At 70.2% G+C, this 55,862-nt stretch carries 48 protein-coding genes (1 of these 48 only partly in view); 26 read left to right on the plus strand and 22 right to left on the minus strand.

The window, feature by feature from the left end; genetic code table 11:
* On the plus strand, positions 1-1,786 hold the 3' portion of the coding sequence (cysN, locus tag ABS78_RS09985; RefSeq protein ID WP_293377954.1) for a sulfate adenylyltransferase subunit CysN. Its footprint begins 119 nt before the window's first position; 1,786 of the gene's 1,905 nt are visible here — the last part of the coding sequence; the start codon falls outside the window, past its left edge; its stop codon occupies positions 1,784-1,786.
* Positions 1,787-1,848: 62 nt separating this feature from the next.
* Positions 1,849-2,616: a sulfite exporter TauE/SafE family protein gene (locus tag ABS78_RS09990; RefSeq protein ID WP_293377957.1), complete on the plus strand. Its 768-nt coding sequence runs from the start codon at positions 1,849-1,851 to the stop codon at positions 2,614-2,616.
* Positions 2,617-2,653: 37 nt separating this feature from the next.
* Here ABS78_RS09990 and ABS78_RS09995 read toward each other — a convergent pair whose 3' ends face one another.
* From ABS78_RS09995 to ABS78_RS10005, 3 genes are all read right to left on the minus strand, one after another.
* Entirely contained in the window at positions 2,654-3,064 is a 411-nt protein-coding gene (locus tag ABS78_RS09995; RefSeq protein ID WP_293377960.1) for a flagellar export protein FliJ, read from the minus strand.
* Positions 3,065-3,122: 58 nt separating this feature from the next.
* Complete coding sequence (gene fliI, locus ABS78_RS10000; protein ID WP_293377963.1) at positions 3,123-4,460, minus strand: flagellar protein export ATPase FliI; 1,338 nt, start codon at positions 4,458-4,460, stop codon at positions 3,123-3,125.
* Between the two features lie 67 nt (positions 4,461-4,527).
* Positions 4,528-4,890: a hypothetical protein gene (locus tag ABS78_RS10005; RefSeq protein ID WP_293377966.1), complete on the minus strand. Its 363-nt coding sequence runs from the start codon at positions 4,888-4,890 to the stop codon at positions 4,528-4,530.
* Positions 4,891-5,174: 284 nt separating this feature from the next.
* Between ABS78_RS10005 and ctrA the strand changes: the two genes are divergently transcribed.
* The 5 genes from ctrA (at position 5,175) to ABS78_RS10030 (ending at position 11,175) form a co-directional block, all read left to right on the plus strand.
* Entirely contained in the window at positions 5,175-5,876 is a 702-nt protein-coding gene (ctrA, locus tag ABS78_RS10010) for a response regulator transcription factor CtrA (protein ID WP_293377969.1), read from the plus strand.
* Positions 5,877-5,987: 111 nt separating this feature from the next.
* Positions 5,988-8,372: a M20/M25/M40 family metallo-hydrolase gene (locus tag ABS78_RS10015; protein WP_293377972.1), complete on the plus strand. Its 2,385-nt coding sequence runs from the start codon at positions 5,988-5,990 to the stop codon at positions 8,370-8,372.
* Positions 8,373-8,434: 62 nt separating this feature from the next.
* Positions 8,435-8,785, plus strand: coding sequence for an arsenate reductase (glutaredoxin) (gene arsC, locus ABS78_RS10020; protein ID WP_293377975.1), 351 nt, complete (start codon positions 8,435-8,437; stop codon positions 8,783-8,785).
* Between the two features lie 176 nt (positions 8,786-8,961).
* Positions 8,962-10,302, plus strand: a complete 1,341-nt coding sequence (locus ABS78_RS10025) for a M23 family metallopeptidase (RefSeq protein ID WP_293377978.1) — start codon at positions 8,962-8,964, stop codon at positions 10,300-10,302.
* Positions 10,303-10,371: 69 nt separating this feature from the next.
* On the plus strand, positions 10,372-11,175 hold the full coding sequence (locus ABS78_RS10030) for a methyltransferase domain-containing protein (protein ID WP_293377981.1): 804 nt from the start codon (positions 10,372-10,374) through the stop codon (positions 11,173-11,175).
* Positions 11,176-11,258: 83 nt separating this feature from the next.
* Here the strand turns inward: ABS78_RS10030 and ABS78_RS10035 are convergent, their stop codons facing one another.
* A complete protein-coding gene (locus tag ABS78_RS10035) occupies positions 11,259-12,341 on the minus strand; it encodes a Zn-dependent alcohol dehydrogenase (RefSeq protein ID WP_293377984.1) in 1,083 nt (360 codons plus the stop codon).
* Positions 12,342-12,496: 155 nt separating this feature from the next.
* On the opposite strand from ABS78_RS10035, the gene chrA reads away from it, so the two are divergent.
* Positions 12,497-13,675, plus strand: coding sequence for a chromate efflux transporter (gene chrA, locus ABS78_RS10040; RefSeq protein WP_293377987.1), 1,179 nt, complete (start codon positions 12,497-12,499; stop codon positions 13,673-13,675).
* A gap of 5 nt (positions 13,676-13,680) precedes the next feature.
* Here chrA and ABS78_RS10045 read toward each other — a convergent pair whose 3' ends face one another.
* Both ABS78_RS10045 and ABS78_RS10050 read right to left on the minus strand, forming a co-directional pair.
* Positions 13,681-14,604: an alpha/beta hydrolase gene (locus tag ABS78_RS10045; RefSeq protein WP_293377990.1), complete on the minus strand. Its 924-nt coding sequence runs from the start codon at positions 14,602-14,604 to the stop codon at positions 13,681-13,683.
* Between the two features lie 80 nt (positions 14,605-14,684).
* Entirely contained in the window at positions 14,685-16,295 is a 1,611-nt protein-coding gene (locus tag ABS78_RS10050) for a long-chain-fatty-acid--CoA ligase (RefSeq protein ID WP_293377993.1), read from the minus strand.
* Positions 16,296-16,582: 287 nt separating this feature from the next.
* On the opposite strand from ABS78_RS10050, the gene ABS78_RS10055 reads away from it, so the two are divergent.
* The gene (locus tag ABS78_RS10055) at positions 16,583-18,898 is read left to right on the plus strand and encodes a TonB-dependent receptor (RefSeq protein WP_293377996.1); all 2,316 of its coding nucleotides are present in this window, start codon (positions 16,583-16,585) and stop codon (positions 18,896-18,898) included.
* A gap of 78 nt (positions 18,899-18,976) precedes the next feature.
* Here the strand turns inward: ABS78_RS10055 and ABS78_RS10060 are convergent, their stop codons facing one another.
* The 4 genes from ABS78_RS10060 to ubiG form a co-directional block, all read right to left on the minus strand.
* Positions 18,977-20,638 carry an arylsulfatase gene (locus ABS78_RS10060; RefSeq protein ID WP_293377999.1) on the minus strand — a complete coding sequence of 554 codons (1,662 nt, stop codon included), beginning with the start codon at positions 20,636-20,638 and terminating at the stop codon, positions 18,977-18,979.
* Positions 20,639-20,783: 145 nt separating this feature from the next.
* Positions 20,784-21,374, minus strand: a complete 591-nt coding sequence (locus tag ABS78_RS10065; protein WP_293378002.1) for a TetR/AcrR family transcriptional regulator — start codon at positions 21,372-21,374, stop codon at positions 20,784-20,786.
* 52 nt (positions 21,375-21,426) lie between these two features.
* Positions 21,427-22,230: an FkbM family methyltransferase gene (locus ABS78_RS10070; protein ID WP_293378005.1), complete on the minus strand. Its 804-nt coding sequence runs from the start codon at positions 22,228-22,230 to the stop codon at positions 21,427-21,429.
* A 41-nt stretch (positions 22,231-22,271) separates the two neighbouring features.
* Positions 22,272-23,027, minus strand: a complete 756-nt coding sequence (ubiG, locus tag ABS78_RS10075; protein WP_293378008.1) for a bifunctional 2-polyprenyl-6-hydroxyphenol methylase/3-demethylubiquinol 3-O-methyltransferase UbiG — start codon at positions 23,025-23,027, stop codon at positions 22,272-22,274.
* Between the two features lie 118 nt (positions 23,028-23,145).
* Between ubiG and ABS78_RS10080 the strand changes: the two genes are divergently transcribed.
* Together ABS78_RS10080 and ABS78_RS10085 are read left to right on the plus strand one after the other, a co-directional pair.
* On the plus strand, positions 23,146-24,408 hold the full coding sequence (locus tag ABS78_RS10080; protein ID WP_293378011.1) for an aspartate kinase: 1,263 nt from the start codon (positions 23,146-23,148) through the stop codon (positions 24,406-24,408).
* A 13-nt stretch (positions 24,409-24,421) separates the two neighbouring features.
* Positions 24,422-24,967 (plus strand): GNAT family N-acetyltransferase, encoded by a 546-nt coding sequence (locus tag ABS78_RS10085; RefSeq protein WP_293378014.1) that lies wholly within the window; start codon positions 24,422-24,424, stop codon positions 24,965-24,967.
* Here ABS78_RS10085 and ABS78_RS10090 read toward each other — a convergent pair.
* Positions 24,948-26,363 carry an MFS transporter gene (locus ABS78_RS10090; protein WP_293378017.1) on the minus strand — a complete coding sequence of 472 codons (1,416 nt, stop codon included), beginning with the start codon at positions 26,361-26,363 and terminating at the stop codon, positions 24,948-24,950. The genes ABS78_RS10085 and ABS78_RS10090 overlap by 20 nt on opposite strands.
* A 69-nt stretch (positions 26,364-26,432) precedes the next feature.
* On the opposite strand from ABS78_RS10090, the gene ABS78_RS10095 reads away from it, so the two are divergent.
* A complete protein-coding gene (locus ABS78_RS10095) occupies positions 26,433-27,062 on the plus strand; it encodes a metalloregulator ArsR/SmtB family transcription factor (RefSeq protein WP_293378020.1) in 630 nt (209 codons plus the stop codon).
* A 3-nt stretch (positions 27,063-27,065) separates the two neighbouring features.
* Here the strand turns inward: ABS78_RS10095 and ABS78_RS10100 are convergent, their stop codons facing one another.
* Positions 27,066-28,787 (minus strand): alpha/beta fold hydrolase, encoded by a 1,722-nt coding sequence (locus ABS78_RS10100; RefSeq protein ID WP_293378023.1) that lies wholly within the window; start codon positions 28,785-28,787, stop codon positions 27,066-27,068.
* 170 nt (positions 28,788-28,957) lie between these two features.
* On the opposite strand from ABS78_RS10100, the gene ABS78_RS10105 reads away from it, so the two are divergent.
* Positions 28,958-30,133 carry an amidohydrolase family protein gene (locus ABS78_RS10105; RefSeq protein ID WP_293378026.1) on the plus strand — a complete coding sequence of 392 codons (1,176 nt, stop codon included), beginning with the start codon at positions 28,958-28,960 and terminating at the stop codon, positions 30,131-30,133.
* 8 nt (positions 30,134-30,141) lie between these two features.
* Here the strand turns inward: ABS78_RS10105 and ABS78_RS10110 are convergent, their stop codons facing one another.
* On the minus strand, positions 30,142-31,554 hold the full coding sequence (locus ABS78_RS10110) for a cytochrome P450 (protein ID WP_293378029.1): 1,413 nt from the start codon (positions 31,552-31,554) through the stop codon (positions 30,142-30,144).
* 128 nt (positions 31,555-31,682) lie between these two features.
* Between ABS78_RS10110 and ptsP the strand changes: the two genes are divergently transcribed.
* The 4 genes from ptsP to ABS78_RS10130 all read left to right on the plus strand — a co-directional run bounded on the left by ptsP (position 31,683) and on the right by ABS78_RS10130 (position 36,789).
* Positions 31,683-33,944 carry a phosphoenolpyruvate--protein phosphotransferase gene (ptsP, locus tag ABS78_RS10115; RefSeq protein WP_293378032.1) on the plus strand — a complete coding sequence of 754 codons (2,262 nt, stop codon included), beginning with the start codon at positions 31,683-31,685 and terminating at the stop codon, positions 33,942-33,944.
* Positions 33,945-33,995: 51 nt separating this feature from the next.
* A complete protein-coding gene (locus ABS78_RS10120) occupies positions 33,996-35,159 on the plus strand; it encodes a RodZ domain-containing protein (RefSeq protein ID WP_293378036.1) in 1,164 nt (387 codons plus the stop codon).
* A 103-nt stretch (positions 35,160-35,262) separates the two neighbouring features.
* Positions 35,263-36,405, plus strand: a complete 1,143-nt coding sequence (gene ispG, locus ABS78_RS10125) for a flavodoxin-dependent (E)-4-hydroxy-3-methylbut-2-enyl-diphosphate synthase (RefSeq protein WP_293378101.1) — start codon at positions 35,263-35,265, stop codon at positions 36,403-36,405.
* 90 nt (positions 36,406-36,495) lie between these two features.
* Complete coding sequence (locus tag ABS78_RS10130) at positions 36,496-36,789, plus strand: hypothetical protein (RefSeq protein ID WP_293378038.1); 294 nt, start codon at positions 36,496-36,498, stop codon at positions 36,787-36,789.
* Positions 36,790-36,862: 73 nt separating this feature from the next.
* On the opposite strand, the gene ABS78_RS10135 is transcribed toward ABS78_RS10130, so the two are convergent.
* On the minus strand, positions 36,863-37,441 hold the full coding sequence (locus ABS78_RS10135) for a pyridoxamine 5'-phosphate oxidase family protein (RefSeq protein WP_293378041.1): 579 nt from the start codon (positions 37,439-37,441) through the stop codon (positions 36,863-36,865).
* An 89-nt stretch (positions 37,442-37,530) separates the two neighbouring features.
* Between ABS78_RS10135 and prfA the strand changes: the two genes are divergently transcribed.
* Positions 37,531-38,607, plus strand: a complete 1,077-nt coding sequence (gene prfA / locus ABS78_RS10140; protein WP_293378044.1) for a peptide chain release factor 1 — start codon at positions 37,531-37,533, stop codon at positions 38,605-38,607.
* Here prfA and ABS78_RS10145 read toward each other — a convergent pair.
* The 5 genes from ABS78_RS10145 to ABS78_RS10165 all read right to left on the minus strand — a co-directional run bounded on the left by ABS78_RS10145 (position 38,552) and on the right by ABS78_RS10165 (position 44,323).
* Positions 38,552-39,667, minus strand: coding sequence for a YihY/virulence factor BrkB family protein (locus ABS78_RS10145; protein WP_293378047.1), 1,116 nt, complete (start codon positions 39,665-39,667; stop codon positions 38,552-38,554). The genes prfA and ABS78_RS10145 overlap by 56 nt on opposite strands.
* 106 nt (positions 39,668-39,773) lie before the next feature.
* Positions 39,774-40,757 carry a spore coat U domain-containing protein gene (locus tag ABS78_RS10150; RefSeq protein WP_293378051.1) on the minus strand — a complete coding sequence of 328 codons (984 nt, stop codon included), beginning with the start codon at positions 40,755-40,757 and terminating at the stop codon, positions 39,774-39,776.
* Entirely contained in the window at positions 40,732-42,990 is a 2,259-nt protein-coding gene (locus ABS78_RS10155) for a fimbria/pilus outer membrane usher protein (RefSeq protein ID WP_293378054.1), read from the minus strand. The genes ABS78_RS10150 and ABS78_RS10155 overlap by 26 nt, the downstream gene beginning before the upstream one ends.
* Positions 42,991-43,078: 88 nt before the next feature.
* Complete coding sequence (locus ABS78_RS10160; protein WP_293378057.1) at positions 43,079-43,807, minus strand: molecular chaperone; 729 nt, start codon at positions 43,805-43,807, stop codon at positions 43,079-43,081.
* A gap of 12 nt (positions 43,808-43,819) precedes the next feature.
* Positions 43,820-44,323 (minus strand): spore coat U domain-containing protein, encoded by a 504-nt coding sequence (locus tag ABS78_RS10165; protein ID WP_293378060.1) that lies wholly within the window; start codon positions 44,321-44,323, stop codon positions 43,820-43,822.
* Between the two features lie 190 nt (positions 44,324-44,513).
* On the opposite strand from ABS78_RS10165, the gene ABS78_RS10170 reads away from it, so the two are divergent.
* The 3 genes from ABS78_RS10170 to ABS78_RS10180 all read left to right on the plus strand — a co-directional run bounded on the left by ABS78_RS10170 (position 44,514) and on the right by ABS78_RS10180 (position 47,429).
* On the plus strand, positions 44,514-45,302 hold the full coding sequence (locus ABS78_RS10170; protein WP_293378063.1) for an MOSC N-terminal beta barrel domain-containing protein: 789 nt from the start codon (positions 44,514-44,516) through the stop codon (positions 45,300-45,302).
* Positions 45,299-46,168, plus strand: coding sequence for a peptide chain release factor N(5)-glutamine methyltransferase (gene prmC / locus ABS78_RS10175; RefSeq protein ID WP_293378066.1), 870 nt, complete (start codon positions 45,299-45,301; stop codon positions 46,166-46,168). Before ABS78_RS10170 ends, prmC begins: the two co-directional genes overlap by 4 nt.
* A gap of 268 nt (positions 46,169-46,436) precedes the next feature.
* Complete coding sequence (locus ABS78_RS10180; RefSeq protein WP_293378069.1) at positions 46,437-47,429, plus strand: DUF4167 domain-containing protein; 993 nt, start codon at positions 46,437-46,439, stop codon at positions 47,427-47,429.
* A gap of 78 nt (positions 47,430-47,507) precedes the next feature.
* Here the strand turns inward: ABS78_RS10180 and ABS78_RS10185 are convergent, their stop codons facing one another.
* Complete coding sequence (locus ABS78_RS10185; protein ID WP_293378072.1) at positions 47,508-49,595, minus strand: TonB-dependent receptor; 2,088 nt, start codon at positions 49,593-49,595, stop codon at positions 47,508-47,510.
* Positions 49,596-49,699: 104 nt separating this feature from the next.
* Here ABS78_RS10185 and ABS78_RS10190 point away from each other — a divergent pair, with 104 nt between their 5' ends.
* The gene (locus ABS78_RS10190) at positions 49,700-50,182 is read left to right on the plus strand and encodes a Fur family transcriptional regulator (RefSeq protein WP_293378075.1); all 483 of its coding nucleotides are present in this window, start codon (positions 49,700-49,702) and stop codon (positions 50,180-50,182) included.
* On the opposite strand, the gene ABS78_RS10195 is transcribed toward ABS78_RS10190, so the two are convergent.
* Entirely contained in the window at positions 50,183-51,082 is a 900-nt protein-coding gene (locus ABS78_RS10195) for an RcnB family protein (protein ID WP_293378078.1), read from the minus strand. It abuts the gene before it with no gap.
* Between the two features lie 139 nt (positions 51,083-51,221).
* Here ABS78_RS10195 and ABS78_RS10200 point away from each other — a divergent pair, with 139 nt between their 5' ends.
* From ABS78_RS10200 to ABS78_RS10210, 3 genes are all read left to right on the plus strand, one after another.
* Entirely contained in the window at positions 51,222-51,764 is a 543-nt protein-coding gene (locus ABS78_RS10200) for a DUF924 family protein (RefSeq protein WP_293378083.1), read from the plus strand.
* 112 nt (positions 51,765-51,876) lie between these two features.
* Complete coding sequence (locus tag ABS78_RS10205) at positions 51,877-52,722, plus strand: thymidylate synthase (protein ID WP_293378086.1); 846 nt, start codon at positions 51,877-51,879, stop codon at positions 52,720-52,722.
* Between the two features lie 2 nt (positions 52,723-52,724).
* Entirely contained in the window at positions 52,725-53,063 is a 339-nt protein-coding gene (locus ABS78_RS10210; RefSeq protein ID WP_293378089.1) for a phosphoribosyl-ATP pyrophosphohydrolase, read from the plus strand.
* 9 nt (positions 53,064-53,072) lie between these two features.
* On the opposite strand, the gene ABS78_RS10215 is transcribed toward ABS78_RS10210, so the two are convergent.
* Complete coding sequence (locus tag ABS78_RS10215) at positions 53,073-54,218, minus strand: serine hydrolase domain-containing protein (protein WP_293378092.1); 1,146 nt, start codon at positions 54,216-54,218, stop codon at positions 53,073-53,075.
* 123 nt (positions 54,219-54,341) lie between these two features.
* Here ABS78_RS10215 and ABS78_RS10220 point away from each other — a divergent pair, with 123 nt between their 5' ends.
* Positions 54,342-55,691, plus strand: a complete 1,350-nt coding sequence (locus tag ABS78_RS10220; RefSeq protein ID WP_293378095.1) for a sorbosone dehydrogenase family protein — start codon at positions 54,342-54,344, stop codon at positions 55,689-55,691.
* Positions 55,692-55,862 lie beyond the last annotated feature (171 nt).

Raw genomic sequence — 55,862 nt, forward strand, 5'->3', positions numbered from 1 at the left:
GATCGGCCGCCTGCTCTACGACAGCAAGATGATCTTCGAGGACCAGCTCGCCGCGCTGGAGGCCGACTCGAAGAAGGTCGGCACGCAAGGGGGCGATATCGACTTCGCCCTCCTGGTCGACGGCCTGGCCGCCGAGCGCGAGCAGGGCATCACCATCGACGTGGCCTACCGCTTCTTCTCGACGGAGAAGCGCAAGTTCATCGTCGCCGACACTCCCGGCCACGAGCAGTACACCCGCAACATGGTCACCGGCGCCTCGACGGCGGACGCGGCCATCATCCTGATCGACGCGCGCAAGGGCGTGCTCACCCAGACCCGCCGGCACAGCTACCTGGTGAGCCTGCTGGGCATCCGCCACGTGGTGCTGGCCATCAACAAGATGGATCTGGTGGGCTGGAGCCAGGAGGTGTTCGACACCATCGTGGCCGAGTACCACGACTTCGCCGCCCAGATCGGGATCAAGGCGTTCACCGCCATCCCGATGTCGGCCCTGAAGGGCGACAACATCACCGAGCCCTCCGCGAAGTCGCCCTGGTACTCCGGCCCGCCCCTGATGCGCTGGCTGGAAGAGGCGCCCGTCGAGGACGACCTCCAGCAGAAGCCCTTCCGCATGCCGGTCCAGTGGGTGAACCGGCCCGACCTGGACTTCCGCGGCTTCTCCGGCCTGATCGCCTCGGGCGTCGTCCGCCCCGGCGACAAGGTCAAGGCCCTGCCCTCGGGCCGCGAGAGCACGGTGGCGCGCATCGTGACCTTCCGTGGCGACCTGCCCCAGGCCGTCGCCGGCCAGTCCGTGACCCTCACGCTCGCCGACGAAATCGACGTCAGCCGCGGGGACGTCCTCGCCGCCGCCGGTCACCCGCCCGAAGTGGCCGACCAGTTCGAGGCCACCCTCGTCTGGTTCGACGAGGACGCCCTGCTGCCGGGCCGGCCCTACCTGATGAAGCTGGGGACCCGCACGGCCACCGCCCAGGTGGCCGAGCCCAAGTACAAGGTCAATGTGAACACCCTCGAACAGCTCGCCGCCAAGCGCCTGGAGCTGAACGAGATCGGGGTCTGTAATCTGGCGCTCTCGGCGCCCATCGCCTTCGATCCCTACGCCGACAACAAGGACCTGGGCGGCTTCATCCTCATCGACCGGATGAGCAATCGCACCGTCGGCGCCGGCATGCTGCGCTTCGCGCTCCGCCGCAGCCAGAACATCCACTGGCAGGCCCTGGACGTGGACAAGGCCGCGCGCGCCGCCGCCAAGGGCCAGAAGGCGCGGGTGGTGTGGTTCACCGGGCTCTCGGGCGCCGGCAAATCCACCATCGCCAACCTGGTGGAGAAGCGCCTGCACGCCGAGGGCCGCCACACCTACCTGCTCGACGGCGACAACGTCCGCCACGGCCTCAACAAGGACCTGGGTTTCACCGAGGCCGACCGCGTCGAGAACATCCGCCGCGTCGCCGAGGTGTCCAAGCTGATGGTCGACGCCGGCCTGATCGTCCTGGTCTCCTTCATTTCGCCGTTCCGCGCCGAGCGGCAGATGGCCCGCGAGCTGATGGGCGAGCGCGAATTCGTGGAGGTGTTCATCGACACGCCGCTCGCCGACGCCGAGAAGCGCGACGTCAAGGGCCTCTACGCCAAGGCCCGCGCCGGACAGCTCAAGAACTTCACCGGCATCGACTCCCCCTACGAGGCGCCCGAAACACCCGAAATCCACATCGACACCACCGCCCTCTCCGCCGAGGACGCCGCACAGCGGATCTTCGAGTGGCTGGAAGGCGCGTTCGATCCCGGCATCTAGCGGCGCGAGGGGGCATGTTGACCGACGCCGCTTCGACGCAGGATCTGGGCTGACGCGCACCCATGGATCCCGACTTCTGGCTCTTCCTGGCCGTGGGGTTCGCCGCCCAGCTCGTCGACGGCGCGCTCGGCATGGCCTACGGCGTCATTTCGACCTCGGTGCTGCTGAGTTTCGGCGTCACCCCGGCCAACGCCTCGGCCAGCGTCCATGCCGCCAAGGTCTTCACCGGCGCGGCCTCGGGGCTGTCGCACATCCTCTACCGCAACGTGGACTGGAAGCTGCTGGCGCTGCTGGCCGGCGGCGGCGTGGTGGGCGGCGTCGGCGGAACCTATGTGCTGACTTCGGTTCCAGGTGAGGCCGTGAAGCCCTACGTGGTCGCCTGGCTGTTCCTGATGGGGCTCATCATCCTCTACCGGGCCTGGCGTCAGGCCCGCCCCAAGGTGTTCTCCTGGAAATCTCCGTTCCCGCTCGGCCTCGTCGGCGGCTTCTTCGACGCCATCGGCGGCGGGGGCTGGGGACCCGTCGTGACCAGTTCGCTGATGGGCGCCGGCGCAGACCCGCGCAAGGCCATCGGCACGACCAACACAGCCGAGGTCTTCGTCGCCGCCGCGACGGCGGGCGCCTTCCTGGTGAGCCTGTTGACGGGACATTGGGAGACCGAGGGCCTGGACGGCCTGTTGTGGTCCCTCGCCGGACTGATCGTGGGCGGCGTGATCGCGGCCCCGCTCGCCGGATGGATGACGAAGGTGCTGCCCACCCGCGCCCTCACCTGGATCGTCGGCCTTCTGGTGGTCTCGCTGGCGGCCTGGCAGGCCTGGATGCTGTTCTGAGGCGCCTCGACAGAGGCGTCGCCGGAGACGCTCCGGATCAGATCACCGCGCGCTTGCGCAGCCCCATCTCGTCCATCGCGGCGGCTTCGCGGCGACCCGCCTCCCTGCGCGCTTCCAGCCGGATGTTCTCGGCGATGTGCTCGTACTTCTTCTGAGCCTCGAACGCCTCGGCCAGCGCGTCGCGCGCGCCCTGCTCCTCCGCGAGGACGATGTCGATCTCGGCCCGGATGCGGCCCTTGCGGATCTTGAGCCCCTCGAAGAAGCCGGCGCGGTAGATGCCCGCAGCCGCGTCCTGGGCCGAAAAGGCCATTTCGGCCTCGCCCTCGGCTTCAAGCATCGTCAGACGCAGCTCCGCCGCCACACGCCGGTCGACGATCTCGGCCAGGCGCTTCTGAAGCACCTCGGCCTCGTAGGTCGAGAGCTTGATCAGGGATTCGGCCCAGCTCATCCCTCAATGCTCCTGTCGGAACGGCGGAGGATCGTGCGAAGCTCTTGGCGAAGCCGGCTCACTCAGGCGCTCCGTTCAGGATATCGGACAGGCCGGCGAAGCTGGCGTCCAGGCTGGTGGAGTCGTTCGGATTCTGTGAAAGGAACCTCTCGACCGCGGGATTGAGCGCGATGGCCCGGTCGATCAGCGGATCGGCGCCGGCGCGGTAGGCGCCGATGCGGATCAGTTCCTCCATGTTGGCGTAGGCCGACAGGCTCTCGCGCGCCTGCCGCACCACCTCGCGCTCTTCCATCGACTGGCAGCCCGGCATGGTGCGGCTGATCGATTTCAGCACGTTGATGGCTGGGAACCGGCCGCGTTCGGCGATGCCGCGTTCCATGACGATATGGCCATCCAGGATACCGCGGACGGCGTCGGCGATCGGCTCGTTGTGGTCGTCGCCATCCACCAGCACCGTGAAGAGCCCCGTGATCGGTCCCGCCTTGGTGCCGTCCGGACGGACCGGCCCAGGTCCCGCTCGCTCCAGCAGCTTGGGCAGTTCGGTGAAGACGGTCGGCGTGTAGCCCTTGGTCGTCGGGGGCTCGCCCGCGGCCAGGCCGATCTCGCGCTGGGCCATGGCGAAGCGTGTCACCGAGTCCATCAGGCAGAGGACCTCCATGTCCTGGTCGCGCAGGAATTCGGCCAGCGCCAGGGTCATGTAGGCGGCCTGGCGGCGCTTCAGCGCCGGCTCGTCCGACGTGGCCACCACCACGATCGCGCGACGCAGCCCCTCCTCGCCCAGGGTCTCCTCGATGAACTCGCGGACTTCGCGGCCCCGCTCGCCGATCAGACCGACGACGACGGCATCGCACTCGGCGTTCTTCGCCAGCATGGAGAGCAGGACCGACTTGCCGACGCCCGAACCGGCGAAGACGCCGAGACGCTGGCCGCGACAGCAGGTCGTGAAGACGTTCATCGCCCGCACGCCCAGGTCCAGGCGCTCGCCGACCCGCGCGCGGGCGTGCGCCGACGGCGGCGAGGCGCGCAGCGGATAGGCGGCGATCCCCTGCGGCAGAGGTCCCTTGCCGTCGATCGGTTCGCCGAAGGCGTCGACGATCCGCCCGAGCCACGCCTTGCTGGGGCGAACGGCCGAACCCAGGGGCTGGATGCGGATCTCGGCGCCGGGCGCCACGCCCTCGACCGGCCCGAAGGGCATCAGCAAGGCGCGGTTTTCACGGAAGCCCACCACCTCGGCGGCCACCGGCTTCTCCGCGAAACGGGCGATCTCGGCGCGGGCGCCGACGGCCAGGCGGGACAAGCCGCCTCGCGCCTCGATGAGAAGGCCGTTCACGGCTGCGACGCGGCCGGAAACCGTCAGTGGATCCAGCCGCTCGACCGCGGCCACCAGGCTTTGCAACGCCCACCCCTCAAGCTGTGGCGGGACTATTCGCCCGCCGTGCTTAAGGGGTGGTGAAGACCCGGGGTCAGTGCAGGTCGGGAACGGTGGGCGGCGCCGCGGCGGTTCGCCGCGTCCGGGCCCGGGCCGCGACCTTCTCGCCGGCCGTCCGGGCCTGGTCCACAAGGGCTTCGCCCTTGGCCTTCGCGTCGTCGAGCAACGCCTGACCCTTATGACGCGCGTCGTCGAGAACCGGCTGCGCGGCGGCCCCGATCTTCTCGCGGTTGCGCCAGGCCAGGACCCCGGCCAAGCCGACGACGGCCGCGCCGACCAGGAGCGCCGGATGACGCGCGGCGTAGCGCATGACCGGAGCCAGCGCCGCACCCTGCTTCAATGGGTCTCGCCGCCAGGGCATGCGATAGGATTCGAGGGTCTTGGGCAGGTCTACCATGAGGGTCTCCGAACAGGACTGTTCCGAACAAAACCCCTGTCCGCACAAGGCGTTCCCGCCCCACGCTTCGACTCCCCTGTCCAATCACGAAAGATTCAACGGCCCGACGACTCGCTCAGGCGCCCGCCCAGCTTGAGTCGGATTCTCAAATCGGATTAACGATTCTCGACGGAGAGCCAGCCTCATTAACCGGTCTTAAAGGACGGCGGGGCAGGTTAACGACGATCCATGGGGCGGATTCACGAGAATTCGCGCGGAATGCGGGGACGCGGCAGGAGAGCCTAATGCGCGTATTGTTGATCGAGGACGACAGCGCGACGGCGCAAAGCATCGAGTTGATGCTGAAATCGGAAGGATTCAACGTCTACACCACCGATCTCGGTGAGGAAGGCGTCGATCTCGGCAAGATCTACGACTACGATCTCATCCTCCTCGACCTGAATCTGCCCGACATGTCCGGCATGGACGTCCTGCGGACGCTTCGCGTGGGTAAGATCAACACCCCGATCATGATCCTTTCCGGCACGGCCGAGATCGAAACGAAGGTGAAGACCTTCTCGGGCGGCGCCGACGACTACATGACCAAGCCGTTCCACAAGGACGAACTGGTCGCCCGTATCCACGCTGTGGTCCGCCGCTCCAAGGGCCATGCGCAATCGGTCATCAAGACCGGCGACATCGTGGTGAACCTCGACGCCAAGACCGTGGAAGTGAACGGCATCCGCGTGCATCTGACCGGCAAGGAATATCAGATGCTCGAACTGCTCTCGCTCCGGAAGGGCACGACCCTCACCAAGGAAATGTTCCTGAACCACCTGTACGGCGGCATGGACGAGCCCGAACTGAAGATCATCGACGTCTTCATCTGCAAGCTCCGTAAGAAGCTGGCCGCCGCCGCCGACGGCAAGCACCACATCGAGACGGTCTGGGGCCGCGGCTATGTGCTGCGCGACCCTCAGGAAGGCGCGATCACCGTCGCCGCCTGAAGCCGTCTCTTCGATCCCGCATCGCGAACGCCCGGCCCCGCGGCCGGGCGTTTTCGTTTTGGCGCGATGCGGTCTAGCCTTCATCCAGGACTCAACGGGGAGGGTCGGGGCGTGCGTCGCTATTTCGCGCTGCTCGTTGCACTGATGCTGGGCTCATGGATCGCGTTCAGCGATCAGGTCCTTCCGGAATCCGCCCCCGTGGGCGCTCCGGCGGTCGAGTTCTCGGCCGAGCGCGCCTTCGCCGACGTGACGCTGCTGGCGCAGGAGCCTCATCCGATGGGCTCGCCGGCCAACGCCAGGGTGCGCGACCTGCTGGTCGGCAGGATGGCCGAACTGGGCCTGTCACCGGAAGTGCGTCCGGGGGTGGGCGTCCTCCAGCCGCGCGGGGCGTCGGACCTCCTCGTCGCCGGGCCGGTCGAGAATGTCGTGGGCGTCCTTCCCGGGCGGGACCGGAGCAAGCCCGCGGTGGCGATCATGTCGCACTACGACAGCGTACCCGGCTCCCCCGGCGCCGCCGACGACATCATGGGCGTGGCCGCGTCGCTGGAGGCCGTCCGGGCCATCAAGGCCCGCGGCGCACCCGCGCGCGACGTGATCCTGATCTTCACCGATGGCGAGGAAGCGGGGCTCCTGGGCGCCAACCACTTCTTCCGCCGCGATCCGTTGGCGAAGCGGATCGGCCTGGTGGTCAACCTGGAGGCCAGGGGCTCGACCGGGCGAGCCAACATGTTCCAGACCAGCCCGCAGAACGGCGAACTGATCGACCTCTTCCGGAAGACGGCGGTGAAGCCCGCCTCGTCCTCGCTTTCGGTGATGCTCTACGAGCGCATGCCGAACGACACCGACCTGACCGAGACGCTGGCGGCCGGGATCGCCGGCCTCAACTACGCGATCATCGGCCGGCTGTTCGATTATCACAGCGCCACCTCCACCCCACAGAACCTGGAGCGCGGCTCCCTGCAGGACATGGGGACCCAGGCGCTGGCCGTCGTCGCGGAAGCGGCCTTCGCACCCGAATTACCGGGCAAGGCTTCCTCGCCGATCTACGCCAACCTGTTCGGCGACACCGTCATCGCCTACCCGGTGTGGTTCGGCTGGGTGATCCTGCTGGCGATCGCGGTGATGCTGGCGTTCTCGGTGCGGTGGGCGCGGCACTCGGGCGAGTTCCCGGCCGCCGACATCCTTCGCGGCGCGGGCGCCCTGGCCTTCGGCGCCATCGGCACGGTGGCCGTGCTCCAGTTCGCACGCCGACTCACGGGGGCCGGCTTCGGCTTCATCGACCAGCGGTTTCTCCTGGCCCAGGCCACGCCCTGGGAATGGGCGATCATGCTCATGTCGCTGGGCTTCCTGATGCTTGCGGCCGGCGACCTGGCCCGCGGCCGGCGCTGGATGGCCGCGATCCCGGCGGTGCTGGGGCTCGCATGCTCGATGTTCGGAGAGTTCGACGTCATCGGCGCCGTGGCCGGCGTCGTCGCCGGGGTCATCGGAGTCTTCGTCTATTCCGGTCGCGCGGGACGCAAAGGCGCCTGGGCGGGCGTGCTGGGTCTGGGCTTCATCATCGCGGTGGGCCTCCAGGCGCTGGCGCCGGCGGCCTCGTATGTCGTGGTCTGGCCGCTGCTGGTGGGTGCGGTGGGGGCGATGGCGACCGCCCTGAGCGCCAAGCGCGGTCTGATCCCCACGATCATCCTCGTCGTGCTCGCGGCCGGCGCGCTGGGGTGGCAGGGCGGCATCTCCCACTTCGCCTTCGAGGCGATGGACCTGATGCCCTTGTTCGCCATCCAGATGCTGACCGCGGGCCTCGTGGTCTGGCCACTGGCCCAACCGGACGCGGGCGCACAGAAGGGGCTCGTGATCGGCGGCCTCCTGCTCTTCGGCGGTCTGGCGCTGACGCTGTTCATCCGCGCCGAGTCACCCTGGTCGCCGCGGTATCCGCAGGCGAGCTACATCGCCTACCAGGTGGATCAGGACACCGGCCGGGCCTGGCGCTACAGCCCGGAGTTCGACCGCACCGACTGGACCCGCAAGGTGTTGTGGGCCGAGGGCGCCGAGCCGCAACTCACCCGTCACTGGGCCTGGCGGCGGCCCATGCTGGCCGCGCCCACGACCCCGACGGCCGAACCTTCGCCCGACATCAGCGCGACGCGAACCCCGGACGGACGGCTGGAGGTCCGCGCGGTCGCGCCGCCCGGCGCGCGCACCCTGGCCCTTCAGCTCCGCGCCAGCACCGCCGCCCAGGTCACCAGCGTCGAGGGCGTAGCGGCCGGGCTGGCCCTGCCCGCCGGCCAGTGGGTGCGGGTGATGTGGCAAGCGCCCGGCGACGGCCTGGACCTCGTGATCCGGCCCGGCGGACCGGGGCGCCTGGACGTCCGTTACACCGCGGGCTTCGACCGCTGGCCGACGGGCGTCGCCCCCCTTCCCTCGCGGCCGGCCGACGTGATGGCCTGGGACACCTCGGACTCCACCTTCGTCTCGGGCTCGCGCGCCTTCACCTGGTAGCCGACGCCTGTTCACCGGCTTCGGAAGGGTGACGGGCTTCGACCGCCGCGGTATCGGAGCGCATGAGCAACGTCGTCATCTATCACAACCCGTCCTGCGGGACCTCGCGCAACACGCTCGCGCTGCTGCGCGAAAAGGGGATCGAGCCGCAGGTCGTGGAGTATCTGAAGGCCGGTTGGACCAAGGCCCAACTCGAGGATCTCGCCACGCGGATGGGCGGAAGCGTGCGCGACATCCTGCGCGTGAGGGGCACGAAGGCCGAGGAACTGGGGCTCACCGACCCGTCCGTCTCGGACGAAGCGATCATCGCCGCCATGATCATCGACCCGATCCTGGTGAATCGGCCTATCGTCGCAACTTCGAAGGGTGCGGCGCTGTGCCGTCCCGCCGAACTGGTGCTGGGACTGATCTGACCGCCTGAGACAACAACCCGAGACCGAAGGCAGCCGACGCCGAAGCGGGACCCAAGGCCGCGTAATTGCCGTGATTTCAGGCGAGGTGCGCATGCCGAAGGCGCTCGCGAGGCCAGGAGACGCAACGGCGACTCCGTTCATCCGGAGTTGAGTGTCTGTCGCTAGCAGGGGTGGCGATGCAGGAGTTCGACCCGCGTAAGTTCTCGACCCGCCAGGCGCCGCGTGTCGCCATAGCATTGGCGGTGGCCACGGTGGCCGGCCTGATCGGATGGCAGACGGCGTTGCGGCTGGACGGCGCCGCCAGCCCCGCCCTGGCGCCGGCCCAGGCCGCCGCCCTCCAGCACGCGGCCTTCGCCCGCGCCGAAGCGCAGCCCGGTTATGGGCGCGCGGAGAACGTCTCGGTTTCCGTCCGGCCCGGCGAGACGCTGGAACGCGCCGTCCAGCGGGCGGGCGTCAGCGCCGAAGACGCCCAGCTCATGGTCGGAACCCTGAGCCGGGCGATGGACACGGTGCGGATCAAGGCCGGGCTCACATTCGATGCGGCGGTGGCGCAGCCGAGGGCCGGCGACGGCGAGGCCAAGCTCATCGGCCTGTCGCTGCGCACCGGCCCGGCGACGGCGGTGACCGTTTCGCGCACGTTCGACGGCGCTCTGCGCCTAAGGGCCCTCGAGGAGAAGGTCGTCGAGCAGACAACCGTCGCCCACGGCGAAATCCAGGGTTCGCTCTACCAGAGCGCCCAGCGCCTGGGCGCGACGCCGGCGATCACGGCGCAGGTCGCCAAGCTGTTCGCCCACAAGCTGGACTTCCAGCGTGACATCCAGCCGGGCGACGACTTCCGCCTGGTGTTCGACCGCAAGGTCACCGAGAGCGGACGCACGATCGAGACGGGCGACCTGACCTACGCCGAACTGCACGGCGTGAAGTTCTTCCGCTTCCAGCGCGACGACGGCCAGGTCGACTACTTCGACGAGCATGGCAAGAACGTCCGGGGCTTCCTCCTGCGCACGCCGATCGACGGCGCCCGCCTCACCTCGGGCTTCGGCAAGCGCCGGCATCCGATCCTGGGCTATGCACGGGCGCACCAGGGCGTCGACTTCGGCGCCGGCAACGGCGCCCCGATCCTGGCCGCCGGTGACGGCGTGGTGGTGAAGGCGCAGCGCTGGGGCGGCTACGGCAACTGGCTCCAGATCCGGCATTCGGGCGGCTGGGACACCGGGTACGCCCACCTCTCGCGGTACGCCAAGGGCGTGCGTCCGGGCCTCAAGGTCCGCCAGGGTCAGGTTGTGGGCTATGTCGGGTCCACCGGCATGTCGACCGGGCCCCACCTGCACTACGAGGTCTGGCAGGGCGGGCGACGCGTGAACCCGGTGGGCGCCAAGGTTCCCCAGGGCACGGTGCTCGCCGGCGGTGAACTGGCGCGTTTCAAGGCCGAGAAACTGCGTGTCGAGCGCCTCCTCGCCGAAGGTCCCGCTCAGGCGCGGACGATAGCCGCCGTCGAAAGCGCATCCGGTCGCTGAAGACCCCGGCCTTGCGCCGCGGGCGCCGGGGCGAATATCAGGTGTTCTGGGCTGACCCCTGGAGCGCCGATGGGCCTGACGACGAACGCCATCCGCCTGGTTCGCGAACGGGTCGCCGGATGGACCGGGGACGCCGACCAGGAAACCCTGAACGACCATCTCCGGCTGCTGGCCCTCTGGCGTTCGAAGATGCTGGCGAACACCTATGTCCAGCGTGAGGGGTCGCGGATCTGGGGCGGTCCCTTCGCCGGCATGGACTACCTCCGGGACGCGACCGAGGGCGCGCTGATCCCCCGGCTGCTCGGCACCTACGAATCCGAGCTGCATCCCCACCTCGAGGCATTCGCCGCCGAAGGCCTGGACTGCGTGATCGATGTGGGCTGCGCCGAGGGCTATTACGCCGTGGGCCTGGCGCGATTGATGCCGCAGGTGGAGGTCCACGCCTTCGACATCGATCCCAAGGCGCGCGCCGCCTGCGCCGAGCTGGCGCAGCGCAACGGCGTGGCGGATCGTATCCGGATCGGCGGAGAATTCAGCCCCGACGGGTTCGAAGCCTTCGCCGGACGGCGCGTCCTGGTGTTGGTGGACGCCGAGGGCGCGGAGGTCGACATCCTTCAGCCCGAGCTGAGCCCGGCGCTGGCCGGCATGAACATCATCGTCGAGACCCACGACCTCTATCGACGCGACGCCCTGGCGACGATGATGGCGCGGTTCTCGGCCAGCCACGACATCGTCCGCGAGGATCTTCAGCCCAAGACGGTCACCGGCCCGCCCTGGCTGATGGCCATGCCCCAGTTGGACCAGTTGCTGGCGGTCTGGGAGTGGCGCCAACGGCAGACGCCCTGGCTCGTGATGCGCCCCAAGCCGGCCTGAGCGCGCCGGACGTTCCGCGTCGCCGCCGTGGGGACCGACCGGGGGCGCGCGACCGCACGCCCCGGACGCTCCCGCGCCGTGGATCAGGCGTCGAAGACGATGACCGAGCGGGCCACGGCCCCGGTCTTCATTTCCTCGAAGGCCTCGTTGACCTGGTCGAGCCGGATGCGGCGGCTGATCATGTCGTCGAGATGCAGCTTGCCGGCCATGTAGGCGTCGACCAGCCGGGGCATGTCGACGGGGAAACGGTTCGAGCCCATCAGCGAGCCCTGGATGCGCTTCTCCCCCAGGAAGGCGGCGCCCATCAGGCTGATGGTCTGGCCCACCGGGATCATGCCGATGACGTTGGCGGTGCCGCCGCGGGCCAGCATGTTGAACGCCTGCTCGGCGGTGGCGGCCAGGCCGATGGCCTCGAAGCTGTGCTGCACGCCGCCGCGGGTCATCTCCAGAACGGTCTTCACGGCGTCCGGACCGCCCAGGACGAAGTCGGTGGCGCCCATCGACTTGGCCAGGTTCTCCTTGCCCGGCGCCATATCGATGGCGATGATCCGCCCCGCGCCGGCCAGCGCCGCGCCGTTCACGGCCGCCAGCCCCACGCCGCCGCACCCGATCACCGCCACCGTGTCGCCCGGGCGGACGTTCGAGGTGTGGATCACGGCGCCGACGCCGGTCATCACGCCGCAACCGATCAGGGCCGCACGATCGAGCGGCATGTCCTTGCGGATCGAGACGCAGGCGTTCTCGTGGATCAGCATCTGCTCGGCGAACGACGAGAGGTTCAGGTACTGGAGCATCGGGCCGTTGGCGGCCGACAGGCGCGGCTCGTCGTCGTCACGGCGCTTGGTCTCGGGCGACACGCAGCGGGCCATGTGGCCGGTGACGCAATGATCGCAATGGCCGCAGAAGGCCGAGAGACAGGTGATCACGTGATCGCCCGGCTTCACGCTGCGCACTTCCGACCCCACCGCCTCGACGACGCCCGCGCTCTCGTGGCCCAGGACCGCCGGCATCGGATGAGGATACTTGCCCTCGATGAAATGCAGGTCCGAGTGGCAGACGCCGGCCGCGGCCGTGCGGATCAGCACCTCGCGCGGACCCGGCTTCGAGATCTTCACGTCCTCGATCTGAAGCGGCTTGCCCACTTCGCGCAGAACGGCGGCTTTCATGGCGTTCCCCTCTCTCACAATCTCGAACTGATGTTTGATCGAAGACTTATCGCTGTTCAGACGGCGGAGGGAAGCCCCTTCGGGCAAAAGGGTCGACAGGCGCCGCCGGGCCTTCCATCTAGCGGGTCATGGACGCTGCGCCATCCCCCCGGTCCGTGACCGCCTTCGACGTCTTCCTGGCGTTCCTGAAACAGGGGCTGACGGCCTTCGGCGGGCCGGTGGCGCACCTCGCCTACTTCCGCCGCGAGTTCGTGGAGCGTCGGGGCTGGGTCTCGGAGGCCGCGTTCGCCGACCTCATCGCCCTGTCGAACTTCCTGCCGGGGCCGGCGTCCAGCCAGGTCGGCATGGCCATCGGGCTGAGACAGGCGGGACTGGCCGGCGCCCTGGCGGCGTTCGCGGGCTTCACCTTGCCCGCGGCCACTGCGATGATCCTGCTTGGCCTTGCGTCGAAGGACCTGATCCGCCAGTTCGGCGACGGCTGGCTGCACGGCCTGAAGCTGGCGGCCGCCGCCGTGGTGCTCCAGGCGGTGGTCCAGATGGCCCGGACTCTGGCGGTGGGGCCGATCCGCGCGGGATTGGCCATCGGCGCGGGCCTCGGCCTGTTCGTCGCCCAGGGCGCGGCGGCGCAGATCGCGGTCATCCTGGCCGGCGGCCTGTTCGGAGTCCTCATGCTGCGCGGGGACGCCCCGGCGGCGACGCCGGACCTGGAGACCCCCGTCGTCGACACCGGCAGCGCCCTGATGGCGCTGGGCCTGTTCGTGCTGCTCCTGGCCGGTCTGCCCGTATTGGCGGTCGCTCTGCAGAACCCCGGGCTGGGCCTGGCCAGCGTGTTCTACAGGACCGGATCGCTGGTGTTCGGCGGCGGCCACGTGGTCCTGCCGCTGCTGGAGCGCGAGGTGGTCGCGAGCCGGTGGGTCGACCGCGACACCTTCCTCGCCGGCTATGGCGTGATGCAGGCCTTGCCCGGACCGCTGTTCAGTTTCGCGGGCTTCGTCGGCGCGGCGCAGACTTACGGGCCACGCGGGGTCGTGGGCGGCCTGATCGCCCTCTTCGCCATCTTCCTGCCCAGCCTGCTGCTGGTGACCGGCGCCCTGCCCTTCTGGGACCGGCTGAAGCGCGAGGGCTGGGCGCGCGGCTTCATGGCCGGCGTCGGCGCGACGGTGGTGGGCGTCCTGGCCGCCACGCTCTGGGACCCGGTGACGATGGAGACGATCCGCCGCCCCGCCGACTGGGCCCTTCTGGCGGCGGCCTTCGTGTTCCTTCAGGTCGCCAAGCTGCCGCCCTGGCTGGTGGTCGTGGGCTTCGCCGTCGCGACGGGGGTGTTGCTGGGATGAGCGCCTCAGCCCGCCGTCACCGTCTTCGGCGCCGGCTTGAAGGGCCACCAGCCGGCGAGGCTGGGCCAGGGGAACGTCCGAGCGGGCTTGCGCGGGGGCAGGCACGACTCCAGCGCCTCGAGCAGAATCTCGGCGGGGCCGTCGTTCAGGAAGTGGTTGGCGCCCTCGGTCCGGACCACGCGGATCGGGCGGCGGGTCACGGTTTCGGCCGCCAGCTTCTCGGCGACCTCGAGCGGGGCGAAGTCGTCCTTGTCGCCGTGGATCATGTGGATCGGGATGTTGAGCCGGCCCAGCGCCCGCTTCGCATGGCGGAGCTGCGGCTTCTGGCCCGTCACCTCGACGACGGCGTGGCGCAGGTCCTTCGGGATCACCTTCAGGGTGCGGCCGCCCATGTCGAGCAGCCACCGCGCCGTCGGGCCCGCCTCGCCGAAGAAGCCGGAGAGAAGGACGAGGCCCGCCACCCGGCCGCGGTTCTGCTCGGCCATGATCGAGGCGATGGCGGCGCCGTAGCTCTGGCCCACCAGCAAAACCTTCTGGCCCCGCGCGGCCTGCAGCACAGGCCCCAGCGCTTCGGCCTGGACGCGGATGTCGGTGACGGGGTGCAGCGGCTCGGACCCCGCATAGCCCGGGCGGTCCACCACGACCATCTCGCGATCCTGGGGCAGCTCGGCCAGGGTTTCGGCCCAGTACTCCGCCCAGGACGGCGCGCCGGTGATCACCACGATCTTCCAGGCGGTCGGCTTCTCACGCGGTGTCTCGAGCGCCGAGATTCGCCACCCGTGGCCCCCGCCGGCGGTGAAACTGGTCCGGCGCACCACCGTATCGGGATAGTCCAGCGACGTGGGCGCATGCTCGGTGCGCCCGCGGGCTGCGGCCTCGATCGCCGCCCACCCGATCGCAAGAACGCCTTTCGGTCGCTTCCGCGCCACGCACCCACCTCCGACTGGCTCTACAGTGTCACCTGCAGACGCTAACGCACGGTGGACACGGCGGTTCTATGGCGCCGCCGTCACGAGGCCGGCGCAATCGCCAGTTGCTCGCGCAATTCGCGTTTCAGAACCTTTCCGGTCGGCCCGATGGGCAGCGCGTCCACGATCCGCACCTCGTCCGGCGTCCACCATCGGGCGACGCGATCGGCGACGTGAGCCTTGAGCGCCTCGGGCTCGGCCGAATGGCCCGGTCGCAGGACCACCAGCAACAGCGGCCGCTCGTCCCACTTGGGATGCGGCACGCCGACGGCCGCCGCCATGGCCACCGCCGGGTGCGAGCAGACGGCGTCCTCCAGATCGAGCGTCGAGATCCACTCCCCGCCCGACTTGATCACGTCCTTGGCCCGGTCGGTGAGGCGCAGGTAGCCCTCGGCGTCGATCGTGGCGATGTCGCCGGTGTCGAACCAGCCGTCCTCGGTGAAGGCGGCGGCGCCGTCCTGCTTGAAATAGGCGGACGCGGTCCAGGGCCCTCGCACCTGCAGCGCCCCCGGACTCTGGCCGTCGCGGGGCTGCTCCACGCCGGCCTCGTCCACGATCCGCAGGTCGACGCCCCACAGGCCCCGGCCCTGCTTCAGCTTCCGGCGGGTGGCGGCGCCCGGGTCCTCGCCGGCGTGCTCGGGCAGAGCCGTGTTGATGACCCCCAGCGGGCTCATCTCGGTCATGCCCCAGATCTGGCGCACCGTGGCGCCCAGCTTCTCCTCCACCCGGTCGATCAGGGCCGCGGTGGGCGCCGAGCCGCCGATGGCCACGTTGCGCACCGTGGAGAGACGGCCTCCCGTCTGGTCCAGGTGGTCCAGCACGCCGACCCAGATGGTGGGAACGCCCAGAAGGAAGGTCGCCCCCTCCCCTGTCGCCAGGTCGCAGATCGAGGGCCCGTCGAGCTGCCGGCCGGGCAGCACCAGCTTGGCCCCCACCAGCGGCGCCGCATACGGCGTACACCAGGCGTTGGCGTGGTACATCTGAGCGCAGGGCAGGACGGTGTCGCGGGCCGACAGGTCGAAGGCGTCGGGGAGCGCCAGCGCCAGCGCGTGGATCACCGTGGAGCGGTGGCCGTAGAGCACGCCCTTGGGGTTGCCGGTGGTGCCCGACGTATAGCAAAGGCCCGAGGCCTGCCGCTCGTCCAGCTCGGGCCAGTCGAAGTCGGCCGTCTCGGCGGCGATCAGGTCCTCGTAGACCAGGGCGCCGGCCGGCGCATGGGCCGCGTCGGTCATGGCCACCACCGTCCGCACCGTCGGCATGCGCGGCGCGAGCCGGGCCACCTCGTCGGCGAAGGTGATGTCGAAGAAGAGGACCGCGTCCTCGGCGTGGTTGGCCACCCACACGATCTGGTCCTCGTGCAGGCGGGGATTGATGGTGTGGAGCACCGCCCCGATCCCCGTGACGGCGAAATAGAGTTCGAAATGGCGGTGGGTGCTCCAGGCCAGGGTGGCCACCCGGTCGCCCGGCTTCACGCCCAGCCGCAACAGCGCCCTCGCCATCTGCTTCGCCCGCGCCAGGGCGTCGCGATAGCTATAGCGGTGGATCGGCCCCTCGACCGTGCGCGTCACCACCTCGCGGTCGCCGTGATAGAGCGCCGCATGCTCCAGGATCGAAGGCAGCGTCAGCGGCCGGTCCATCATCAGAGCGCGCATGTCCGTTTCTTCCCTCTTCTCTTGCGTCGCCACGCTAGAGGCCGACGCCGCCGGGATGAAGCCTTCGGGATCCAGAAAGCGGATTCCCACGCGCAGATACATCGCGACCACGCCTGCGCCCTTCAAAGGCGTGACCTTTCGACGACACCGCCCCGCCGCCGCGCGCCGCCGCTCCTAATTTCGATACTTTTGCGTTGACATATTTGTCGCCCCCACCGAAACCGGCGCCATAAACCAGGGAGCGGGCCATTCGACGGAACGGCCGCTCCACGCACAGGGGAGGTCACATGCGTCATGGAATCATGCCGCCGGCTACGGTCCGGCGCTCGTCGCTCTTGCTGGGCGCAGCCCTGGCGGCGGTCCTGGGAAGCCCCGCCCTGGCGCAGGGCGCGGACGACGCCACGGCCACGCTGGGCGAGCTGGTGGTCACCGCCCAGAAGCGTTCGGAACGCCTGCAGGACGTACCGGTGTCGGTGAACGTCGTCTCGGCCGAGACCCTCCAGAACAGCCACATCACCGGCCTCCAGCAGCTTCAGCAGCTTTCGCCGTCGCTCAGCTTCACGCCCTCGGCGAACACCCGCGGCCAGGGCCTTTCGGTGCGCGGCATCGGCACCCTGAACTTCTCGGACGGCGTGGAGCCTTCGGTCTCCGTCGTGGTCGACGGCGTCGTGATCGGGCGCAGCGCCGCGTCGTTCTTCGACTTCAACGACGTCGAGCGGATCGAAGTGCTGCGCGGGCCGCAGGGCATGCTGTTCGGCAAGAACGCCGCCGCGGGCGTCATCAACATCGTCACCGCGCGGCCGGACCTGAACGAGACGACCGGCCGCGCCTCGCTGAGCTACGGCACCTTCGACGAGGTGCGGGCCAAGGGCTCGGTGTCGGTTCCGATCAAGGCGGGGGAAGCCGCGGCCAGCCTGTCGGGCTTCTACAACCGCTCCGACGGCTTCATCACCAACGTCGTCGACGGCCGTGACATGAACGGCCTGAATTCATGGGGCGTGCGCGGCAAGGTCGCCTGGAGCCCGGACGAGACCTTCGACCTCTACGCCACCCTCGACTACACGCGCGCCGATCAGGACTGCTGCGTCACCACATCGCGCTCGATCCTGCCCACCACCCGCTATCTCGGACCCACCGGCCCGACCCGGGCGTCGCTGTTCGCGGGAGTCGATGTGGGTCCGTTCAGCCGCGAGTCCAACATCGACGGCCTGGCCTTCAACGACCAGAAGACCTGGGGCGCCTCGATCGAGGCCAGCAAGGACCTGGGGACGGTGATCCTCACCTCGATCACCGCGTATCGGGAGTTCAACGTCGTCGACAACAACGACGCCGACAACAGCCCCCTGAACCTGCTGAACATCAACAGCGCCGACCAGGACCAGGAGCAGTTCACCCAGGAGATCCGGATCAGTTCGCCCGCCGGCCAACGGCTGGAATACGTGGCCGGCCTGTTCTACTTCAATCAGGACGTGGCCACGACCACCGAGGTCCGCGGCAACTTCGGCCAGGTGCTGCCGGGGAACGGCTACTTCCACAACTTCATCGACCGGGCGATCCGCACCCGGAACTATGCGGTCTTCGGCCAGGCGACCCTCAATGTGACCGATCAGCTCCGCCTGATCGGGGGGCTTCGCTACACCAACGAGAAGCTGAAGGCGCGCTTCCTGCGCACGATCCCCGCGGGCGGACTGGGGGCCGTGCCGGGCCTGGGCGGGCCGGCGTTCGATGCGCCCAACCTGACCGCCAAGGACGACGACATCTCGTACAAGGCCGGCGCGCAGTACAAGGTCGACGACGACCTGATGCTCTACGCCACCTACTCGCGAGGCTATAAGGGCCAGGCCATCAACCTGCTCAACAACCTGAGCGCCGCGGTGGTGAACTCGGGCCGGCACGTGCTGCAACCCGAGAAGGTCCACAACTACGAGATGGGCCTGCGCTCGACCCCGTTCGACCGGCGGGTCACCTTCAACCTGACGGCCTTCCACACCGAGTTCCGCAACTTCCAGGCCCAGACCTACGACGCGCTCACGACCAGCTTCGCACTGTCGAACGCGGGCAAGCTGCGGTCGCGCGGCGTGGAACTGGAAAGCCAGTACAGCCCGGTCCGCGCGCTCCAGCTCTCGGCCAATGTCGCCTACGCCGACACCCGGGTCGAGAACTTCGCCCCGGCCTGCTACCCCGGCCAGACCTTGGCGCTGGGCTGCGCCGGCGGTCGGCAGGAAGTGACCGGCAGCGACCTGACCAACGCGCCCAAGTGGTCGTACACCCTGGCCGCCCGCTACCGCCATGCCCTGGAGAATGCACCGTTCGACCTGATCGCCGACGCGTCCTACAGCTATCGCTCGTCGGTGTTCTTCACCTACCGGGACCCGAACGCGCGCCAGCCGGGCTACGGCCTTCTGAACGCGAACCTCGGACTGGCCAGCCAGGACGGGCGCTACGAGATCATCGCCTTCGCCCGCAACCTGCTGGACAAGCAGTTCGTGTCGGGTACGGGCACCGGCTTCCTCGACAACAACGCCGCCGGCGCCGGCTACACCCAGACGCTCACGCCGGACGCGTTCCGCCGGGTGGGGGTGGAGGCGCGGGTCAACTTCTGACCCGCAGCCGGGACTGCAAGAAGGTGTTGGGCGGGGCCTCGGCCCCGCCCTTTTTCGTCGCCGCGGGACGGCCCGTCGTCAGTGGCTGTCGTAGTGGGCGAGGCTCTCGCAGATGCGCGCCGGCGGTTGGGTCAGGGGATGGGGCGAGTAGCGCGACCACTCCTCCTGCCAAAGGCGCTTCAGCCGCGCCAACACGTCGGGATGGCGGGCGGACACGTCACGGCTCTCGCTGAAGTCGGTCTCCAGGTCGTAGAGCGCCCAGCGGTCGTCCTCGAACGGCTGGCCGCACGGGTGCGTCGCCACCGCGCGCCAACGGCCCGAACGAATGGCGCGGCTGCCGCGCAGCTCGAAATACTGGGTGTCGCGCGGGTCCGGCGCGCGCGGGTCGGTGAAGCTGGCTGAGAACGAACGGCCCGCGACGGGCGTCTGGGTGCGGCCGCCCGCCTCTCCGGCGAAGGCCGTGCCGGCGGCTTCCAGAAGCGTCGGGGCCACGTCGATGACATCCAGGGCCTGGCTGCGGACCGCGCCGCCGTCGCGGATCACCGCCGGCCACGAAACGATGAGGGGCGCCCGCACGCCGCCGAGATGCGGCCACAGCTTGTAGCGCTGGAACGGCGTCGAACCGGCGAAGGCCCAGGGGCGTGGGTACTGCGACTGGTTGCCGGGAGCTCCCAGTTCGGCCAGGCGGGCCCGTTGTTCGGACGGCGGCAGCGTGTTGGGACGGTAGAGACCGTCGAAGACGCCCGCCTGGCCGGCCTCGGAGGCCGGCCCGTTGTCGGACAGCAGGACGACGATCGTGTTCTCGGCCTGCCCCGTGGCCTCCAGCGTCTCGAACAGGCGGCCGATCTGCTCGTCGGCGTGCTGCACGAAGCCGGCGTAGAGCGCCATGTGCCGGGCGAAGACGACACGCTCGTCATCGCTCAGGTCGGCCCAGGCCCGGTCGCCGGCCTCCCGCTGCGGCAGGTTCGTGTCGGCCGGGATCACCCCCATCCGCTTCATGCGCTCGAACCGTTCGGCCCGCATGGCGTCCCATCCCTTCTCGTAGGTCCCCGCATAGGCGTCGGCGTAGCGGGCCGGAACCTGGATCGGCGAATGGGCGACGCCCAGGCCCAGGTACAGGAAGAACGGCTGCTCGGGCCGGGAGGCGCGATGACCCCGGATCATATCGGTCGACCGCGACACCAGATCGGCCGACAGATGATAGTCGGCGGGCAGATCGGGGCTGATGTAGCGATCGTCTTCGACCAGCGCGGGGCGGTACTGGTCGGTCCAGCCGCGGGCGAAGCCGTAGAACCGATCGAACCCGCGCTGGAGCGGCCAGGCGTCGCCCTTGGCGGGATCGTCGAGCTGGTCCATCGGAACCAGATGCCACTTGCCGACGAGCCAGTTGGCGTAGCCCGCGCCCCTCAGGGCCTGGGCCAGGTTCTGCGCCTCGGCCGGGATATGGAACGTCCCTTCGGGATAGGGCCCGCCCCCCGGGACCGACAGGACGTCCGGGACGTCGGGCATCCGCACCGTATGGGCGTTGCGGCCGGTCATCAGCGACGCGCGCGTCGGCGAACAGACGGCCTTGGTGTCGAAGCGGTTGTACCGCAGTCCGCGCGCGGCCAGCCGGTCGATGTTGGGCGTGCGGATCTCGCCTCCGAAACACCCCAGATCCGAAAAACCCAGGTCGTCGAGCACGATCGCGACGATGTTGGGCCTGGTCCCCATCGGCCGGCGCGGCGCGGATCCCGCCATCGCCGAAGACCCCAAAGCCGAAGACCCGAGCAAGGACAGGAGTAGCTTGCGGCGGTGGATCATGAGGTGAGGCCCCTGCCTGCCGATGGATGTCGATCTGATTTCGCGCCCACCTCCAAATATGTCAACTTTAGAGTATCGTAATTCAGGGAGGTGGACTGAGCAGGCTTCGGATCAGCAGGCTGAAATCGCCGTCGCTCACCGGCCAGCGCAGAGTTTGGACGTTGCGCGCCACGCCGTTGAGAGCGTTCAGGATCAGCGCCGCCGAAAGGGCCGGCGGGCGGGACAAGCGGTCCAGCGCGGCCTGGAGTGTCGCGGTGTTTCGGGTGCGGCGCTGGAGGGCTCGGCTCTGCAAGCGTTCGTTGACCCCGGGATTGACCCGACTTTCGCTCTGGATCGCCAGCGAACACGGCCCCAGGAGGGGATGGCCGTAGAGCTGCATGAGCTTGCGTCCGAAGGCTTCGAGGTCCTGCTGCGGGTCGCCGGTGTCCTTGTATTCCGCCTCGCTCCAGACGCGGCCGTAGGCGTCCATCACGCATGCCGTGGGCGTGGGCCAGCGACGGTAGAACGTCGCCTTGGGCGCCCCGGCCTCGACACAGATCCGCTCCAGGGTCAGTCCCGAAAAGCCGTGTCGGGCCAGGACCGACAGCGCTGCGGCCTCGATCTTCTCCTGCAGGCGCGTATCGCGCGGCCGGCCCCGCCCCCGGCGTTCGGGCGTCTCGGTCGTGGAGTCCATGGGCGCGATCATAGGCGAGGTCGGCTGATCCTGGCCAATGCGGGCGCGCGCCTCACGCTCCCATCCGCGCCTTGAAGACCCCGTCGGGCAGACGGGCGGCGCGGCTGGGGTGGATGAAGAAGTAGTCCTTCCAGGGCAGGCCCTCGACCAGGGTCGTGCGCTCCTCCAGGCGGTCGCCGTTCAGGGCGAACATGCGGTAGCCCCGGTCGCGGAAGAGATCGAGCACCGCCTCCGCCGACGCGCCGAAGCGCGCCTGGAGCATCGCGGGATGGATCTCGAGCAGCACATGGGGGCAGTCCCGGTCGAGTATGGCCAGCGCGCCCATCAGGGCCTTCAGCTCGGCGCCCTCGATGTCCATGCGGATGAAGTCGACCTTGTCGATACCGTGCTCGGCGCAGAAGGCGTCCAGCGCGATGACCGGCGTCGGCTGGACGTCCATGCCCGTGTCCTCGAGGTCGGGGCGCGCGGGCCCATTGGGCCGCGTCTCGGCCACATAGGCGTAGGCCCGGCCCATGCGGCCTGAGGTCTTGCGCGGAGTGACGAGCAACAGTTCGCCCGGCGCGTCGCCCACCGCCGCGTGAATGGGCGTCACCTGATCGCGCAGACCGTGCCAGGCTATGGTCAGCTTCAGCACCTCGTAGGCGAAGGCCGAAGGCTCGAACGCCCAGATCCGCGCCTTCGGGGCCACCTGGGTCATGACGTAGGAGTGCCGACCGTCGCTGGCCCCCACATGCAGGCACACGGGCGCGCCCGACAGCAGGTCGGCGAGATAGGGCGTCTCGGGTTCGTGCTTGGCCCAGCGTCGATTGCGGCGCCAGGCGCGGAAGGCGTGGCCCAGCACGCGTAGCGAAGGCATCCAGTCTCCTCAGGCCGCCCCTCGTCCCCCGGCGGCGCGCCTCACGCGGCGTCGCGGACCACGGTCATCATGTAGTTCACGTCGGTGTCCGTCGATTCCGTCCACCGGCCCGTGAGCGGGTTGAATACGACTCCGAACGGCCCGTCCACAATGACCGGCTTCTGCGCCAGGAAGCCGCGGATTTCGTCGGGCTTGAGGAACTTGTTCCAGTCGTGGGCGCCGACCGGAAGCCAGCGCAGGACGTACTCGGCCCCGATCTTGGCGAGGGCCAACGCCTTGAGTGTGCGGTTGAGCGTGGCCACGATCATCAGTCCGCCGGGCTTAAGCAGGTCGGCGCAATCCTGGAGATACGCGGCGGGATCGGCGACATGCTCGATCACCTCCATGTTGAGGATCACGTCGAAGGGAGGCTCGCCGGCGGCCAGCAGCGCCTCGGCCGTCGCTGCGCGGTAGTCGATCGAGAGCCCCTGTTCGGCCGCATGGGCGGACGCCGTGCCGATGTTCCGCTCGGAGGCATCCACGCCCGTCACCTCGAAACCCAGGCGTGTCATGGGTTCCGACAACAGGCCGCCCCCGCACCCGATGTCGAGCAGCCGCAGCCCCTCGAACGGCCGACGCGCGGCGGGATCCCGGCCGAACCGGTAGAGGGCCTGATCCCGGATGAACGCCAGCCGCACCGGATTGAACCTGTGGAGCGGTGCGAACTTGCCGCGCGGATCCCACCATTCCGCCGCGATCCTCGAGAAGGTCTCGACCTCGGCCGGGTCGATGCTGGAGCGGGCGGCGGACGAACTCATTCGCCTATCTAGTCCCTCGCGGCCGCAAAACGAAAGATTCCGGGCGTTGCGGACACGTCCGGGCGTCGTTAGAAGGCTGCGCCTTTCGCGGCGCACAATGGGGGTTGATCGGGCCACAATGTCTCGCCTGGTGATGAAGTTCGGCGGCACGTCCGTGGCCGACCTGGAGCGCATCCGGCGCGTGGCCCGCCTCGTGGCGGCCGAGAAAGCGGCGGGCCACGACGTGGCCGTCGTGGTTTCGGCGATGGCCGGCAAGACCAACGAACTGGTGGCCTGGACCGACGGCGCCGGACCCGCGGGCGCCGGCCTGACACCGTCGGACGACGAATACGACGTGGTGGTGGCCTCGGGCGAACAGGTGACGGCCGGCCTCCTCGCCATGACGCTCCGCAACATGGGCCTGAACGCCCGGTCGTGGATGGGCTGGCAGATTCCGATCATCGCCGACGACGCCCACGGCCGGGCGCGCATCGACGACATCCCGCCCGAGAAGCTGGCGGCGGCGATGGACTCAGGCGAGATCGCCGTGATCGCGGGCTTCCAGGGCGTCACGCGCGACGGGCGGATCGCCACCCTGGGCCGCGGCGGTTCGGACACCAGCGCCGTGGCGATCGCGGCGGCGGTGGGCGGAGCGTGCGACATCTACACCGACGTGGACGGGGTCTACACCACCGATCCCCGTATCGAATCCAAGGCGAGGAAGCTGGCCAAGGTCTCCTACGAGGAGATGCTGGAGATGGCCTCGCTGGGCGCCAAGGTGCTTCAGACCCGGTCTGTCGAGCTGGCCATGGCCTATCACGTGCCGGTGCGCGTGCTGTCGAGTTTTGTGGAGCCGGGCGAAGCGCCGGGCCCAGGTTTCGAGCATTTGGGCACCATCGTGTGCGACGAGGAGGAGATCGTGGAGAAGCGGATCGTGAGCGGCGTGGCCTACAGCCGCGACGAGGCGAAGATCAGCCTCTTCGGCCTGCCCGACCATCCGGGCGTGTCGTCCTCTATCTTCGGCGCCCTGGCCGATGCGAACGTGAACGTGGACATGATCGTCCAGAGCCACGCGCGCACGGCCGACACGGCCAACATGGAGTTCACCGTCGGCAAGCGCGACGCCGCACGCGCGGTGGAGATCGTGCGGACCGTGCAGAAGGAGGTCGGCTTCGACGACGTCCAGGTGAACGAGGACGTGGCCAAGGTGTCGGTCATCGGCGTGGGCATGCGCAGCCATGCGGGCGTCGCCAAATCGATGTTCTCGGCGCTGGCGGAAAAGGGCGTGAACATCCAGGTGATCTCCACCTCGGAGATCAAGATCAGCGTGCTGATCGACGCCGCCTACACCGAGCTGGCCGTGCGCGCCCTGCACGCGGCCTACGAGCTGGACCAGCTCTGAGCTAGGCTGGGGCATGACGCCCCGCTTCGTGGACTTCCCCGACCTTTCACCCGAGCAGCGGACCGAGGCCGCGCGCGTGCTGCGGGACGCCTTCGCCGACCGACCCGAGGCGTTCGGCGACCAGGCCGAAGACGAGGTGGAGAGCTTCCTGTCCGACGAGGATCGGGCGGCCTTCGCGGCGGTCGAGGACGGGCGTGTCGTCGGCTGGATCGGGCGTGTGGCGACCTACAGCCACGCCTGGGAGCTGCATCCGCTGGCGGTGACGCCCGGCCGTCAGCGGCATGGGATCGGGGCGGCGTTGACGCGCGAGCTGGAGGCGCGGGCCAAGGCGGCGGAGGTGATCACCCTCTATCTCGGCACGGACGACGAATACGGGGGCACCAGCCTGCACGGCTCCGACCTGTACCCCGACGTGGCCGGCAAGATCGCGGGCGTCACGGCGACCGCCCGCGGCCACGCCTTCGCCTTCTACCGGCGGCTGGGCTACGAGATCGTGGGCCTGATCCCCGACGCCAACGGGCCGGGAAAGCCCGACATCCTCATGGCGAAGCGACTGTAGCCTTTTCCGTCATCCGGAACGACGCCCACAGTCCGATCAGCGCCAGCGGGATCACCGCCACGAACACCCAGACCGAGGCCGCCCTGGCGCTGGCGTCGGTGAGGCCGTGGGAGAAGCCGACGAGGTTGGCGGCCACGCCCGAGATCGCCGCGCCGGCGGCGGCTCCCGTCTGGCGCACGGCGGTGACCGCCGACGACCCGATGGCCCGGTCCTCGTCCGACAGCGCCGCCAGGACACGGCGGCTCATGAACGCCCAGGAGAAGCCGAACGCCGCGCCCAGCAGGGCCGCGCCCAGCAGCACCGCCGCGAGCGGGCCCTCCCCCATGCTCCAGGCCAGGACCAGCAGGCTGGCGACGAGGCAGACCGCGCCGAAACGGATCCAGCGCCGATCCCACGCGCCCGTCGCTCCGGCCACCGCGATGGCGGCGACCGTCCAGGCCATGGACTCCGCGCCGACCACATAGCCCGCCCAGAGCGGCGAGAAGCCCCGAAGCTGCTGCAGGATCGGCGGGCCGTAGATGGCGAACCCCATCGAGGCGGCGGTCAGGGCGAACATGGCCAGATAGCCGGAACCGCAGACGGTGCGCAGGTCGCCCGACCTGTGCGGCAACAGCCGCACCCGCGCCCGGCCGTCGATCCGCACCACGAGGACCAGGAGCGCGAGGCCGGCGGCCACCAGACCGATGGAGAGCCCAGGGCCGCCGGCCAGGTCGGCGACGGCGATGGCGGTGACACCCAGGCCCAGCACCGCCAACTGAGTCCAGGGGATGCCCGGACCGCCGTCGCCCCTCGCCGCGCCGCCCAGCAGGAACGGCGTGGCGACCGTGAACACCGCCGCCTGGAGGGCGAAGAGCCAGAACACGTCGCGCCAGTGGCCGTGTTCGACCACCACGCCGCCGAACAGCGGCCCCAGAACGGTGGCGATCCCCCAGACGAAGGTCACCGCCGCGAAGACGCGGGCCAGATGCCGCTCGGGGAACAGGAAGGCGATGGCCACCATGGCGAACCCCGAGATCCAGCCCGACCCCAGCCCCTGAACCAGCCGCCCGGCCAGGAACCAGCCGATATCGGGCGCCGCGGCGCTCATCACGCACCCCACGGCCATGATCACACCCGCGACGGCCGTCGCCGACCGCAGGCCGAACATCTCGGACAGCCGACCGGCGCTGGCGCCGGCCAGGATGGCGCCCACGAAGAACCCCGCCGTCGCCCAGGAGAAATAGGCGAAGCCGCCCAGGTCGGCGCCGACGCTGGGCAGGATGGTGGCCGTGACCAGGCTGTCGGCCGCGTTCAGCCAGACCCCCAGCATGATGAGAGCGAAGCGCGGCAGGCGTCCCTCGGCCAGCAGATCCGACCACGTGGCGGCAGGTTTGGGGGACGAAGGCGCTTCCGACATTCGACAATCTCGATGATGTCAAATTCCGCTAGACCTGCCCGGAAGATTTTGCAAGCATATGATTGTCATATGCACGCACCCGCCGACCGCATCCTCACGCACCTGAAGACCCGGGGACCATCCGAGACCCTCGCGCTGGCCGATGCGTTCGGGATCAGCCGGCAGGCGACCCTTCAGCACCTCGAACGCCTCGTCGCCGGAGGGCTCGTGACCCACGAGGACGAACGGCGCGGAGTCGGCCGGCCGCGCCGAATCTGGTCCCTCACCGAGCGCGCCCAGGCGCGGTTTCCCGACACCCACGCGCAACTGACGCTGGAGATGCTGGACGCGCTGCGGGCCGAGTTCGGCGAACAGGGCCTGGAGCGGCTCATCCTGCGCCGCGAACAGACCACGACGGACGCCTATATCCAGGCGATGGCTGACGTCGACACCCTGGCGGCGCGGGTCGCGCGCCTGGCCGAGATTCGGACGGCGGAAGGCTACATGGCCGACTGGTCGCCCGACCCTGGCGGCGGCTTCCGCCTCGTGGAGAACCACTGCCCCATCTGCGCGGCGGCGGCCGCCTGCCAGGGATTCTGCCGCGCCGAGCTGCAGGTCTTCCGCGACGCGCTGGGACCGGACGTGGCGATCGAACGCACCGACCACATCCTGGCCGGGGCCCGGCGATGCGCCTACCGGATCACGCCACTGTCCGGCTGAACCTCATCTCCGGGCGCTGGCCCCCGGAAGCTGCGGCTCGTAGCCCGGCTGCCAGTGGTTGGCGGTGCCCGAAGTGACGTACCAGCTGATGAACAGCGCGCAGATGAGCGCGCCGGGCGCATAGGAGTTCGTCCGGCTGTAGGTCCAGGCGGCGATGGCGCCGACGATGGCCAGGAGCGGCACGAACTGGATCGCGATCACGACGTTGAGCGGTTCGGACGGCGTGGCGAGGAGGCCTGTGAAAAACAGCGTCGCGTACTGCCACGCCACGAAGGCCAGGAAGCCAAGGCTCATCGCCGCCTTGAACCACCCGATCCGGGCCATGAACCCCTCGCCTCTCACCGCCAGCCCGCAGAGGCCGCGGAAGGCGACGAGGAAGAAGGCGCTCCAGAGGATGAAGTAGCCCGGAAGCTGCATCGCCCGCGTGGCGTCCAGGGTCTTCATCCCGACCACCCAGAACCGCGCGTCGGTCTTGAACAGGACGTAGAGCGCCAGCATCGCGGCATAGGCGATGGCCATGACCGCCAGCGCGATCAGGATCGACGCCCCCCAGCGGTTGGAGAAGACGGCGCGGCGACGCAGGATCAGGCCGACGATCCAGCCGATGGCCGCCGTGCCGAGCGCCCAGACGGCGAGCTGATTCTGGACCCACTGCGGAAAGGCGGGGTTCGGGAAGAACGCCTGCCCCAGCTTCATCAGCGGCAGGTAGGTGATGGCGGGGACGGCGGCCGTCGCCGCCAGCGCCAGCCACCACCGCCCGTCGCGCCGTTCGGCGACGGGCTCGGCGACGTGATTCAGCCGCGCGAAGGGCCGCCAGGCGAGCAGGAGATCGAAGCTCGCCAGGATCAGCCAGACCAGGCCCGCGAGGCTGGCGAGCGTGCCGACCTCCTTCCAGATCCAGACCTGTTCGTACGGCGGCCTGGCGTCGGGCGTGGGCAGCGTGCGCTGGAACCAGTCGACGGCCGCGCCCACGGCGGAATTGGAGAAGTGCTCCCAGGGATGGGTCACCTGGGGCACGGCCAGGATCCGCGCCGTCCCCTCGTCGATCGAGCCGTAGATGCGGCCGGGCTCGACGGACGCCGAGACGCCGAAGAGCGTCCGGAGCCGCTCCGAGCGGACGATCTCCGCGCCCTTCGGGACCTGCCACATCAGGCCGGCGAACTCGTCGTAGGCGCCGAAGACGACGGCCAGGTTGCGCGGCGTCTCGGGCGCCTTGGCGCCCAGAAGACCCAGGGTGGCCCCCTCCAGAACGAGGGCCCGGTAGCCGTCGGGGATTTCCACCGCGGCGGCCAGGATGGGATTGCCGCCCATCGAATGGCCCTCCATCCCGATGTTGTCGGGATCGACGTACGGCAGCCCGCGCAGATGGCGAAGCGCCGCCGGACCGCCGAAATCGGCCGTCCCCACGATGCCTCCGGACCAGCCGTGACCGGTCATGTCCATCGCCAGCACCACCAACCCCCGGCGACTGAGTTCGATGGCGAACGGGCTCTGCATCTCGCGGGTGTTGATGTAGCCGTGGCTCACCAGAACCGCCGGAGCCTGCGTCGCCGCCGTCGCGGACGCGGGCCGGTAGAGGAGGCCCGACACCGTCAGGCCATCGCCGGCCGGAATACGCACTTCGGACACCGCCACCCGGCCGCCCGACGTCTGCACCCGGTTCGCCAGGAGGCCGCCGCCCAGGATCAGCGCCCAGGCCAGGCCGAAGGCCAGCCACTTCCGCATTGCGTTTCCCCCGACCTGTCTTCGAGCGAACGATGGTCCCGGCCAAGGTAAAGCTCAAGCCCTGCCGCCGGCGACGCGATCACCGGGCCTGACAGTCCCACGCGCTGGGGTCATAGTGCCCGTGCGCCGAGCCGTCCCATCAGAGGGCCGCCGTCGCGGGAGGACGACCGATGCCCTACGCCCCGGCTCACCGGCCCTATTACGACGCCGATAGCCACATCATGGAACTGCCCGACTTCCTCAAGGCCTACGCCGACCCGGCCCTGCGGGACGAGATTCCCGAGGTGAGCTACTCCGCCTCGATCGTCACCGACGAGGAGGTGGCGGTGATCGTGGGCCAGGGCAACCGGCACAGCCCCGAGCACGTGGCCGCCCAGGTGGCGTTGGGCGACGAGCTGATCGCCAGGTCCAAGGAGATCCAGGCGCTGGGGGCGTTCGACGCCGCCGACCGCAGCGTGGCCATGGACCTGCTGGGCTTCCGCAGGCAGCTCGTGTTCGCCACCCACAGCGTCGCCATGCCCTTCTCCCCCAGCTCGAAACTGGAGCCCCGGCTGCGCTACGGTGCGGCGCGGGCGCACAATCGCCACATGGCCGAGTTCTGCCGCGCCGACCGGCGGCTGATGGGCGTGGCGGTGATCCCGCTGGACGAGCCCGAACTGGCGTTGGCCGAGCTGGAGTTCGCGCTGTCCCAGGGTCTCAAGGCCGCCTGGGTGCCGCACCGGCCCTGTGGTGAACGATCTCCCGGCCATGTGGATCTCGATCCGTTCTGGGCGCGGTTGGCCGAGACCGGCACGCCGTTCCTGCTGCACGTGGGCGGCGCGCCCCTGCAACTGGCCAAGGCCTGGATGAACAACGGCCGGCCGCCCACCAAGGACTGGCTGGGCGGCGGCGAGAACCTGCGCACCAAGGACATCGCCCTGCTGCACGAAGGGCCCGAGCAGTTCCTCACCATGATGGTTCTGGACGGCGTGCTGGAGCGCCATCCGACGCTGCGGGGCGCGGCCGTGGAACTGGGCGCCGGCTGGGTCCCCGAACTGCTGCGCCGCCTGGACTGGGTGGTGAAGCACTGGAGCCGCAACGACGAGAACCTTCAGAAGCTGCGCCGCACTCCCGGCCAGCAGATCACCGAGCAACTGGCGTTCACGCCCTTCGTGTTCGAGGAGGTCGGCGCGTTCATCGACCAGTCGAACCCCGATCTGTACCTGTTCTCCAGCGACTACCCGCACATCGAGGGCGGCCGGAACCCGATCGGGCGCTTCGAGGCGGCGCTGGGCGACCGCTCCGAGGGGGTGCGCGACAAGTTCTACGCCGGGAACTTCCTGAGGATCTTCGCCGACGCGGCCTGATCCGGCCCCTACCGGAGCCGCAGGGTCATCGGCAGGCCGCCCTGGGGCCGCATCGAGACCCGCATGACGGGGCGGATCCGGTGGCCCGGGTCCGGCTCCAGCCGCGCGCCCCGGACCAGGGTGGCCAGGATCGCCACCGCCTCGATCAGCGCGAACGCCTGGCCGATGCAGACGCGTGGACCGCCGCCGAAGGGCAGATAGGCGAAGCGGTGACGCCCCACGCTCTCCTCCGGCCCGAAACGCGCGGGATCGAAGGCGTCCGGGTCGCGCCAGAGCCGCCGGTGGCGGTGGATCGCGTAGATCGGGATGAAGACGAAGGTCCCCTTGGCGACCTGGAGGCCGCCCGCCTCCACATCCTCGGCGCACATGCGGCTCATCAGCGGCAGCGACGGATAGAGACGCATCGCCTCCTGCACCACCTGCCGGGTGAAGAGCAGGCGTTCGACATGCGCATGGGTCAGGCTGGCGTCGCCGGCGACCTCGATCACCTCGGCGCGCACGCGCTCGGCCGTGGCCGGATCGAGTCCCAGGAGCAACAGCGACCAAGTGAGCGCCAGCGCCGTGGTCTCGTGCCCCGCCCCGATGAAGGTGAGCAGGTTGTCGCGCAGCAGCCCGTCGTCCATCCGCCGACCCGTCTCGCGGTCCTGCGCCTGCATCAGCAGGTCGACGAGATCGCCGCGCGGCGGCTCCCGGCGGCGTCGGGCCACCATGGCGTCGACCATGGCCTTCAGCTCGACCAGCGCCCGATGACCGCGGGGCGCCAGCGCCACCCGCGTCCAGGTGGGCCAGCGCAACAGGTCCGCGACGGTGATGCCGCCCAGGGTCTCCAGATAGTCGGTGATGCGCCGTGCCGCCGAGGGAACGTCGATCCCCTCCCCGCCCGACAGCATGGTGTCGAGGATCACCTGGAAGGTGATGGCGGTCATCTCGGTGGACACGTCGAGGCGTGCGCCCTCGCCCAGGTCGCGCCAGCGGGCCAGGGCGGCCTCGGCGGCGGCGCTGATCATCGGCGTCATGGCGGCCACGTTGTCGGGCCGGAAGCCCGGCGCGGCGGCGCGGCGCTGCCAGCGCCAGGCTTCGCCGTGGGCGGTCAGCAGGCCCTCGCCCAGCGCAGGCTTGGTCACCCGCTCGAACATCCAGTCCTTGGGGAAGGCCTCGGCCTTGTCGAGCAGGATATCCTTCAGCATCGCAGGATCGCAGGCGTAGAGGAACCGCTGGCGCTCATCCCCGCGCGCGTAGAACGGCTCCTCGTAGACCGCCCGCGGCCAGGCCTCGATCGGGTTGTCGATCAGCTTCCAGAGGGCATGGAAGTAGGGCAGCGACCGGTCCGGCGGCGTCACGCCGGGCGGGATCGGCCTGGGAGCGGTCGCATCGGCGGAAGACACGCGCGAAAGGTAGCGAAACCACCCGCCCGTCGCCATGCCTCCTCTCGGGGCAAACGTCGCTTTTGGGGTGCAAAAGGCCTTTGAGTCTCGGATTTGAAAGACATTCCTGCTAGGTGCCCGCGAAAGGACGGGCCCGCAAAACCCAGGGAGGAGTTTCGTCAGGGATGGCCGCGACGGTCGCCATTCGAGGTCAGCGGAGCCTGCTGCGGCAGATCCGGGAGGCGCTTGCCGGGGGCGGCCCCGCCCAGCAGCGCCTCAACATGGTGGTGCGCATCATCGCGCTCTCCATGGTGGCCGAGGTGTGCTCGATCTACCTGCGGCGCGCCAACGGCGAGATGGAGCTGTTCGCCACCGAAGGCCTGGATCCCGACGCCGTCCACGTCACCCGGATGAAGCCCGGCGAAGGCCTGGTCGGCGAGATCATGCGGCTGGGCCGCCCGCTCAATCTGGTCGACGCACCCGGACACCCGGCGTTCTCGTACCGGCCGGAGACGGGCGAAGACCCCTATCACGCGTTCCTCGGCGTGCCGCTGCTGCGCGGCGGGCGGGCCATCGGCGTGCTGGTGGTCCAGAACCGCACCGAGCGGGTCTATTCCGAGGACGAGGTCGAGGACATCCAGATCGTCGCCATGGTGGTGGCCGAGATGGTCGCCTCGGGCGAGCTGATCAGCGTCGGCGAACTGGAGGGCGTCGAACTGGCGCCCCGCCGGCCCGAGCGGCTGAAAGGCTCGAAATTCGCCGACGGCCTGGCCTACGGCGTGGCGGTGCTGCACGAGCCGCCGGTCGCCTCCTCGCAGCTGCTGTCGGACGACGTGGCGGCCGAGGAGGCGCGTCTCGCGGCGGCGCTGGAGGGCCTGAAGAGCCAGATCGACCAGATGCTCGAAGGCCAGCACGGCCTGGTCGACGCCTCGTACGAAGTGCTCGAGACCTATCGGATGTTCGCGCACGACCGCGGCTGGAACCGGAGCCTCGAAGACGCCGTGCGCAACGGACTGACGGCCGAGGCCGCCGTCGAACGGGTGCGCTCCGAGCATCGCGCGCGCCTGGGCCAGGCCCGGGACCCCTACCTGCGCGAGCGCCTGCACGACCTGGAAGACCTGAACGACCGGCTCCTGCGCCACCTGTCGGGCAATGGAAGCGTGGCGCGGGAACTGCCCGACAACGCGATCCTGATCGCCCGGAATCTGGGTCCCGCCGACCTCCTCGAATACGACCGGACCCGGCTTCGCGGCCTCCTGCTGGAGGAAGGGTCGTCCGCCAGCCACGCCGCGATCGTGGCGCGGGCGCTGGATATCCCCTGCGTGGGACGCCTCAGCGGCCTGCGCGACAAGGTCTCGGAAGGCGACCCGGTCATCGTCGACGCCGAGACGGGCGAAGCGTTCCTGCGGCCCCGCCCCGATGTGGTGAAGGCCATCCAGGCCCGCGTCGACGTGCGCCGGCAGCGGCAGGCCGAGTTCGCCAAGCTGAAGGACACGCCGGCCTTCACCCGCGACGGGGTGAAGATCACCCTGCTCATGAACGCCGGCCTGGATGTGGACCTGGAGAGCCTGGCCGACACCGGCGCCGAGGGCATCGGCCTGTTCCGCACCGAGTTCCAGTTCATGGTCTCGGAGGAGATGCCGCGCTTCAACGCCCAGACCGCGCTGTACGCCCGGGTGATGGACGCGGCGGGCGACCTGCCCGTCACCTTCCGGACCCTGGACCTCGGCGGCGACAAGGTGCTGCCCTACATGGAGGCCGAGCGCGAGGAGAATCCCGCCCTGGGCTGGCGCGCCGTGCGCATGGGCCTGGACCGGCCGGCGCTGCTCAGGCTGCAACTCCGGGCGCTGATCGCGGCGGCCCGGGGCCGGCCGCTGCGGATCATGTTCCCCCTGATCGCCAACGTGGACGAGTTCCGCGCGGCCCGTGGCTGGGTGGACCAGGAGGTGGCCTGGGCGCAGCGGCGCGGCCGCCCGGCGCCGTCCCGGCTGGACGTCGGGGCCATGATCGAGGCGCCCTCGCTGGTCTGGCACCTCGACGCCCTTCTGCCGATGACCGACTTCGTCAGCGTCGGCACCAACGACCTGATGCAGTACCTGTTCGCCGCCGACCGGGGGAACCCGCGGGTGGCCGACCGCTACGACTTCCTCTCGCCGCCCGCCCTCCGGGTCATGGAGCAGATCCAGCGCGCCTGCGCCGAGACGGGCACGCCCGTCAGCATCTGCGGCGAGATGGCGGGCCGGCCGCTGGAGGCGTTCGCCCTGGTCGCCCTGGGCTTCGAGCGGCTGTCCATGCCCGCCACCGGCGTCGGGCCGGTCAAGCAGATGGTGCTGTCCTGCGATCGCGAGGCGGCGCGACGCGGCGTCTCGGCCCTGCTCAAGTCGGGCGCCGGCTCGGTGCGGAACGAGATTGAAACGCTCGCGCGCAAACTCTACCTCGCGGTCTGAGACTCGCCCGAATCCGTAGACACTCTGCGGGGCGAGGAGCCCCGAACCCGCTTGCTGAAGAAACGCCCCTCGAAGAAGCAGGCCGCCGCCTCCGGGCGCGAGCGGATGCGGGCGATGCTGAACCTCGCCGCCCCCAGTCCGCCACCCCCGGCCGACGCCGGCCCGACCGAACCGGACACGCCGCGCGATCCCCTCTTCGCGCACGACAGCATCGGCGCGGCTCTGCGCGCCATCCGCCTGGAGCGGGGGCTCGAGCTGGCGCAGGTGGCCGAGAGCACAAGGGTGCGGCGGGCCTATCTAGAGGCGCTGGAGGAGATGCGGCTGGAGGCCCTTCCCTCGCGCCCCTTCACCATCGGCTACATCCGCGCCTACGCCACGGCGCTGGGCGCCGATCCCGAGCGCGCCATCGAGCGCTTCAAGAGCGACGAGCCGGTGCTGGACGAGCCCTTGCGCGCGCCGGTGGGCATGGCGGACGAGCGCGACCCGAGGGTTGCGACCTTCGTGGTGGGCGCGCTCCTCATCATCGCCGCCATCGTCCTGTGGAACATCACCCAGCGGGCGATGATGGCCGCTGCGCCCCCGCCGCCGCTGGCCCCCGAGGCCAAGGCCGAAAAGCTGCTGGAGGACCTGAAGCCGGGTCCCGTGGCGCTGGGCGAGCCCCTGCCCGCGCCGGTGGAATCGACCACGCCGCCGGCCTACGAGACGCCCGGACTGGCCGCCGCCCTGGGCCTCGACGGCCGGCCGCCGGGCGAGATCCCGACGCCCAACCGGGTGGGCGAACCGCCCCCGGTGGATCTGGCCAGCCTGAAGCCCGTCTTCACGCCCCAGGGCGCGATCTACGGCCCCGGCGACGCCCGTATCTCGTCGGTGGTGACCGTCCAGGCGCTGAAGGGCGGCGCGCTGATCGTGCGCGGGGCCGACGGCTCGGTCTATTTCGCGCGCCAGCTCGCCAAGGGCGAAGCCTATCGCGTGCCCCAGCTCGCAGGCCTGACGCTCGACGTCTCGGCGCCCCAGGACTTCCAGGTGTTCGTGAACGGCCAGTCCCGAGGCGTTCTGCCCTCGACCCAGGTCCTGGCGTCGAAGCTGGCGGTCGCCGCCGCCCCGCCGCACGCCCCGACGCAGGCCAGGCCCGCCACGCCCACCGCCGGAAGCGCCGCGCCCACGCCGACGACGCCTCCGCCCGTCCCGACGCCCCCTCCGACGCCGCGCCCCTGAGGGTGACCCCTTGGAGCGTCCCCTGAGCGTGATCCCGGGGGGCGTCCGGACCGCGAGGCCGGCCCTCGCTTCGGGCGGCGGATGCGCCTATTTTCCACAGGTCATGACCGTCGAAGCCCACACCGCCGTGCGCCCCTGGCGCGCGATCGACCGCCGCAAGAGCCGCAAGATCCGCGTGGGGTCTGTGGAGGTCGGCGGCGACGCGCCGATCACGGTCCAGTCCATGACCAACACGGTGACCGCGGACGCCGCGGCCACCATCGAGCAAGTGCGACAGCTCGAGGAGGCGGGCGCCGACATCGTCCGCGTCTCCTGCCCCGACGAGGACTCCACCGCCGCATTCCGGGAGATCGCCCGGGCGGCCAAGGTCCCGCTGGTGGCCGACATCCACTTCCACTACCGCCGCGGGATCGAGGCGGCGCAGGCCGGCGCCGCGTGTCTGCGGATCAATCCGGGCAACATCGGCTCGCCGGCCCGCGTACGCGAGGTGGTGCAGGCCGCCCGCGACCACGGGTGCTCCATGCGCATCGGCGTCAACGCCGGCTCGCTGGAGCGCGACCTGCTGGAGAAGTACGGCGAGCCCTGTCCCGACGCGATGGTCGAGAGCGCGCTGAACCACGCCCGCATCCTCCAGGACCACGACTTCCACGAGTTCAAGATCAGCGTGAAGGCGTCCGACCCCTTCATGACCGTGGCCGCCTACCAGCAGCTCGCCGAGGCCATCGACTGCCCGCTGCACCTGGGCGTGACCGAGGCCGGGGCCACGCGGACCGGCACGGTGAAATCCTCCATCGGCATCGGCTCGCTGCTTTGGGCGGGCATCGGCGACACCATCCGCGTCAGCCTCGCCGCCGATCCGGTCGAGGAGGTGAAGGTCGGCTTCGACATCCTCAAGAGCCTGGGCCTGCGCCACCGCGGCGTGAACATCATCGCCTGTCCGTCCTGCGCGCGACAGGGCTTCAACGTGATCCAGACGGTCGAGACCCTGGAACAGCGGCTGGCCCACATCGCCACGCCCATGAGCCTGTCTATCATCGGCTGCGTGGTGAACGGGCCGGGCGAAGCGCTGATGACCGACCTGGGCTTCACCGGCGGCGGCAAGGGTTCCGGCATGGTCTATGTGGCGGGCCGGCCGGACCACAAGATGGACAACGACCGCATGGTCGAGCACATCGTCGAACTGGTGGAAGCGCGCGCCGCCGAGATCGAGGCCGCCCGCGACGCGATCCCCACCGCCGCCGAATGACAATCCGGACACAAAAATGACGCCTGCGTCACTCTTGCGCGGCGAGACCAGACGCGTTTAGGTGGCGCTCCATTTCCCAGGGAGGAACGAATGTCCGCGGACGGCAACTGGAAAGTCACGATCAACACGCCGATGGGCGCGCGCACCATGGCGGTGAGCATCGCCACCAGCGGCGACAGCTTCACCGGCAAGGTCGACAGCGAGATGGGCGCGCAGGAAGTGACCGGCAAGGTCGACGGCGACACCCTGACCTGGAGCACCGACATCACCAACCCGATGCCGATGAAGCTCGAATTCACCGCCAAGGTCGACGGCGACAAGATGACCGGCAACTGCAAGCTCGGCATGTTCGGCAACGCCGCGCTGACCGGCGAGCGCGCCTGATTCCATCGACGACGACGCAGAGATGCGAAGGCCCCCTCCGGCGACGGAGGGGGCTTTTTTCTTGCGGGACGCCTCAGGCCCGGCGCGGCGGGACCACATCGGCGAAGTCGGGCCAGGCCTTCCATGCCGGCTCCACCGGCGGGGCGTCCTCGCTGGGCGTGTAGGGCGAGGCCTCGCCGCGGGCCAGGTCGGGAATGTAGCGGGGGCAGTTGGGGAAGATGTCGACCGGCGTCACCCGCACCAGGAGCTGGGCGCCCGGCATGCCCGCCATCAGGGGATCGTCGCGGACCACCTCGGCCCGGCCGTTGACCCGAAGCCGGCCCGGCCGCTCGCCCATGGCGATGAACAGCAGGCCCACGTGCGGATTGGCCACGATGTTGCCCAGGCTCTTGAACATGCCGTTGCCGTCGTAGTCGGGGAATACGAGCAGGTCCGGCGCGGCCACGCGCGCGAAGCCGGGCGCGCCCCCCTTGAACGAGCAGTCGGGCCGGCCTTCGGCGTCGGCGGTCGCCAGGAAGAAGAAGGGCTGGGCCTGGATGAAGGCCGCCTCCGCCTCGGTGAAACGGTCGTGGCGCAGCTTCTCCGCCAGCCGGTCGGCCAGGGGGCGGCTGCCGAAGGCGTCCTGAAGCGCCCGGTTGCCCTCGTGGAACATGACGTGTCCTCCCGCCGCCATCTTAGACCGGATTTGTCGTGACGCGGCGGCTCGGGTAGAGACAGCGCCCTCCGAAGGACCCGACCACGTTGCGACTCCCCCAGGCCAGGCTCGACCAGGTGCTCGACCGCTTCCGCGAGATCGAGGCGCGCATGGGCGCGGCGTCGGACGGCGCCGAGATCGTCCGGCTGTCGAAGGAGCACGCCGAGCTGAAGCCGGTGGCCGACGCGGTCACCACGCTCGAGAAGGCTCGCGCCGAGGCGCCCGAACTGGAGGAGATGGCCGCTTCCGGCGACGCCGAGATGGCCCAGATGGCCCGTGACGAACTGGAGGCGCTGAAGGAACGGCTGCCCGTTCTGGAGCGCGAGGTGGCCCTGCTGCTCGCGCCCAAGGACCGGGATGAGAACGCCTCGGCCATCCTGGAGGTCCGGGCGGGTACGGGGGGCGACGAGGCGGCCCTGTTCGCCGGCGACCTCTTCCGCATGTACCAGCGCTACGCCCAGGGCCGCGGCTGGCGGGTGGAGATCGACTCCGTCTCCGAGGGCGAGATGGGCGGCTACAAGGAGATCGTGGCCTCGATCACCGGCGACGGCGTGTTCGGGCGCCTGAAGTTCGAGAGCGGCGTCCACCGGGTCCAGCGCGTGCCGGCCACCGAGGCGCAGGGGCGCATCCACACCTCGGCCGCGACGGTCGCCGTCCTGCCCGAACCCGAGGAGGTGGAGATCGAGATCCGCGACCAGGACCTGCGGATCGACACCTACCGCTCGTCCGGCGCCGGGGGCCAGCACGTCAACAAGACCGACTCGGCCGTGCGCATCACTCACCTGCCCACCGGCATTGTGGTCACCAGTTCCGAGAAGTCGCAGCATCAGAACCGCGCGCGGGCGATGAAGGCGCTGAAGGTCAAGCTGTACGACATGCAGCGCGAGGCGATCGATTCCGCCCGCTCCGAGGCCCGGAAGAGCCAGGTGGGATCGGGCGACCGGTCCGAACGCATCCGCACCTACAACTTCCCGCAGGGGCGGGTGACCGACCACCGGATCAACCTGACGCTCTACAACCTGTCGAAGGTCATCGAGGGCGAGGCGCTGGACGACGTCATCGACCCGCTCATCGCCGAGGATCAGGCGGCGCGTCTGGCGGCGCTGGAGGACGAGCTGGCCTGAGGCGGCGGGCCGCCTCACGCGCCTGACGGGCGCCCTCGCGAAGACCGCCGAAGCTGCGGCCGACGTCGTCGGCCACGACGGCGCCACGCTCGCCCAGCGGCCTCGCCGGCCCCACTGTCGAATCGAGGGCGGTCTGGTGCTCGATCTCGGCGTTGAGTTCGGCGCCCAGCAGAACGATCAGCACCGAGACCCACACCCACAGCATGAAGGCGATCGCGGCGCCCAGCGAGCCATAGGTCACATCCAGCCGCGCGATATGGTTCAGGTACCAGGAGAAGCCCGCCGAGCCGGCGATCCACAGCGCCGCCGCGGTCATCGCGCCGGGCGCGATCCAGCGCCAGCGCGCCGGCCGGCGGCTGGGGCCGTAGCGGTAGGCGATGGCGAAACAGCCGGCGGCGACCAGGAAGACCAGGGGCCAGCGCGCCGCGACCAGCAGGCCTTCGCGTATCCCGAACGCCGCCAGCACCATCGGCGCGGCCACCAGGACGGCGCTGATCACGCCCAGGAAGAGCAGAAGGACCAGGGTGAAGGCGTAGGTGACCGCCGTCCGCAACAGATAGGGGCGGCTCTCGGTCTCGCCATAGGCCACGTTCAGGCCGTCCACGAGGGCCCGGATTCCCGCGCCCGCGCTCCAGAGCGAGAGCAGGAGGCTGACGAGGAAGGCCAACGAAAGGCCGGCGGCCCGTCCGGTCGCCAGTCGCATCATCTGCTCGCCCAGCAGGCTCACCGCCTCGGGCGGGAAAATGACCGACAGCTGCGCGAGCTGCGCCTGCACCGCGCCCACGTCGGCGATCAGGCCGTAGAGCGAGACGAAGACACCCAGGGCCGGAAAGATGGCCAGAAGGGTGAAATAGGTGACGCCTCCGGCCACCACCGTCAGCTTGTCGTCGCCGAACTCCCGCCCCACGCGCCACAGGATGTCGCGCCATCCTCGCCAGGGAATGTGCAGCGGCCGCTCGGCCGTGCGGCCGCGGCCGGGCTCCCGGCGTTCGAATTCCTCCGGCTCGACCCCGCGGGGCGATGGGGACCCCGCGCCGACGGCGGGCTGAGCGTCCGTCATTCGAGCCATTCTCTGCAACGTCATGGCGACCTTGAAACCCGCCTCCGGCGGCGGCGTTCCGCCGGCCGGGCCGATCTGCGGCCTTTCGACCGCGGCCGGCCGCGGATCAGTAGGTGATCGTCGCCACCACCGTATCGACGTACTCGCCCGGCGAGGGCGTCGTCTGGGCGGGGGCGCGTCCATAGCCTGTGTAGGTCTGGGTGGCCCCGGACCCTGTTCCCGACCACACCGCCGAAGCGCCCTGGGCGGCCTCTCCCCACGGCTGGGTCGCCGCCGCATCCTTGTAGATGCCGTAGGTCACCCGTTCCGCCCCCTTCGCCAGCCGCCGCGCCGTGGGCCCCGACCCGTTGAGTCCCGGCCCGAGTCCTACGGAATAGGGCGTGCCCGGCGTGCAGCGGACGCTGACCGTGTTCTGAGCCGAAACCGGCGCGGAAAGGAGGCCGACCGGCCCGAAGTCGAGCAGGGTGGCCGAGACCGTGCAACTGGGGGCGACGTCGACCCGGAACGTGAAGGCGGGGGGTGGGATCGCTGTGCCGATGGTGATCCCGGCGCAGGTGAGCAGGTTCAGGCCCCAGAAGAAATTCTGGTTCGCGAACGTCGAGGCGTAGGCGCCGGGTTGAGTCGTCGCCGGGACGGTCACCCGGCCGTACAGCGTCCTCGTGGTGTTGACCCGCCCCGAGAGGCCCGGAATCAGGGTGATCGTCGGAACCTCACCGAAAGCCAGCAACGACGAGGAGCCCCACGGCTGGCTGCGCGCGGCGTCCTGGTAGATCTGGAACGCCAGCGGCGCGCCCGGCCCCGTGAGGCGCCGGCCGCCCGAGCCGTCGTCGCCGCCCGATCCCGGGCCGATGTTCGGGCACAGGGTCACGGGAACGACCGGCGTGAGCCCGGTGCAGGCGAACGACAGGGTCGCCGTGGTGTTGACCGTCCCCCCCGCCAGCCCGTTGACCGTCCCGAAATCACCGTCCGAGACCTCGACCGTGCAGGACTGCGCCCACGCCGCCCCGCCGCCCAGGATCGCCAGGACCACCTGGCCACCGACAACGATGGCCAGCCTGCGCCAGCTAGCGGCATTCCAGGATCGCGCCATGAAACGTCTCCGGGTCTGTTGCGGTTAGGGTCGCGATGCAGAGCGCGCCGGCGCCCAGCTCGACCTGAATGTCGCGGACCGCCGCGGCGTCCTCGACGAAGACCTGCCCGTCGTAGCCGACCACCCGATCGAAGGGTCCGGCGTCGAACCGGGCGCGGGCTCCGGCGGGCGGGGCCGCGCCGCTGGGCAGCCGCAGCCACACCATGCCCTGCCGCGGGGCCGGTGTGACCCGAAACGCGGCCCGGACACCCGAGCCATACGGCGGGCTGACGGAGATCCGGGTGACGGAGGCGAGGGCGGACAGGGGAAGGTCGGTGGTCTCGATGGCCAGAAGGTTGGCGCTGTAAGCGTCGAGGTTGGTCACCAGCGCGCGACCGTCCGCATCGCTGCGGGCCACGAGCCGGTTCTGATGCCGGACCCCCACGCCGGGAACTCCGACGTCCACCGCCGCAAACGCGCCGTCAATGCGGCTTCCGGACGCCAGGGGGCCGTCCAGCCAGACCACGGAGCCTTCGGCCCGGACCTCGGCCTCGCGGGTCCCGCCGTACTGCGAAACGCGACCGGCCACACGAACGACCTCCCCGCGATAGGCGGCTTCCGCCGCGACGCCCGACCGGCGTCCCCGATCCGCACGCAGGCGCCAGCCGACGCCGCCGGGCTCGATCGATTCCTGCTGCCGGACCTCGGCGAAGGCCGACGACCGGCCCCGGCTCTGGTCGAGCCCGGCGCTCGCGGTCCGCGCCGACCCGAGCGGCGCGGAGACCGCGAGGAACACGCCCCGCTCCCGGCGCTGGGCGCGCGAGATGAAGGCGGCCGCCTGGAGATTCCAGCCGTTGCGCAGAATGTAGCTGACCGAGCCATTGAGGATTTCGTACCTCGGCCCGCCCCACGGGTCGCGAAGCGCATAGGTCACCGCCAGCGTCGGCAGTCCGCCCCAGCGCTCGAAGACCGCCAGTTCGAGGGGTCCGGACGCCGTCGCCTGAACCAGGGTCCGGGGTTGCCGCCCGCCGTCCAGCAGGCCGGGAAGGCCCCGCGTGGCGGTTTCCGCGGCGACATCCCGGTAGTCGCCCACCGTTCTCTGGACCTGACCCGCCAGGGCGTATCGGCTCACCCGGCTCTCGAACGCAACGTTGAACAGAGCGCCTTCCGCGCCGCTCCGCCGGCTGGCCGCCGCAGCGGCCGAGGCTGTCCCCAGCGCGCCGAACCGGCGGACGAGGCCGCCGCCCAGCGCCACCACCTTCCCCCCCGCCTCGGAATGGGCCTGGAGCGTCAGATTGTCGGAAAGCCCGTAGCGCCCCGTCGCCGACACCAGGAGCCGATCGTCGTAGTCCGCCGACCTCAGGCCGAATCCCCGGCGTGCGAAGCCCGCCTCGAAGGAGAAGTCCGCCAGCCCCGCGCGCAGGAGTTGCGGAGAGGCGAAGTAGCTGGCGCTGACCACCTGCTCCGCGCCGAACGCATCGCGCAGGACGAGGCGCGCTTCTCCCCGCCCCTGGATCGGCAGATCGGTCACCTCCACCGGCCCCGCAGGAACGCGCCGCAGCATGAGGACCGAAGGCCCCATGGCGACCTCCAGCATGGATGGAACCGCCGCGGTCGCCGAAAGGACCGGCGTGGGTATGGTCACGATGTCGGGGCGGGTGCCGAAATCCCGCCGGAACTGGACACCGCCCAGGCGCAACGGACGTGTCCAGGCCAGCCCACCCGAGATCAGGTCGCCCGCTCTCCACGACAGCGCGCGGTCGACGTCGTCGTAGGTCCATCGGGTGTCCAGCCTCACGGCCTGCGAGCGTCCGCCCGACGTCGCGGCCACCACCAGGGCGTTCTCGGCCAGCCCGAAGCGGCCGAACACACGCGCGTCGAACGCGCCGGTCACGCTCGAGACGCCTCGAACGCCATCGTCGGCCGCTGATGCGGACAGGCTGTAGTTGACGAGCATGCCGGCGTCGCGGGCGGGCGCCTGTCGCGCCGGCGTGGTGTTGAACGAGATGACCGTCGGGAGCACCGCGCGCGCGTCCGCGACGACGAACAGACGCTGGCCGGGTTCGTCGTAGCGATAGTCCACGCCTGGAAGACTGCGCGGGGCGATCTCGCCTTCCAGCCCCGGCGGCGCAGCCAGGCCGAGCGCGCGGATCTCGTCGACCGTCGCCACAAGCTCCCCATCGGGCCGTAGGCGAAAGGCCGCGATCAGACCGGTCGGCTCGCTGTTGCGGTAGACGTCGAGGTGAAGCCTCATGCCAGCCTCGGGGCGCGCCGTCTCGGGCTTCACGGGCGCGGGGGCGGCCATGGCGGCGCCGGCGAGCGCCCAGCACGCCGCCGCGAGGCTAGAGCCGCGGAGAGAGGGTGATGTCGAGCGAACCCGCATCGGTTTCGGCCTTGAGGCGGAATGGAGCGCCGGTGTCGGTGGCGGCCGGCAGTTCCCAGCCCATCTGGGCGCCGGCCAGGACATAGCCCAGCAATCCCGGACGCTCGGAAATCACCTGCCCGGTCGCGTCCAGCACCCTCAGATCGGCGACCCGGACACGGCGTGCGCCGCGATTCTCGGCCGTCAGGAGCAACCCGCCCGGGCCACGCCGGGCCGACATTTGGAGTTGCTCCAGTCGCGCCGCCGTCGCCGCGGCCGGCGTCACGAAGACGGGTATGGAGTGCCGCATCAGCAGGCGGACCTGTCGTCCCTGGGCGTCGGGCGGCGGCGGCAATTCATCCACCACCACGCGATAAGCGCGCTCGCCCGGACCTTGCACGGCGAGGCCGACGACGCGGATGATACGTTCGCCACGCGCCTCGATGGACGCGATCGGAGGACTGACCGCCACGTCTTCGGTCGGGGTGAGGACCTCGCGCGCCCCTCTCTGCGCCCACCGGTACACTCTCACCTGGACATTCACCGGGGAGCCATCGTCGTTGCGCAGGGTCAGCGTGGCCGCCGGACGCTGGGACGAAAGGTCGAGGTTGAGCGGGCTGACCCGAAGGGCGCCGGCCTCCGCGGCCGGGGTCGGCAGGAAGATCAGGCCCGCGAGGGCCAGGACGGCCGCCAGGGGTGATCGCCGCATGTCGCCGCGGTCCTAGTAAGTCACGGTCACGGCGATCGTGTCGCTGTAGGCCCCGGCCGGCGGGCTCGCCACCGGCGGGACGCGCCCATACACGGTGAACGACTGCACGCCCCCATTGCCGGTGCCACCCTGGGTGTCGACGGCGTTGGTCACCCCCCAGACCTGGGTGTGGTTGGAATCCCGGTAGATCGTGTAGGGGATGGTCGCCCCCCCACTCGTGAGAAGCCGGTTGCTGACCGTGGCGCCCGAGCCCTGCCCCGCGCTGAGGCCGATCGAATAGGGCGTCGCGCTGGTGCACTGAACCCCGATCGTGCTCGAGGAATCGACGTTCGACGCGACCGTGGCGTGGGAGCCGAAGTCGAGCGTGGTGGCGGACGCCACGCTGCACGAGCCTTCGATCGTCATGCTGACCTGGAACGATCCCGTGGCCGTCGCGGCCCAGGCCGGGGCCGTGGAGAGCGTGGCGGGGACGAGGACGATGGCGGCCACCACCGCCGAAACGCAATTCCGCGACATGACTCCTCACTCACCTTATGCGGACATTCCTGCCCTTTTCGCGTTGAGCGTGCGCCTCGCGACTTATCAAAAGTTTAAACTCAGAAGATGTTTCCGGAACTATGTCTTCCTATGGTTGTGAAGCTGATCTGCCTTCCTCGAATCCGTATCGCGCCTTGAGGCTGGAGCGGGTTTGGGCGAGAAGCCCTGCATGAGCGGGCACATCGCGGCGATATTCCGTCACCCCATCAAGGGCTTCACGCCCGAGGCGCTGGACCACGCGGATCTGGCGCCCGGCGAGGGATTTCCGCATGATCGGGTCTGGGCGGTGGAGAACGGTCCCTCGGGCTTCGACCCCGCGGCGCCGGCCTGGACGACGAAGCAGAAGTTCACCGTCCTGGCCGCCATTCCCGAGGTGGCCAGAGTCCGCACGCGGCTGGATGAAGCGTCGGGCGTGATGACCGCAGAGGCGCCGGGCGTCGGCGCCTGGTCGGGGCGGCTCGACGCCGAAGCCGACCGCGACACCTTCGCCGAGTGGCTGACCGACGTGCTGCCGTCCGAAGAAATTCGCGGCCCCCTCAAGGTGATGGACGCCCGCGGCGGCTTCCGCTTCACCGATCATCCTCTGGGCCAGGTCTCGATCGTCAACCTCGCCAGCGTGCGCGACCTGTCGGCGAAGATGGGCGTGGACCTCGACCCGCTGCGCTTCCGCGGGAACCTCTATGTCGAGGGTTGGCCAGCCTGGGTCGAGAACACCTGGGAGGGCCGCGAGCTGATGGTCGGCTGGGCGCGCGCCAAGGTCTACAAGCCCATCGTCCGTTGCGCCGCCACCGAGGTCGACCCGGCCACGGGCGTGCGCGACCAGGAGGTGGTGAAGGCCCTCTTCGACCATTATGGCCACATGCTCTGCGGTGTTTACGTCCATGTGACGGTCGCCGGCCGCGTGGCGGTGGGCGACGCGGCCACGGCCCCGCAGGACCGTCCAGAGACCCGCCCATGACTCAGAACCTGCTCCAGGCCTGGCAGGGCGCGAAGGCCCGCCTCGAGGCCGCCCGCGTCCCCGGCCCCGTCATCGACGCCCGGCTGCTGGTCGAGGCGGCGGCCGACGCCACCCGCGTGGACATCGTGAGCGACCCCTACCGGCCGCTGACGCCCGAACAGGCCGCCCGGCTCGAGGACTATGTTTCGCGCCGGGAGAAGCGCGAGCCGGTGAGCCACATCCTGGGCCGCAAGGGCTTCTGGAAGATCATGCTCCGGGTGACGCCCGACGTGCTGACGCCCCGGCCCGACACCGAGACGGTGGTGGAGTACGCCCTGCGCGACTTCCCCGAGCCGGCGCCGTGGCGGATCCTGGATCTGGGAGTCGGCTCGGGCGCGATCCTGCTGGCCCTGCTGGCCGAGCGACCGGCGGCGCGCGGCCTGGGGATCGACGTCTCGGAAGAGGCCCTGGCCGTGGCCCGCGACAACGCCGCATCCCTGGGCCTCGCCGGCCGGGCGGCGTTTCTGCGCGGCGACTGGACGGCGGGGATCGAGAGCGAGGGCTTCGACCTCGTGGTGGCCAACCCACCCTACATCGCCGAGGAGGTGATCGAGACCCTCGACCCCGAGGTGCGCGACCATGAGCCGCGACTGGCGCTGGCCGGCGGGGCCGACGGCCTGGACCACTACCGCATCCTGGCCCCCGAGATTCTGCGCGTGCTGAAGCCCGGCGGACGCTTCGCGGTGGAGATCGGCTACGATCAGAAGAGCGCGGTCGAGGCCCTGTTCCGGGAGGCGGGCGCCGTCTTCGTCGAGACGATCCGGGACCTCGCCGACCGCGACCGCGTGGTGGTCGGTGAGAAAAAGACCTTGGAAACGACGCCCTGAATCGCTACATCAGGTCTGGTCTCCACCCAAATCCGTCGGTGTTGCAGGTAGATGCGTCCCCATGAAGGACGCCCGCCCGTCCCGACAAGCGTGACGCCTTCACCATCAGGGGCCTCTCGCTGGCGAGCTTCCGGGCGGAAGACGGGGAACACTTTCGCTTTCTTGGGGACTGACCGGGCCGAGGCCCGTCCACGCGGAAAGCCAAGCCGCCGAAGAGGCGCTAGGGAAGAACCGGACGGTTTCTTAAAATATGAGAGATTTCAAGGGTATGAAGCGCCAGCGCGGTCGGAACCGGGGTGGCGGCGGCGGTGGCGGCAAGCCTCAGCAGAACGCCAACCGCGCGTTCGATTCGAACGGCCCCGACGGCGTCAAGGTGCGCGGCAACGCCCAGCACGTGTTCGAGAAATACCAGCAGCTCGCCCGAGACGCCGGCTCGGCCGGCGACCGCGTGCTGGCTGAGAACTACCTCCAGCACGCCGAGCACTATTTCCGCCTCATCCGGGCCATCCAGCCCAACCGGCCCGCCAGCGAGATCATCGGCCGAGACCAGTTCGCCTCGGGCTACGACATCGATTTCGAGGACGAAAACGCCCAGGCCCAGGCCGAAGCCGCCGACGACGGCGCGCATGACAATCCCGAAGCCCGCCAGGATGGCGTTGACCGCAGTCGGGAACGCGAGCGGGGCGACTGGCAGCCCCGTGACGGCGAACCCCGCCGCGACCGCGATCAGAACCGGGACCGAGATCAGAATCGGGACCAGAGTCGGGATCGGGATCAGAACCGGGACCGGGACGGCCGTGAAGGTCGCGACAGGGACCGCTGGCGCGACCGGGATCGCAATCGCGATCGGGACCGCCGGGACGACCGCCCGCGCGGCGAGGACGGCGAACGCCGCGAACGCCCCGAGCGATCGGAGCGGCCCGAGCGATCGGAGCGTCCGGAACGCAGCGAGCGCGCCGAGCGTGAGCCGCGCGACCCGCTGGCCGTGATCAATCCGCAGGCCGAGGCTGCGGTCGAGGCGCGCGCCCCGGAACCGCGCAATGCGGAACCCCGCAATCCGGAACCGCGCGGCCCCGTCCTGCGCGACTCCGACGGGGGTTCCAGCGACCTGCCGGACTTCCTCCGCGCGAGCCGCGCGCCGGCCGCCGCGCCGGAAGGGGCCGCCGAGGAGAAACCCGCCCGTCCCCGTCGCCGCCGCGCGCCGCGCAGCTTCGACGCCGGCGAAGGCGCGCCGCCGTCGAGCGAGAGCGAAGAGGCCTGACGCTCGGGTTTACCCCGATATCAGGCCCCGGTGTTCAGGCCCTGGCGCTGGACCTCGGGGCCAAGCGCCGGGCGTCCTTCAGAAGCGGTAGCCCACGCCCAGCCTGAAGTTGCGGCCCGGCAGCGGTGCGATGTCCTTCAGGAACGAGGCGTGCTCGCGGGCTTCGACATCGCCCAGATTACGCCCTTCCAGGAAGATCTTGAATCCCCGGTCGCGCAGCGGCCGGACCGTGAGCGAGGCGTTCAGCAGGGTATAGCCGCTGGTGGGCAGTTCCGCCGCGGCGACCCGATCCTGGCCGCCCACCCGGCGCACCTCGATCATGCCGCGCCACCAACCGGCCTCGTAGATTCCGCGCCCGGCCACCGACCAGGGTGGGATGCGGGCGGGCGGGCCCAGATCGGTCCGTCCCCGGACGTAGTCGGCCGTCCCCTGCAGCGTGAAACTGCGCTCGCCGCGCTCCCAGGCGCGGAACGACCCGTCGATCTCGCCCCCATGGAAGGTCGCGTCGGTCTGGCGGTAGGCGAAGATCGGAAGGCCGCTGTCGTCGTCCTCTGCGCCGGTGGGGCGCAGGTCGATGAAGCCGTCGTAGCGCACCGCGAACAGGTGGGCGTCCACCTCGAAACGGCCGCGCTCCACATGCCCCGTGAGGTCGACGGAGTACGAGACCTCGCTGCCCAGAGTCGGATCTCCGATCTCGAACGAGCGCGTGGCGGGGTGCGCGCCCTGGGCGAACAACTCCTCCTGCGCCGGCGCACGCTCGGTCCGGGAGGCGCTCAGCGAAACAAAGAGGCCCTCGGCGGGCCGCAGGAACGCCCCCGCCGACGCCGAGACGCCGGTGAAGTCGCGGTCGGCCACGAGACTGTCGATCTCCTTGCGCTCGAGGCGCAGGCCGCCTTCGACGCCCCAGGCGTCGCGATCGAACCTCTGCAGGGTGAAGGCGCCCCACTCCTTGGTCCGGGTGGCCGGCACATAGGCCTCGTCGCCCACCGCGGCGAAGTCCCGGCCCAGGAGTTGGAGGCCCACCGCGCCCTGCCAGCCGTCGCGATCCGGCTGGACGAGTTCGATCCGGCTCTCCCATCCGTCCGAGGTGAAACGCGTGGCCGGCGTCCCGTCCTCCAGTTCAACGTGGGTGTAGTCGGCGTAGCCCACCGAGAACCGGAGGGTTTCGAACGGCCCGGCGCCTAGCCGCGTCTCTCCCCGCAGATCGTAGCGGGTCTGCCTCAGCTTGATGCTGACCGCCTCCTCCTCGCCCTCGTCATGGTCATCGTGATCGTGATCATCATGGTCGTGGCCGTCATGATCGTGACCGCCGTGGGCATGGGCGTGCCCGGGGACGCCGTAGTCCGACCGGGTGCGCTTCACCGAGACGCCGACGTAACCACGCTCGCCCACGTACGAGAGGCCCGCGCCGTAGGCGCTGAGGTTGGAGAAGGTGTTTTCGACCTTCGAGTCCACCTTGCCGGGCCATTCGTCGGCCTCGCCCTCGGCGGCGAACTGGCGCCGGGATTCCGGGAAGGTGGGGACCTTATAGTCCTTCGTCTCCCGGCGCAGGCCGTCGGCCGTGACGACCCAGGGCCCCGCGCCGGCCTTGAGCGCGCCGCCCACGCTCCAGCCGTCGTCGACGCTGGAGCCCGACCCCAGGATCCGTCCCGACAGTCCCTCGACCGGCCGTGTCGGGATACGGTCGTCGATGATGTTGACCACGCCGCCGATGGCCGAGCCGCCGTAGGCCAGGGCCGAGGGACCGCGCAGAACCTCGATGCGCTCGGCCTCCTGGGGATCGGAGGCCACGGCGTGGTCGGGAGACAGCGCACTGGCGTCCACCTGGCCCAGGCCGTTCGAAAGCACGAGCACGCGCGGGCCGGAGAGGCCGCGGATCACCGGGCGGCTCGCACCGGGACCGAAGGCGCTGGACCGCACGCCGGCCACCCCCGCCAGGGCGTCCCCGATGCCGCCCGCCGGCGCCTGGTCGATATCCTCCCGCTTCAGGATGTCGACGCTCGTGGTCGCCGAGTCGAGGGTCACGGCGTAGGGCGCGGCGGTGACCACCACCTCGCCCACTTCGCGCGGCGGACCGGCGGCCGGGTTCGCGGCGGATTGTGCGGACGCCGAACCGGCGAGAAGCGCCGTCAGGGCGGCGGCGGAGAAGAATTGGACGCGCGACATCGTGGACCCGGGAGAGGACTTGCGAGAAGGTCAAACTGTTATGAAATAACATAACGACTCGTCAAGTCGTTGCGGCGCGGGCGGATCGGAGATAGCGGAGAGACATGGCGAGCGATTGCCAGCATCACGAGCATCACGTGCACCATGGGCTGTCCGGCGTGGCGCTCAGCCGGGCGCTGGGCGACGCCGAGGGACGGTGCGTCGAACGGCACGAGCGCCTCACCGCACCGCGTCGCCGCGTGCTGGAACTTCTGCTGGGTTCCGACGCCCCGATGAAGGCCTACGACCTGATCGCCGCCTTCGGCGCCGGCGGCGAACCCGCCAAGCCGCCCACGGTCTACCGCGCCCTGGAGTTCCTGGAACGCTTGGGGTTCGCGCACCGCATCGAGAGCCTGAACGCCTACGTCCCCTGCCGCATCGAGGGCGGCCACGTGGCGGCCTTTCTGATCTGCGACTGCTGCGGCGAGGCGGCCGAGTTCCAGCCGGACCTCGGCCCCTCGATGTCGGCGGCCGAAGCCACGGGTTATGCGGTGCGCGCCGTCACCCTCGAAGCCCGCGGCCTCTGCGCCGCCTGCCAGGCCGGCTGATCACCACCAGAAGACGTTGCGCACCACCTGGAGGATACGACCGGTGTACTGGTCGATCAGCAGGGCGTCCGGTCCCGAGCGCACCCAGTCGAAGCCGGGCGGCGGCAGGGGCAGATCGTAGAGCCAGGGGTCGTTGATCCAGTAGCCCGGCCCGAACCAGTCCCGAGGATAGAAGTCTCCGAAGCTCCAGGTCCGCACGTAGAAGCCGCGGGGCGCCCGCCAGTCGTACCGGTACCGGTTCGACGAGAAATAGACCGACGGATAACGGCCACGTTCCCAATGGCGCCGGTCGCCCTGCCGCCGATCCCAGTTGCGACGGTCCGAGTCGCGGCGGTCGTCTCGGCGGTCCCAGTCGCGCCGGTCGCGACCATCGCCACGCCCGTTCCAGTCGCGACCTCCGCGATCGCTCCGATCCCAGTCTCGACCGCCGCGGTCGTTGTCCCGACGTCCATCGCCCGGGCGCCGCTCAGCGGGGCGACCTTCAGCGGGGCGACCGTCACGCCCGCTCCACTCACGCCGCTCGCCGCCGCTCCATTCGCCTCTGGGCCGGTCCGGGCGCTGGGCGTCGCCACGACCGCGCGGCTCGGCGGCGCGGGGCGCAGCCGGAGCCTGCGGCGCGGGTGTCGCGCGCGGCGCCTCGCCCCGGAGTCCGCCCCGATCTCCACCGCGGTCTCCACCACGCCATTCGCCGCCGGATCGACCGGACCGTTCGCCGGTGACAGCGTCGCGGCGGGGCCCTTCACGCCCGGACTGCGCCCGGAACCCGCCGTCTCGGCCGGGGCCGCCGCGCTGTTCCATGCGCTCGCTGCGACCGCCACGATCTCCGCGCTCCTGGCCGAAGGCCGGAACGGCCGTGGCGGCGGCCAAAACGACGGCCAGGGCCGTCATGGTCGTCTTCATGCTCTTCATCGTCCGTCTTGGGACGCCAGACGGCGGCCCGAAGTCCCTTCAGCAAGGACGATGCGCAGGGTCAGGGTGAACCATCCTTGAACGGCGCGACGGATCGCGCCACCTCAGGCGTTGAAGAAAGGATGTCCCCTTGGCCGCGACACCCAACGACGTACTCGCCTTCTGGCGTTCAGCCGGGCCGCAGAAGTGGTTCGCCCGCGACGCGCGCTTCGACGCCGCGATCCGGCTGAAGTTCGAGCCCGTCCATCACATCGCGGCGCGGGGCGAGTACGACCGCTGGGCCGAAACCCCCGACGGCGCGCTGGCCCTGCTGATCCTGCTCGACCAGTTCCCGCGCAACCTCTACCGGAACTCGGCCCATGCCTTCGCCACCGACCCCAAGGCGCTGGCCATCGCCCGCAGCGCCACCGAACGCGGCTGGCACCGGGACGTGGAGGCGGGTCTCCGGCAATTCTTCCTGTTACCCTTCCAGCATTCCGAGACGTTGGCCGACCAGGAATACGGCCTGGAGCTGGCTCGGGACCTTGGCGACGCCGAGACCGTGAAGTGGCATGAGATCCACCGTGACATCATCGCCCGCTTCGGCCGCTTCCCCCATCGCAACCCGGCGTTCGCCCGCGTGACGACCCCGGAAGAGCAGGCGTTCCTGGACGAAGGCGGCTTCGCGGGCTGAAACTCTCCGGCCCGTTTCGACGCCAGCTCATGTGGACGCCCGGCTCTGCGCTGTGGATCGCGGGGATCGAAGCGCTATCCGGCGTCACACGAATCACCGACGCTCGTCCGTGATGAACGCCCATGCCGCCATCGCCGCACCATACGAGGCCGCCCCGGACCATCCCGAGCGCCAGTATCTCGACCTGCTGGCCGATATCCTGGAGAACGGGGCGCGGCGCGGCGATCGTACCGGCGTGGGCACCCTGGGCGTCTTCGGGCGGCAGATGCGCTTCGACCTGTCTCGCGGCTTCCCGCTGCTGACCACCAAGAAGCTGCACCGCAAGTCCATCATCCTGGAGCTGCTTTGGTTCCTCCGCGGCGACACCAACGTCCGCTGGCTTCAGGAGCGCGGGGTCTCCATCTGGGACGAATGGGCCGATCCGTCGGGCGAGCTGGGGCCGGTCTACGGCAAGCAGTGGCGATCCTGGGCGGCGCCGGACGGCCAGGTGATCGACCAGATCGCTGGCGTGGTGAAGAGCCTCAGGACCAACCCCGACAGCCGTCGCCACATCGTCTCGGCCTGGAACCCCGCCGAGGTCGAGGACATGGCCCTGCCGCCCTGTCACTGCCTGTTCCAGTTCTTCGTGGCCGATGGTCGGTTGAGCTGCCAGCTCTACCAGCGCTCGGCCGACGTGTTCCTGGGCGTCCCGTTCAACATTGCCAGCTACGCCCTCCTCACCCTGATGGTGGCCAAGGTGACGGGCCTGGAGCCGGGCGAGTTCGTCCACACCCTGGGTGACGCGCACCTCTACCTGAACCACCTGGATCAGGCGAAGCTGCAGCTCTCGCGCGAGCCCCTGCCCCTTCCGGTGATGCACGTGGCCGACCGGGACGACCTCTTCGCCTTCGAGTTCGAGGACTTCAAGCTGACGGGCTACACCGCCCACCCTTCCATCGCGGCCCCCATCGCGGTCTGACCATGAAGACGCCGCTGACCCTCTCGGAAGTCTCGGAGTCGGCGGCGCGCATCTCGGACATCTACGCCGGCAAGTACGGGATCGCCCGCGACGACGACTGGTACCTGCTGAAGCTCCAGGAGGAGCTCGGCGAACTCTCCCAGGCGCATCTGCGCCTCTCCAGCCGTGGACGGGGCGAGGCCTGCGAGCACGATCGGGCCGACGAGGCCGCGGACGTCCTGTGCCAGCTTCTGCTCTACTGCCGCCGCTTCGGCATCGACCCCGAGGCGGCCGTGCGACGCAAGTGGCTGCAATGGCTGGAGCCGCCTCTCAGCCCGGTCCCGAGCAAACAGCCTTCATAAGGTTCACGGTCAGCCGATCCCCAGCGCGGCCCACATCGCCATCGCCAGGCCGAAGGCGCGGGTGTCGCCCTGGGTCGTGCCGACCATACGGTTCATGGCGTAGGCGAAGGTGGTCCGGGCGTCCATGTCGATGATGATGAGCGAGCCGCCGTAGCCGCCCCAGTACATCGCGTTGGGGTTGGGCAGCGGGACCACGCCGCCCGCCAGGCCGAAGCCCAGCCCGAAGCGCGCCGGGCCGGCCAGGCAGAGGTCTTCGCCCTCGATCTGCAGCTCCAGCGCCTTGCGGCAGCCCGCCTCGCTCAGGAAGCGCCGGCCCTGGGCGACGCCGCCGTTGGCCAGGATGGCGTGCACCTGCGCGACCGAGCGCGCGTTGCCCGTGCCGCCGGCCGCCGGGATCTCGGCGCCGCGCCAGGCGCGGGTCTTCGTCTCGTCCACATGGATGCCGGGGTTGTTGGCCATATTGCGCTGGATCTCGGTCTGGCCGCGCACCTCGGCCTGGGTCGTACCCGGCGCCGGCGGGACCAGTTCGGCCACGCGGCCGTCCTCGGACGCCGGCAGCCCGATCCAGAAGTCGGCGCCGAGCGGCTCGGCGATCTCCTCGCGGAAGACGGTCCCCAGCGACTTGCCGGTGATGCGCCGGATCACCTCGCCCACCAGATAGCCCTGGGTCAGGGCGTGGTAGCCGGGCGCGGTCCCGGGCGCCCAGAAGGGCGTCTGGGCGGCCAGCAGCCGGGTCATCTTCTCCCAGTCGTAGAGGTCCTCCCGGGTGATCGGCTCCTGCCAGCCCGAGAGGCCGGCCGAATGGCTCATGAGGTGGCTGACCTTGACCTCGGCCTTCCCGCCGGCGGCGAACTCGGGCCAGTAGCGGGCCACGGGCGCGTCGAAGTCGAGGTCGCCCCGGTCGGCGACCAGCAGCGCGACCAGCGCCGTCATGGTCTTGGTGGTGGAGTAGACGTTGACGATGGTGTCCCGCGTCCAGGGCCGGGTCTTCGCCGGATCGGCCCAGCCGCCCCAGAGGTCGACCACCGTCTCGCCCTCGACCGTGGCACAGAACGAGGCGCCCAGGTCGGCGCCAGACGCCAGGTTGGCCTCGAACACGTCGCGCACCGCCGCGTAGCGATCGTGGGTCACGCCCTCGACGACACCGTCCGCCATAGTCCCCTCCCCTTCGCCGCGCCGGCGGCCGGTTTCCTTGGCGCGGAGCACACCGCCTTTCCGTGGTGGACGCAATGGCCGACACGCGTCAGCGTCGCGCCACAGACGACCCGGAGACGCCCGATGAGCCCCTCTCGAACGACGAAGACCGCGCTCGGAGCCGCCGCGGCGGCGGCCTGCGCGGTGCTGCTGGCGGGCTGCTCGTCGCCGGGGTCGAGCGACCCGTTCGCCGGCTTCGGCCCCGACCCGACGATCCCGCCGCCGCACAAGGGCCTGCTGCCGCAGATCGGCGTGCCGGAGGTGGTGGGCTGGGCCGGGACGGCGAAGCCCACGGCCCCCGAGGGGTTCACCGTCACCCGCTTCGCCGACGGCCTGGACCATCCCCGCTGGATGCTGGCCCTGCCCAACGGCGACGTCCTCGTGGCCGAAGCGGCCGCTCCGCCCAAGGAGATCAAGGAAGGCGGCGTCCGCGCCTGGGCCGCCAAGCTGCTCATGTCGCGGGTCGGCGCGACGACGCCCAGCGCCGACCGCATCACCCTGCTGCGCGACGCCGACGGCGACGGCGTGGCCGAGACCAAGACCACCTTCGCCCAGGGCGCGGCCCACGGCCTGAAGTCGCCCTTCGGCATGACCCTGGTGGGCGAGACGCTGTACGTGGCCAACGCCGACGGCGTCGTCAGCTTCCCCTATCAGCCCGGGCAGACGTCGGTGACGGGCGCCGGGACGCCGGTGTTCGACCTGCCCGGCGGCCCGCGCAACCACCACTGGACCAAGAACGTGATGGCCAGTCCGGACGGCGCCCGGCTGTACGCGACGGTCGGCTCGGACTCCAACATCGGCGAGAACGGCCTGGAGACCGAGACCGGCCGCGCCGCCGTCTGGGAATACGACCTGGCGACGAAGCAGGCGCGGGTGTTCGCCAGCGGCCTGCGCAACCCCAACGGCCTCGACTTCGAGCCGACGACGGGCGCGCTGTGGACCGTGGTCAACGAGCGCGACGAGATCGGCCCGGACCTGCCGCCGGACTACCTCACCCGCGTCAGGGACGGCGGCTTCTACGGCTGGCCCTACAGCTACTGGGGCACGATCGTGGACAAGCGGGTGACGCCCGAACGTCCCGAACTGGTGGCCACGGCGCTGAAGCCGGACTACGGCCTGGGCGCGCACACCGCCTCGCTGGGCCTCGTCTTCTATCGGGGCGAGGCGTTCCCGGCGGCCTACCGGGGCGGGGCGTTCATCGGCCAGCACGGCTCGTGGAACCGCAAGCCGCTGGCCGGCTATCGGGTGGTGTTCGTGCCCTTCGCCGACGGCCGGCCGCAGACGCCGGCGCAGGAGTTCCTGACCGGGTTCCTGAACGCGGACGGCAAGATCCAGGGCCGCCCGGTGGGCGTGGCGGTGGACGGCCGCGGCGCCCTGCTGGTGGCCGACGACGTGGGCGACGTCATCTGGCGCGTGGCCGCGACGGGCGGCTGAGCGGGACGGCGTGGGCGGGACGGCGGGGGCGTCGGTCTCTGGGTCTGTCTGGAACCACGGAAGACACGGAAAACACGGAAGGGGCCTGAGCCTCCGCGGGAGCGGAGGCTCGGTCATGGGACCGCGGAAAACGCGGAAGGGCGCGGAAAGCGCAGCTTCGCCTTCCGCGTC

This window comes from Phenylobacterium sp. SCN 70-31, from assembly GCF_001724605.1.
Lineage (GTDB): Bacteria > Pseudomonadota > Alphaproteobacteria > Caulobacterales > Caulobacteraceae > Phenylobacterium.

What these genes read in the sequence shown, in the direction of transcription:
- ABS78_RS10090 (WP_293378017.1), bottom strand. Translation starts at nt 26,363, where the DNA reads ATGTCGGAAGCGCCTTCGTCCCCCAAACCTGCCGCCACGTGGTCGGAT.
- ABS78_RS10095 (WP_293378020.1), top strand. Translation starts at nt 26,433, where the DNA reads ATGCACGCACCCGCCGACCGCATCCTCACGCACCTGAAGACCCGGGGA.
- ptsP (WP_293378032.1), top strand. Translation starts at nt 31,683, where the DNA reads ATGGCCGCGACGGTCGCCATTCGAGGTCAGCGGAGCCTGCTGCGGCAG.
- ubiG (WP_293378008.1), bottom strand. Translation starts at nt 23,027, where the DNA reads ATGAGTTCGTCCGCCGCCCGCTCCAGCATCGACCCGGCCGAGGTCGAG.
- ABS78_RS10220 (WP_293378095.1), top strand. Translation starts at nt 54,342, where the DNA reads ATGAGCCCCTCTCGAACGACGAAGACCGCGCTCGGAGCCGCCGCGGCG.
- ABS78_RS09995 (WP_293377960.1), bottom strand. Translation starts at nt 3,064, where the DNA reads ATGAGCTGGGCCGAATCCCTGATCAAGCTCTCGACCTACGAGGCCGAG.
- ABS78_RS10100 (WP_293378023.1), bottom strand. Translation starts at nt 28,787, where the DNA reads ATGCGGAAGTGGCTGGCCTTCGGCCTGGCCTGGGCGCTGATCCTGGGC.
- ABS78_RS10130 (WP_293378038.1), top strand. Translation starts at nt 36,496, where the DNA reads ATGTCCGCGGACGGCAACTGGAAAGTCACGATCAACACGCCGATGGGC.
- ABS78_RS10065 (WP_293378002.1), bottom strand. Translation starts at nt 21,374, where the DNA reads ATGGACTCCACGACCGAGACGCCCGAACGCCGGGGGCGGGGCCGGCCG.
- ABS78_RS10150 (WP_293378051.1), bottom strand. Translation starts at nt 40,757, where the DNA reads ATGGCGCGATCCTGGAATGCCGCTAGCTGGCGCAGGCTGGCCATCGTT.
- ABS78_RS10035 (WP_293377984.1), bottom strand. Translation starts at nt 12,341, where the DNA reads ATGAAAGCCGCCGTTCTGCGCGAAGTGGGCAAGCCGCTTCAGATCGAG.
- ABS78_RS10050 (WP_293377993.1), bottom strand. Translation starts at nt 16,295, where the DNA reads ATGCGCGCTCTGATGATGGACCGGCCGCTGACGCTGCCTTCGATCCTG.
- ABS78_RS10030 (WP_293377981.1), top strand. Translation starts at nt 10,372, where the DNA reads ATGGGCCTGACGACGAACGCCATCCGCCTGGTTCGCGAACGGGTCGCC.
- ABS78_RS10070 (WP_293378005.1), bottom strand. Translation starts at nt 22,230, where the DNA reads ATGCCTTCGCTACGCGTGCTGGGCCACGCCTTCCGCGCCTGGCGCCGC.
- ABS78_RS10195 (WP_293378078.1), bottom strand. Translation starts at nt 51,082, where the DNA reads ATGAAGACGACCATGACGGCCCTGGCCGTCGTTTTGGCCGCCGCCACG.
- ABS78_RS10055 (WP_293377996.1), top strand. Translation starts at nt 16,583, where the DNA reads ATGCGTCATGGAATCATGCCGCCGGCTACGGTCCGGCGCTCGTCGCTC.
- prmC (WP_293378066.1), top strand. Translation starts at nt 45,299, where the DNA reads ATGACTCAGAACCTGCTCCAGGCCTGGCAGGGCGCGAAGGCCCGCCTC.
- ABS78_RS10215 (WP_293378092.1), bottom strand. Translation starts at nt 54,218, where the DNA reads ATGGCGGACGGTGTCGTCGAGGGCGTGACCCACGATCGCTACGCGGCG.
- ABS78_RS10135 (WP_293378041.1), bottom strand. Translation starts at nt 37,441, where the DNA reads ATGTTCCACGAGGGCAACCGGGCGCTTCAGGACGCCTTCGGCAGCCGC.
- ABS78_RS10205 (WP_293378086.1), top strand. Translation starts at nt 51,877, where the DNA reads ATGAACGCCCATGCCGCCATCGCCGCACCATACGAGGCCGCCCCGGAC.
- ABS78_RS10080 (WP_293378011.1), top strand. Translation starts at nt 23,146, where the DNA reads ATGTCTCGCCTGGTGATGAAGTTCGGCGGCACGTCCGTGGCCGACCTG.
- ctrA (WP_293377969.1), top strand. Translation starts at nt 5,175, where the DNA reads ATGCGCGTATTGTTGATCGAGGACGACAGCGCGACGGCGCAAAGCATC.
- ABS78_RS10180 (WP_293378069.1), top strand. Translation starts at nt 46,437, where the DNA reads ATGAAGCGCCAGCGCGGTCGGAACCGGGGTGGCGGCGGCGGTGGCGGC.
- ABS78_RS09990 (WP_293377957.1), top strand. Translation starts at nt 1,849, where the DNA reads ATGGATCCCGACTTCTGGCTCTTCCTGGCCGTGGGGTTCGCCGCCCAG.
- ABS78_RS10155 (WP_293378054.1), bottom strand. Translation starts at nt 42,990, where the DNA reads ATGAGGCTTCACCTCGACGTCTACCGCAACAGCGAGCCGACCGGTCTG.
- ABS78_RS10085 (WP_293378014.1), top strand. Translation starts at nt 24,422, where the DNA reads ATGACGCCCCGCTTCGTGGACTTCCCCGACCTTTCACCCGAGCAGCGG.
- ABS78_RS10105 (WP_293378026.1), top strand. Translation starts at nt 28,958, where the DNA reads ATGCCCTACGCCCCGGCTCACCGGCCCTATTACGACGCCGATAGCCAC.
- ABS78_RS10185 (WP_293378072.1), bottom strand. Translation starts at nt 49,595, where the DNA reads ATGTCGCGCGTCCAATTCTTCTCCGCCGCCGCCCTGACGGCGCTTCTC.
- ABS78_RS10160 (WP_293378057.1), bottom strand. Translation starts at nt 43,807, where the DNA reads ATGCGGCGATCACCCCTGGCGGCCGTCCTGGCCCTCGCGGGCCTGATC.
- ABS78_RS10060 (WP_293377999.1), bottom strand. Translation starts at nt 20,638, where the DNA reads ATGGCGGGATCCGCGCCGCGCCGGCCGATGGGGACCAGGCCCAACATC.
- ABS78_RS10025 (WP_293377978.1), top strand. Translation starts at nt 8,962, where the DNA reads ATGCAGGAGTTCGACCCGCGTAAGTTCTCGACCCGCCAGGCGCCGCGT.
- ABS78_RS10145 (WP_293378047.1), bottom strand. Translation starts at nt 39,667, where the DNA reads ATGACGGACGCTCAGCCCGCCGTCGGCGCGGGGTCCCCATCGCCCCGC.
- ABS78_RS10165 (WP_293378060.1), bottom strand. Translation starts at nt 44,323, where the DNA reads ATGTCGCGGAATTGCGTTTCGGCGGTGGTGGCCGCCATCGTCCTCGTC.
- ABS78_RS10210 (WP_293378089.1), top strand. Translation starts at nt 52,725, where the DNA reads ATGAAGACGCCGCTGACCCTCTCGGAAGTCTCGGAGTCGGCGGCGCGC.
- ABS78_RS10170 (WP_293378063.1), top strand. Translation starts at nt 44,514, where the DNA reads ATGAGCGGGCACATCGCGGCGATATTCCGTCACCCCATCAAGGGCTTC.
- ispG (WP_293378101.1), top strand. Translation starts at nt 35,263, where the DNA reads ATGACCGTCGAAGCCCACACCGCCGTGCGCCCCTGGCGCGCGATCGAC.
- ABS78_RS10110 (WP_293378029.1), bottom strand. Translation starts at nt 31,554, where the DNA reads ATGGCGACGGGCGGGTGGTTTCGCTACCTTTCGCGCGTGTCTTCCGCC.
- ABS78_RS10005 (WP_293377966.1), bottom strand. Translation starts at nt 4,890, where the DNA reads ATGGTAGACCTGCCCAAGACCCTCGAATCCTATCGCATGCCCTGGCGG.
- ABS78_RS10190 (WP_293378075.1), top strand. Translation starts at nt 49,700, where the DNA reads ATGGCGAGCGATTGCCAGCATCACGAGCATCACGTGCACCATGGGCTG.
- arsC (WP_293377975.1), top strand. Translation starts at nt 8,435, where the DNA reads ATGAGCAACGTCGTCATCTATCACAACCCGTCCTGCGGGACCTCGCGC.